General features: G+C 65.2%; 49 protein-coding genes and 1 pseudogene (2 of these 50 cut by a window edge). 28 read left to right on the top strand and 22 right to left on the bottom strand.

The genetic code is table 11. The annotated features are described in order from the left end of the window. The 6 genes from rhcD to CRO01_RS11645 all read right to left on the bottom strand — a co-directional run. A protein-coding gene (rhcD, locus tag CRO01_RS11670) for an L-rhamnonate dehydratase (protein WP_097009335.1) crosses the window boundary here: on the bottom strand, positions 1 to 587 show its 5' end (the start). Its footprint begins 619 nt before the window's first position; 587 of the gene's 1,206 nt are visible here — the first part of the coding sequence; it begins with the start codon at positions 585 to 587; its stop codon lies off the left edge, out of view. A gap of 113 nt (positions 588 to 700) precedes the next feature. Continuing rightward, positions 701 to 1,732, bottom strand: a complete 1,032-nt coding sequence (gene rhcE / locus CRO01_RS11665; protein WP_097009334.1) for a 2-keto-3-deoxy-L-rhamnonate dehydrogenase — start codon at positions 1,730 to 1,732, stop codon at positions 701 to 703. Between the two features lie 124 nt (positions 1,733 to 1,856). Next, positions 1,857 to 3,023, bottom strand: coding sequence for an ABC transporter ATP-binding protein (locus CRO01_RS11660; RefSeq protein WP_097009333.1), 1,167 nt, complete (start codon positions 3,021 to 3,023; stop codon positions 1,857 to 1,859). A 51-nt stretch (positions 3,024 to 3,074) separates the two neighbouring features. Then, positions 3,075 to 4,040 carry a carbohydrate ABC transporter permease gene (locus tag CRO01_RS11655; protein ID WP_097009332.1) on the bottom strand — a complete coding sequence of 322 codons (966 nt, stop codon included), beginning with the start codon at positions 4,038 to 4,040 and terminating at the stop codon, positions 3,075 to 3,077. Next, entirely contained in the window at positions 4,040 to 4,966 is a 927-nt protein-coding gene (locus CRO01_RS11650; RefSeq protein WP_097009331.1) for a carbohydrate ABC transporter permease, read from the bottom strand. The genes CRO01_RS11655 and CRO01_RS11650 overlap by 1 nt, the downstream gene beginning before the upstream one ends. Positions 4,967 to 5,026: 60 nt before the next feature. After that, positions 5,027 to 6,403, bottom strand: a complete 1,377-nt coding sequence (locus tag CRO01_RS11645; RefSeq protein WP_097009330.1) for an ABC transporter substrate-binding protein — start codon at positions 6,401 to 6,403, stop codon at positions 5,027 to 5,029. 248 nt (positions 6,404 to 6,651) lie between these two features. Here CRO01_RS11645 and CRO01_RS11640 point away from each other — a divergent pair, with 248 nt between their 5' ends. The 6 genes from CRO01_RS11640 (at position 6,652) to ppsA (ending at position 15,065) form a co-directional block, all read left to right on the top strand. Then, the gene (locus CRO01_RS11640; RefSeq protein ID WP_097009329.1) at positions 6,652 to 7,173 is read left to right on the top strand and encodes an LUD domain-containing protein; all 522 of its coding nucleotides are present in this window, start codon (positions 6,652 to 6,654) and stop codon (positions 7,171 to 7,173) included. 2 nt (positions 7,174 to 7,175) lie between these two features. After that, positions 7,176 to 9,356: an LUD domain-containing protein gene (locus CRO01_RS11635; RefSeq protein ID WP_097009328.1), complete on the top strand. Its 2,181-nt coding sequence runs from the start codon at positions 7,176 to 7,178 to the stop codon at positions 9,354 to 9,356. 595 nt (positions 9,357 to 9,951) lie between these two features. Further along, positions 9,952 to 10,710 (top strand): IclR family transcriptional regulator, encoded by a 759-nt coding sequence (locus CRO01_RS11630; RefSeq protein ID WP_097009327.1) that lies wholly within the window; start codon positions 9,952 to 9,954, stop codon positions 10,708 to 10,710. A gap of 158 nt (positions 10,711 to 10,868) precedes the next feature. Continuing rightward, the gene (locus tag CRO01_RS11625) at positions 10,869 to 11,666 is read left to right on the top strand and encodes an SDR family NAD(P)-dependent oxidoreductase (protein WP_097009326.1); all 798 of its coding nucleotides are present in this window, start codon (positions 10,869 to 10,871) and stop codon (positions 11,664 to 11,666) included. 89 nt (positions 11,667 to 11,755) lie between these two features. Continuing rightward, entirely contained in the window at positions 11,756 to 12,598 is an 843-nt protein-coding gene (locus CRO01_RS11620) for a fumarylacetoacetate hydrolase family protein (protein ID WP_097009325.1), read from the top strand. 133 nt (positions 12,599 to 12,731) lie between these two features. Then, positions 12,732 to 15,065 carry a phosphoenolpyruvate synthase gene (ppsA, locus tag CRO01_RS11615; protein WP_097009324.1) on the top strand — a complete coding sequence of 778 codons (2,334 nt, stop codon included), beginning with the start codon at positions 12,732 to 12,734 and terminating at the stop codon, positions 15,063 to 15,065. Positions 15,066 to 15,092: 27 nt separating this feature from the next. Here the strand turns inward: ppsA and rhcC are convergent, their stop codons facing one another. Beyond that, positions 15,093 to 15,959: an L-rhamnono-1,4-lactonase gene (gene rhcC / locus CRO01_RS11610; protein ID WP_097009323.1), complete on the bottom strand. Its 867-nt coding sequence runs from the start codon at positions 15,957 to 15,959 to the stop codon at positions 15,093 to 15,095. Positions 15,960 to 16,037: 78 nt separating this feature from the next. Between rhcC and CRO01_RS11605 the strand changes: the two genes are divergently transcribed. Together CRO01_RS11605 and CRO01_RS11600 are read left to right on the top strand one after the other, a co-directional pair. Beyond that, entirely contained in the window at positions 16,038 to 16,340 is a 303-nt protein-coding gene (locus CRO01_RS11605; protein ID WP_097009322.1) for an L-rhamnose mutarotase, read from the top strand. 421 nt (positions 16,341 to 16,761) lie between these two features. Further along, positions 16,762 to 17,496: a sporulation protein gene (locus CRO01_RS11600; RefSeq protein WP_097009321.1), complete on the top strand. Its 735-nt coding sequence runs from the start codon at positions 16,762 to 16,764 to the stop codon at positions 17,494 to 17,496. A gap of 27 nt (positions 17,497 to 17,523) precedes the next feature. Here the strand turns inward: CRO01_RS11600 and CRO01_RS11595 are convergent, their stop codons facing one another. Then, positions 17,524 to 17,946: a VanZ family protein gene (locus tag CRO01_RS11595; RefSeq protein WP_097009320.1), complete on the bottom strand. Its 423-nt coding sequence runs from the start codon at positions 17,944 to 17,946 to the stop codon at positions 17,524 to 17,526. 214 nt (positions 17,947 to 18,160) lie between these two features. Beyond that, the gene (locus CRO01_RS11590; protein ID WP_097009319.1) at positions 18,161 to 19,015 is read right to left on the bottom strand and encodes a sulfurtransferase; all 855 of its coding nucleotides are present in this window, start codon (positions 19,013 to 19,015) and stop codon (positions 18,161 to 18,163) included. 261 nt (positions 19,016 to 19,276) lie between these two features. Here CRO01_RS11590 and CRO01_RS11585 point away from each other — a divergent pair, with 261 nt between their 5' ends. From CRO01_RS11585 to CRO01_RS11565, 5 genes are all read left to right on the top strand, one after another. After that, the gene (locus CRO01_RS11585; protein WP_097009318.1) at positions 19,277 to 20,059 is read left to right on the top strand and encodes a sulfurtransferase; all 783 of its coding nucleotides are present in this window, start codon (positions 19,277 to 19,279) and stop codon (positions 20,057 to 20,059) included. 125 nt (positions 20,060 to 20,184) lie between these two features. Continuing rightward, positions 20,185 to 21,264 (top strand): thiamine ABC transporter substrate-binding protein, encoded by a 1,080-nt coding sequence (locus CRO01_RS11580; protein ID WP_097009317.1) that lies wholly within the window; start codon positions 20,185 to 20,187, stop codon positions 21,262 to 21,264. A gap of 1 nt (position 21,265) precedes the next feature. Next, on the top strand, positions 21,266 to 23,122 hold the full coding sequence (locus CRO01_RS11575; RefSeq protein WP_097009316.1) for an ABC transporter permease: 1,857 nt from the start codon (positions 21,266 to 21,268) through the stop codon (positions 23,120 to 23,122). Then, positions 23,119 to 24,192 (top strand): ABC transporter ATP-binding protein, encoded by a 1,074-nt coding sequence (locus CRO01_RS11570; RefSeq protein ID WP_097009315.1) that lies wholly within the window; start codon positions 23,119 to 23,121, stop codon positions 24,190 to 24,192. The genes CRO01_RS11575 and CRO01_RS11570 overlap by 4 nt, the downstream gene beginning before the upstream one ends. A gap of 373 nt (positions 24,193 to 24,565) precedes the next feature. After that, a complete protein-coding gene (locus tag CRO01_RS11565; protein ID WP_097009653.1) occupies positions 24,566 to 25,309 on the top strand; it encodes a bacteriorhodopsin in 744 nt (247 codons plus the stop codon). Positions 25,310 to 25,326: 17 nt separating this feature from the next. On the opposite strand, the gene CRO01_RS11560 is transcribed toward CRO01_RS11565, so the two are convergent. Further along, the gene (locus CRO01_RS11560) at positions 25,327 to 27,651 is read right to left on the bottom strand and encodes an ATP-dependent DNA helicase (protein WP_097009314.1); all 2,325 of its coding nucleotides are present in this window, start codon (positions 27,649 to 27,651) and stop codon (positions 25,327 to 25,329) included. A gap of 168 nt (positions 27,652 to 27,819) precedes the next feature. Between CRO01_RS11560 and CRO01_RS11555 the strand changes: the two genes are divergently transcribed. Then, positions 27,820 to 28,062 carry a hypothetical protein gene (locus CRO01_RS11555; RefSeq protein WP_097009313.1) on the top strand — a complete coding sequence of 81 codons (243 nt, stop codon included), beginning with the start codon at positions 27,820 to 27,822 and terminating at the stop codon, positions 28,060 to 28,062. A gap of 44 nt (positions 28,063 to 28,106) precedes the next feature. Here CRO01_RS11555 and CRO01_RS11550 read toward each other — a convergent pair whose 3' ends face one another. Beyond that, entirely contained in the window at positions 28,107 to 28,268 is a 162-nt protein-coding gene (locus CRO01_RS11550) for a DUF1059 domain-containing protein (RefSeq protein WP_097009312.1), read from the bottom strand. Between the two features lie 128 nt (positions 28,269 to 28,396). Between CRO01_RS11550 and CRO01_RS11545 the strand changes: the two genes are divergently transcribed. Beyond that, positions 28,397 to 28,951, top strand: a complete 555-nt coding sequence (locus tag CRO01_RS11545; protein WP_097009311.1) for a DUF1684 domain-containing protein — start codon at positions 28,397 to 28,399, stop codon at positions 28,949 to 28,951. Between the two features lie 88 nt (positions 28,952 to 29,039). Here CRO01_RS11545 and CRO01_RS11540 read toward each other — a convergent pair whose 3' ends face one another. The 8 genes and pseudogenes from CRO01_RS11540 to CRO01_RS11500 form a co-directional block, all read right to left on the bottom strand. After that, positions 29,040 to 29,720, bottom strand: a complete 681-nt coding sequence (locus CRO01_RS11540; protein ID WP_097009310.1) for a class I SAM-dependent methyltransferase — start codon at positions 29,718 to 29,720, stop codon at positions 29,040 to 29,042. Between the two features lie 105 nt (positions 29,721 to 29,825). Next, positions 29,826 to 30,557, bottom strand: coding sequence for a hypothetical protein (locus tag CRO01_RS11535; RefSeq protein WP_097009309.1), 732 nt, complete (start codon positions 30,555 to 30,557; stop codon positions 29,826 to 29,828). 658 nt (positions 30,558 to 31,215) lie between these two features. Continuing rightward, the gene (locus tag CRO01_RS11525) at positions 31,216 to 31,923 is read right to left on the bottom strand and encodes a hypothetical protein (RefSeq protein WP_097009307.1); all 708 of its coding nucleotides are present in this window, start codon (positions 31,921 to 31,923) and stop codon (positions 31,216 to 31,218) included. Next, entirely contained in the window at positions 31,920 to 37,589 is a 5,670-nt protein-coding gene (locus tag CRO01_RS11520) for a VWA domain-containing protein (protein ID WP_179747469.1), read from the bottom strand. Before CRO01_RS11520 ends, CRO01_RS11525 begins: the two co-directional genes overlap by 4 nt. A gap of 208 nt (positions 37,590 to 37,797) precedes the next feature. Beyond that, positions 37,798 to 39,030 (bottom strand): homoserine O-acetyltransferase MetX, encoded by a 1,233-nt coding sequence (metX, locus tag CRO01_RS11515; protein ID WP_097009305.1) that lies wholly within the window; start codon positions 39,028 to 39,030, stop codon positions 37,798 to 37,800. A 162-nt stretch (positions 39,031 to 39,192) separates the two neighbouring features. Further along, positions 39,193 to 40,041 carry an ABC transporter permease subunit gene (locus CRO01_RS11510; RefSeq protein ID WP_097009304.1) on the bottom strand — a complete coding sequence of 283 codons (849 nt, stop codon included), beginning with the start codon at positions 40,039 to 40,041 and terminating at the stop codon, positions 39,193 to 39,195. Continuing rightward, positions 40,038 to 40,954 (bottom strand): annotated as a pseudogene (locus CRO01_RS11505) (ATP-binding cassette domain-containing protein). The gene CRO01_RS11510 and the pseudogene CRO01_RS11505 overlap by 4 nt, the downstream one beginning before the upstream one ends. 103 nt (positions 40,955 to 41,057) lie before the next feature. Beyond that, positions 41,058 to 42,344 (bottom strand): O-acetylhomoserine aminocarboxypropyltransferase/cysteine synthase family protein, encoded by a 1,287-nt coding sequence (locus tag CRO01_RS11500; protein ID WP_097009302.1) that lies wholly within the window; start codon positions 42,342 to 42,344, stop codon positions 41,058 to 41,060. Between the two features lie 143 nt (positions 42,345 to 42,487). On the opposite strand from CRO01_RS11500, the gene CRO01_RS11495 reads away from it, so the two are divergent. Then, positions 42,488 to 43,693 carry an MFS transporter gene (locus tag CRO01_RS11495; protein WP_097009301.1) on the top strand — a complete coding sequence of 402 codons (1,206 nt, stop codon included), beginning with the start codon at positions 42,488 to 42,490 and terminating at the stop codon, positions 43,691 to 43,693. A 19-nt stretch (positions 43,694 to 43,712) separates the two neighbouring features. Here the strand turns inward: CRO01_RS11495 and CRO01_RS11490 are convergent, their stop codons facing one another. Further along, positions 43,713 to 45,020: an acetamidase/formamidase family protein gene (locus CRO01_RS11490; RefSeq protein WP_097009300.1), complete on the bottom strand. Its 1,308-nt coding sequence runs from the start codon at positions 45,018 to 45,020 to the stop codon at positions 43,713 to 43,715. 127 nt (positions 45,021 to 45,147) lie between these two features. On the opposite strand from CRO01_RS11490, the gene CRO01_RS11485 reads away from it, so the two are divergent. The 9 genes from CRO01_RS11485 to CRO01_RS11445 all read left to right on the top strand — a co-directional run bounded on the left by CRO01_RS11485 (position 45,148) and on the right by CRO01_RS11445 (position 55,808). Then, positions 45,148 to 45,687 carry a hypothetical protein gene (locus tag CRO01_RS11485; RefSeq protein ID WP_097009299.1) on the top strand — a complete coding sequence of 180 codons (540 nt, stop codon included), beginning with the start codon at positions 45,148 to 45,150 and terminating at the stop codon, positions 45,685 to 45,687. 91 nt (positions 45,688 to 45,778) lie between these two features. Beyond that, on the top strand, positions 45,779 to 45,994 hold the full coding sequence (locus CRO01_RS11480; protein ID WP_097009298.1) for a hypothetical protein: 216 nt from the start codon (positions 45,779 to 45,781) through the stop codon (positions 45,992 to 45,994). Positions 45,995 to 46,118: 124 nt separating this feature from the next. Beyond that, entirely contained in the window at positions 46,119 to 47,231 is a 1,113-nt protein-coding gene (locus tag CRO01_RS11475; RefSeq protein ID WP_097009297.1) for a pyridoxal-phosphate-dependent aminotransferase family protein, read from the top strand. Between the two features lie 74 nt (positions 47,232 to 47,305). Next, a complete protein-coding gene (locus CRO01_RS11470; protein ID WP_097009296.1) occupies positions 47,306 to 48,208 on the top strand; it encodes an SDR family oxidoreductase in 903 nt (300 codons plus the stop codon). Then, on the top strand, positions 48,205 to 48,954 hold the full coding sequence (locus tag CRO01_RS11465) for an acetoacetate decarboxylase family protein (protein ID WP_097009295.1): 750 nt from the start codon (positions 48,205 to 48,207) through the stop codon (positions 48,952 to 48,954). The genes CRO01_RS11470 and CRO01_RS11465 overlap by 4 nt, the downstream gene beginning before the upstream one ends. A gap of 118 nt (positions 48,955 to 49,072) precedes the next feature. Further along, positions 49,073 to 49,921: a UbiA family prenyltransferase gene (locus CRO01_RS11460; protein WP_097009294.1), complete on the top strand. Its 849-nt coding sequence runs from the start codon at positions 49,073 to 49,075 to the stop codon at positions 49,919 to 49,921. Between the two features lie 121 nt (positions 49,922 to 50,042). Continuing rightward, positions 50,043 to 51,017 carry an oxygenase MpaB family protein gene (locus tag CRO01_RS11455; RefSeq protein ID WP_097009293.1) on the top strand — a complete coding sequence of 325 codons (975 nt, stop codon included), beginning with the start codon at positions 50,043 to 50,045 and terminating at the stop codon, positions 51,015 to 51,017. A gap of 81 nt (positions 51,018 to 51,098) precedes the next feature. Then, a complete protein-coding gene (locus CRO01_RS11450) occupies positions 51,099 to 51,518 on the top strand; it encodes a PPC domain-containing DNA-binding protein (RefSeq protein ID WP_097009292.1) in 420 nt (139 codons plus the stop codon). Next, a complete protein-coding gene (locus CRO01_RS11445; protein ID WP_097009291.1) occupies positions 51,519 to 55,808 on the top strand; it encodes a DNA-directed DNA polymerase II large subunit in 4,290 nt (1,429 codons plus the stop codon). Between the two features lie 38 nt (positions 55,809 to 55,846). Here the strand turns inward: CRO01_RS11445 and CRO01_RS11440 are convergent, their stop codons facing one another. Together CRO01_RS11440 and CRO01_RS11435 are read right to left on the bottom strand one after the other, a co-directional pair. Next, the gene (locus tag CRO01_RS11440) at positions 55,847 to 56,191 is read right to left on the bottom strand and encodes a hypothetical protein (RefSeq protein ID WP_097009290.1); all 345 of its coding nucleotides are present in this window, start codon (positions 56,189 to 56,191) and stop codon (positions 55,847 to 55,849) included. Between the two features lie 79 nt (positions 56,192 to 56,270). Further along, positions 56,271 to 56,693 carry a hypothetical protein gene (locus tag CRO01_RS11435; RefSeq protein ID WP_375097340.1) on the bottom strand — a complete coding sequence of 141 codons (423 nt, stop codon included), beginning with the start codon at positions 56,691 to 56,693 and terminating at the stop codon, positions 56,271 to 56,273. A gap of 223 nt (positions 56,694 to 56,916) precedes the next feature. Between CRO01_RS11435 and CRO01_RS11430 the strand changes: the two genes are divergently transcribed. The 3 genes in view from CRO01_RS11430 to CRO01_RS11420 are tightly spaced (at most 37 nt apart) and all read left to right on the top strand, a layout consistent with a single transcriptional unit that may run on beyond the window. Beyond that, positions 56,917 to 57,210, top strand: a complete 294-nt coding sequence (locus tag CRO01_RS11430; protein WP_097009289.1) for a DUF7130 family rubredoxin-like protein — start codon at positions 56,917 to 56,919, stop codon at positions 57,208 to 57,210. Positions 57,211 to 57,247: 37 nt separating this feature from the next. After that, complete coding sequence (locus CRO01_RS11425) at positions 57,248 to 57,568, top strand: DUF7130 family rubredoxin-like protein (RefSeq protein ID WP_097009288.1); 321 nt, start codon at positions 57,248 to 57,250, stop codon at positions 57,566 to 57,568. A 36-nt stretch (positions 57,569 to 57,604) separates the two neighbouring features. Continuing rightward, positions 57,605 to 57,671, top strand: the 5' end (the start) of a protein-coding gene (locus CRO01_RS11420) for a ketopantoate reductase family protein (protein WP_097009287.1). The gene runs 848 nt beyond the window's last position; the window shows 67 of its 915 coding nt (coding positions 1-67); the start codon lies at positions 57,605 to 57,607; its stop codon lies off the right edge, out of view.

Here is a 57,671-nt window from a genome sequence, read left to right as displayed (position 1 = left end):
GCGCGGCCGTCGCCGGGGCCGTGGAGGAAGCGGAGCTTCACCGCGTCGAAGCCCGCCTCGGCGTACTGGATGGCCTCACGCTCTAATTTCTCCATGTCGACGGGATGGAGGTTCGACGCGTACGCGGGAATTTCGTCTTTCGTTGGGCCGCCGAGCAGTTCGTACACCGGCTTGCCAGCGTCCTTGCCCGCGATGTCCCACAGCGCTTGATCGACGGCACTGATCGCCATGATGGCGACACCTTTGCGGCCGAAGGGTAGCGTCGCGCGGTACATCTGCTCCCAGAGGTGCTCGCGGCGCATCGGGTTCTCGCCGATCACGAGCTTCGAGAGCGTCTCCTCGACGACAGTGGCGATGGCCCCGGAACCCCAGTTGCCGACGCCGACGCCGGTGATGCCGGCGTCCGTTTCGATTTCGACGACGACGTCGCCAACCGGACCCATCCACTTCCGGCGGGCTTGGGGATTCTCGCCGTCGACGTTGCGGTACTCGTCGTACTTCGACATGATCGTGACGAGGGGGAACTCGATGAACTCGCCCCACGACTCGTTGCTGATTTTCGTTGCTGAAACGTCAGTGATTTCCATGGTACAGTGTGTGTATCATTCCGCGTATGCGGTTAAAATCTTTCCGTCGCATCCGTCCGAGACCGCGCGACGGCGATGTCTCTATGCCGGCCGCGATCGGTCGTGGATCGGCGTCACTCGGTGAACTGGAAGACGGGTTTGCAGGTCTCGGAGTCGAGGAACGCCTCGAACGCTCCGGTCGGATCGTCGGCGCTGTAGGAGGTGTCGAGGATCTTGTCGACGGCGATCTCGCCGCGTTCCATCAGTCGAAGCGCCTGCTCGAAGTTCGTCCACGTCGACCCGTAGGAGGTGTTGACCTCGACCTCGCCGCGGACGACCGGCGTGAGCGTCACCTCGCTGGCGTCGTTGGGGATGCCGACGACGACGACCTGTCCGCCCTTGCGGACGAGATCGGCGGCCGTGCCGATTCCAGTGTGATGGCCCGTCGTATCGAAGACGACATCGAATCCGATGCCGTCGGTAAGGTCCTCGCTGCGAGTCTCCAGATCCTCGGATTGGACGTTGATCGTGTCGATCCCGAGGTCGTCGACCAGCGGCAGCCGATACGCGGCGTCCTGCTCCAACCCGGAGACGACGACGTTCGCACCCAGCGAGTCGGCGACGGCGGCGACGAGCACGCCGATGGGGCCCGGACCTTCGACGAGGACGTTGTCGCCGGGCGTCGTCTCGGACTGTTCGAGGACGGCGCGCGTGGCGATGCTCGTCGGCTCGGTGATCGCCGCGTGGCGCAGCGGGACGCTCTCGGGGACGGCGTGCAGGTGTTGTGGCTCGACCGTGACGTACTCGGCGTACGCGCCGTCGCGGTGCATCCCGGTGATCGAGAAGTTCTGGCAGACGTTGGGTTGGCCGTTCTTGCACTGGAAACAGTGCCCGCAGTCGTGGATCGGCTCCTCGATGACCTTGTCACCGACCGCAAAGTCCTCGACGGCGTCGCCGACCGCGGCGACCTCGCCGGAGTACTCGTGGCCCATAACCCGGGGGATCGGAATCCACTCGTACCCGCCGTCGTACTTGTACGCGTGGGCGTCGCTTCCACACAATCCCGCCGTGTGGACCTGTACTAAGACCTCGTCGTCGTCTGGCTCGGGCCGCTCTCGCTCCTGTGTCTCGATGGAACGAGGGCCCGTCTGGACAATCGCTTTCATAGTTTGCTAGTGGTTGTCTGTCTACCTGAGTCACTGTGCTAGTGTCGGTACGTCGGCTAATAGCTTTGGGTGCTCCAAAGCGAGGCCCCGCGGCGACGGCGTCGCCGGAGCCGAACGACAGGTGTCAGGCTTCCACCTCGTCCGGGGATGCCTGTCCGTCGGCGTGCTCGGCGACGAGACGACCTTTGAGCAGTTCCTCCGTTTCGGCGTCGAACAGGTAGACGTGTTCGGGCGCGATCGTGAGCGACAGCCGTTCACCCGACGAGATATCGTGAAAGCCGCCGACTTTCGCAGTGACATCCCCGGGCGCCGAGTCGCCGTGGACGACGGCTTCGGTGCCGACCGGTTCGACGACACGAACGTCAGCGTCGAACTCGGGCCCGTCGAGCGCGCGGCGGCGGGTCTGATAGAAGTCCTGCGGCCGGAAGCCGACGAGCACCTCGTCGGTCGTGATTTCGGCGTCGACGAGTCGTTTCGGGAGGTCGAACGACGCGCCGTCCATCTCGATGCCGTAGGCGTCTGCGGTCTCGGTCAACGTCGCGTCGAAGAGGTTCATGTCGGGGCTGCCGACGAACTGCGCGACGAAGAGGTTCGCCGGTTCGTTGAACACCTGATCTGGCGTCCCGAGCTGCTGGAGTTCGCCAGCGTCGAGGACGGCGATCTTGTCGGCGATCGTCATCGCCTCCTCCTGATTGTGCGTGACGTAGGCCGACGTGATGCCGACTTCGGACTGGAGTTCGTCGATCTCGGTCCGCATCGTCTTGCGCAGTTGGGCGTCGAGGTTGGCCAGCGGCTCGTCGAACAGGAACAGCCGCGGTTCGCGGATGATCGCCCGGCCGAGCGCGACGCGCTGTTTCTGCCCGCCCGAGAGCTGTGCGGGCTTGTTGTTGAGGAGGCTCTCGATTTCGAGCATCTCGGCGGTCTCGGTGACGCGAGCCTCGATGTCGTCGTCGTCCATGCCGTTGTCCTCGCGCCGGAGTCCGAAGCCGAGGTTCTCGCTGACCGTCATGTGGGGATACAGCGCGAAGTCTTGGAACACCATGGCGATGTCGCGGTTGCGCGCCTTGACGTCGTTGACGACGGTGTCGTCGAACCTGACCTCGCCCTCGCTGGGCTCTTCGAGGCCGCCGATCATGCGAAGCGTCGTCGTCTTGCCACAGCCACTGGGGCCGAGCAGGACGAGAAAGTCCCCGTCGGGAACGTCTATATCGAGGTCGTTTACCGCGACGACGCCGTCTTTGTTCGGATCACCGAATATCTTCGTGACACCGTCTAACTCCAAGTGTGTCATTGTAAATCGGTACCGTCTAACGGATATTAAAGCTACTGACCCGGAGGGCAGTTAGCCCTTGATGGCGCCGCCGGTCAGCCCCTGCACGAAGTAGCGCTGGATGTAGGCCAGACCGATCAGCACCGGGACCGAGACGATGATCGACGCCGCCGCGACGACGTTCCACTGCGTGTTAAAGCCCTGCACGAAGGTCAGCAGGCCCGGAGGAACCGTGCTGTTCTGGTTGTCGAGCAGCGTCAGTGCGAACACCAGCTCGTTCCACGCCAGCAGGAACGCGAAGATGAACGACGCGATCAGCGAGTTGCGCGCCATCGGGACGATGACGTACCAGAACGTCTCGAAGGACGTACACTGGTCGATCCGCGACGCCTCGACGATCGAATCCGGGAAGTCGTCGAAGAAGCCCTTCATCAGCCAGACGACGAAGGGCGCCGTCATCGCGCCGTAGATGAGGATCAGCGCCAGATGCGTGTTGAACAGACCGAGCGTCGAGATCAGCTCCCACTCGGGCACCATAATCGCGGTGCCGGGGAACATCAGCGACGCCAGCAGCAGGCTCATCAGCACGGTCTTTCCGCGGAACTCCCGTCGCGAGAGGACGTAGGAGGCGCCGGTGCCGAGGACGACCGCGAGCACGCCGGCGCCGATGGCGACCTTCAGGCTGTTGACGATCATCCCGAGGATATCGATGTTGATCGCCGAGGAGATCTCGACACCGAAGGTGCTCTCGACGAACCCGTCGTAGCCGCTGGATTCGAGCGACGATTCGACGACGAGCCGGAACCCTTCGAGCGAGAACTGCTCGGGGAACAGCGTCGGCGGGATCTGCTGGATCTCCGCGGTCGATTTTAGCGCGGTCACGATCATCCAGTACAGCGGGAACAGGACGAATGCAGCAATTATCAGGATCAACAGACCGACGGCGGTCTTCCTGACGTACCCGCCCGCCTTCGAGTCGTACAACCACGATTGATTCCTGCGGAACTCCGCCGTCGGATCTGTGTTGTCTGTCGCCATTAGAGTCCACCTCGCATCTTGTCGTAGAACTTGATGTAGTAGTACGAGAACACCAGCAGCACGACGAACAGCAACACCGACAGAGCCGAGGCGAAGCCGACCTCGAAGTCGATGAACGCCGACCGGTAGATCATCACCGGAAGCGTGCTACTGGAGACGCCGGGGCCGCCCTTGGTCATCACCCAGACCATCGAGAAGTTCCTGATGTTGTAGATGAGCATCAAGAGGAACCCGATCGCTAGGTTGTACCGCATCATCGGGATGGTGATGTACCGGAACCGCTCCCACGGCGTCGCGCCGTCCATCCGGGCGGCCTCGAAGAGGTGTTCGTCGATGCCCTGCAGGGATGTCAACGTCAGGAGCGCGAACAGTGGCGCCAACCGCCAGATCATCCCGACGATCGGCGGCCACAGCGACAGTTCGGTCGATCCGAGCATGACGATGTAGTCGTCGATCAACCCCGCTGATACCAACAGCTCGTTGACGACTCCCTGCGAGCCGTTAAACATGAATCGCCAGATCGACGCGCCCACGACGCGCGGGAGAACCCACGGAATCAGGACGATCGCGCTCGCAACGCTCGTGTACGGTAGCTTCTCGTGGAGCAGCCAACCCATCAGGAATCCAAGGATGATCGCGGCGACGCTGCCGACCGTCACCCAGATTGCCGTGTTCCAGAGCACCTGATGGATGTCGGGGTTGCTCCAGATCTCGGCGTAGTTCGCCGCGCCGACGAACTCCGCTTCTCCGGGAGAGAGGAGGCTCTTGCGGAAGAAACTGGAGTAGATCGCCTGTGCGATTGGGTAGAGGATGAACACCCCTACGAGAGCCATCACCGGGAGGATCGGTAGGTACACCCGGAGGCTCTCCGGAATTCTACTGGTCGCACTCTCGTACGACGACTGTGCTTGGTCTACGTAACTCATTGTTTATGATCGTATGGCAAACGCTTCATGACCTGCCGACAAAAGTATTTCTACGCGCGATCAGGCAATTTCCTCGTCGACGACGGACTGGACCTCCGAGTTCGCGTTGGCGCAGGCCTCCTCCGCTGTCGCCTCACCGAGCACGACTGGCTGGATGACCTGCGTGTTGATGATGCTCTGGATCGAGGCGAGCCCCGAGAACGACGGGAATCGGGACGTTCTGTTGAACAGGTCGTCGTTCTCGTACAGCGTGATGAGGTCGCCGAACTGACTCCGGAACAGGTCCGACGGTTCCTCGAAGGCGCTTTGGAGCGTGGGAACGCGCCCGCGGATGCCGACATCGGCGTCCGCAGAGTACGTCCACGGCGCGAGCTGTTCGGGCTCGTTCCACCAACTGGCGAAGTCGAACGCGTCCTGCGTGTCGTTGCCCATCATGAACCCTTGGGCGTTCTGCATCAGCAGGTCCTGGGGCTCGAAGTTGCCGGACGGGTTTTGCGGGAGCGGCGCGCGGGTCACCGTGTGGCCTTCGCCGTCGAGCCACGGCTGGGGTGCGCCGGTCGTCTGGTAGATCGCGTTGGCGTGGGAGTACGTGATGAGGATTCCGGACTCGCCCTCACGGAGGAGCCGACCCGCCGCGATGTGGTTGTTCTCGGCCATCGAATCGGGGAACAGTCCCGCCTCCGCAATGTCCTGATAGAGCCTGACGGCGTCGACGAAACCGGGCTGGTCGACCGTCGCCTCCATCGTTTCGGGATCGAAGTACCGGCCGCCGTTCGCGTAGACGAAGCCGATGAAATAGCCCGTCGTCAGCCCGAAGTCGGTGCCGGGAGCCGTGATGGCCGCCGATACACCGTCGATCTCTTGCATCTCTTGGCCGAGTTGGATGAGTTCGGGCCACGTGCGCGGCGGTTCGTCGAAGCTCGTCTGTTCGAGGTAGTCGGTTCGGATGTCGACGAAGGGGCCGAGGTCGGCGTAGCCGCCCGGCAGAGCCCACTGGCGTTCACCGCTGGTGTCGCCTAGGCCCTCGTACATCAGCGTGTCAATATTGGCCTGAATGAAGTTGCTGTTGAGCTCGTCGAGCTGATCTTGGTAGTCGTCTTGGTCGAGCGGTTGGATCGCCTGAGCGCCCACGTAGTCGGGGATCTGCTGACACTGGCCGGCCATCACGTCCGGAAGGTTCTGGTTGGCCGCCGCAGAGGCGATGATCTGGTACTTCTGCCCCCACTCTTGGTGCTGGTAGCTGACATCACCGTCGTACTCCTGGTAGTGGCTGCTGATGTACTCGCGCTCGGCGGGGATGCCACCGAACAGCCAGAAGTCGAGTCCGCTTGAACCATTGCCACCAGTACAGCCGGCGAGGCCGGCGGCCGCTGCCGACCCGAGACCAGTTAGGTACTGTCGCCTATTGAGTCCAATCGACGTGCCGTTATCTGTCATGGTACTCTATGAGAGATGTGGAGAGTGAGGTAGCATAAATGTACCGGCTACATGGGGAGCGCAAGCGGCCGTAAATAACAGCCATTCAATAACTTTGGCGGCCGGAGCGTGATCGTCGTGGGGTCGTGTATGGGCGCGACGAAGACGCTCGCACCGGTAAACAGGCACAGCAAGGCTATCGAGGAGGTGCGCACAGAGACAGCCCAACCAAAGCTAAATGATGGTGTAGCACCAGTCTGTGCGTACTGATGGCAAGCGCACTCTCGACGTTCGAGTCGTCACTCGACGAACTGGGAGTATCGGTAACGAACACCACTGCCGAGGCGTTCGGCGACCGGCTCGATGACGTGATCGTCGAGGCCGCCGTCGGCGTCTCGCTGGATCGAGCGTTCGACGAGCCGGATCTGTCGCTCGATGCCGCCGCAGTCGAGGTCGATCCGACGCCGGCGTCGCTTCGAGCGGCGACGACCGGCGTGACGGGGGCGAGCCTCGGCGTCGCCGATTACGGATCGCTCGCGCTGACGCTGACCGACCGGGCGAGCGAACTGGTGAGCCTGTTCGTCGAGCGCCACGTCGCCGTCGTTCGGGCAGCCGACATCGTCGCGGACATGGACGCCGCAGTCGAGGATCTCCACGAGACGTTCAACGACGAGGGCGGGAGCGCGATTCTGGCGACCGGGCCGAGCGCGACCGCGGACATGGGCGCGCTCGTCAAGGGCGCGCACGGACCGAAAGACGTGCACGTTATCGTCGTCGAGGAGGGGCCCTGACGATGGCCACCGCAGACGAAATCCGGGAACTGATGCGAACCGAGGGCGCGGCGGTCGCGGAGAATACGCAGGCGTTCAACGACGGCCGGTACGAGTCGGTCGCCGACCTCGAAGACTACGAAGACCTCAAGCGCGAGGCCCGCGCAATCAAGGAAGACGCCATCGAACGGCTTCCAGAACTCGTCGAGCAGTTGACCGAGACCGTCGAAGCGAACGGCGGCACGGTGTACGTCGCCGACGACGCCGCCGACGCGAACGAGTACGTCCGGTCGATCGTCGACGACCGGGACGCCGAGCGCGTCGTCAAGAGCAAGTCAATGACTAGCGAGGAGTTGGAAGTCAACGACGCGCTCGAAGGCGACGGGGTCGACGTGGTCGAGACTGACCTTGGCGAGTGGGTGCTGCAGGTCGCCGACGAGGCGCCCTCCCACATCGTCGCGCCGGCGATCCACAAGTCCCGCGAGGGCATCGCCGAGCTGTTCAACGAGCGGTTCGACCCAGACGTACCGCTGGAGACCGCCGAGGAGCTGACCCACTTCGCGCGCGAGAAGCTGGGCGAGCAGATCGTCGACGCCGAGGTGGGGATGACCGGCGCGAACTTCCTCACCGCCGACACGGGTACGATGGCGCTGGTCACCAGCGAGGGCAACGCCCGCAAGACCGTCGCTGCGACGGACACCCAGATCACCGTCGCCGGCGTCGAGAAGATCGTGCCCGCCGTCGAGGACCTCCATCCGTTCATCGAGCTGATCGGCCGTTCGGGGACCGGCCAAGACATCACGTCGTACGTCTCCTTGCTGACGCCGCCGGTCGACACGCCGGTCGTCGACTTCGACGACGACGAGACGCCGCTGTCGGCGTTCGAGGCCGATCGGGACTTCCACCTCGTGCTCGTCGACAACGGCCGACTGGAGATGCGCGAGGACGAACACCTGCGCGAGACGCTGTACTGTATCCGATGCTCGGCGTGCTCGAACTCCTGTGCGAACTTCCAGTCGGTCGGGGGCCACGCCTTCGGCGGCGAGACGTACTCGGGCGGCATCGCCACCGGCTGGGAGGCCGGCATCGAAGGGCTGGATGTCGCCGGGGAGTTCAACGACCTCTGTACGGGCTGTAGCCGGTGCGTAAACGCCTGCCCGGTCGGGATCGACATTCCGTGGATCAACACCGTCGTCCGAGATCGCGTTAACCGCGAGCACGACGAGCCCGCCGAGTGGCTCGTCGACGGGCTGACGCCGGACGCCGAAGACGACGGCGCGCCACTCCAGAAGCGTTTTTTCGGTAACTTCGAGGCGGTCGCCAAGCTTGCCAGCGCGACGGCGCCAGTGTCGAACTGGCTGGCCGAAACGAGCGTTTCCCGTCGACTCATGGGTCGCGTGCTCGATATCGACCCGCGCCGCGAACTGCCGTCGTTCGAGCGCGAGACGCTCGTCGAGTGGTTTGCCGACCGCGACTCGACGGTGAGCGATCCGACGCGACGAGCCGTTCTCTACCCCGATCTCTACACGAACCACGTCCAAGTCGATCGAGGTAAAGCGGCCGTCAAAGCGCTCGAAGCGCTCGGCGTCGACGTGGTGATTCCGCCGACGGCTTCCAGCGGGCGCGCGCCACTCTCACAAGGGATGGTCGCCACCGCGACGGACCACGCCGAACGCGTCGCCGAGACGCTCGCGCCACACGTCGCAGACGGCCGCGACGTGGTCGTGATCGAGCCGAGCGACTACGCGATGTTCCAGCGCGAGTACGAGAAGTTACTCGACGAAGAGCGGTTCACCGATCTCGCCGAGGGGAGCTACGAACTGTTGGAGTACGTCTACGGCCTCCTCGACAACGGCGCCGACGCCGCGGCGCTGTCGACGGTCGACGACGAGGCGATCGCGTATCACAGTCACTGTCAGCAGCGTACCCTCGGACTGGAGGCCCACACGGTCGCGGTGCTGGAGGAGTGTGGCTACGACGTGACGACCTCGGAGGTCGAGTGCTGCGGGATGGCCGGGAGCTTCGGCTACAAGTCCGAGTACTACGAGCTGAGCATGGATGTCGGCGACCGACTGCGCGACCAACTGGAGGCCGACGGCGTCCGCGAGCGTCCGGTCGTCGCCAGCGGCACCTCCTGTCTCGAACAGATCGACGCCCTGCTGGAGCGCCAGCCTCGGCACCCGATCGAACTGGTAGCGGAGTAAGCCCCGCACCGACCCGCTTTCTGCTTGAGATCGAGTCGAAGCCGGCAGCGCGAGCGCCGAGCATACTGAGAGCGTGCCGGCGTACAACAGTCTGCACATCGTCGCCAGTATCCGGCAATGCCGGACGGCCAGTTCGGAGGGGGTTCAACGGTCGAAACGCCGTTCGGCGGCGGCGCTGATCGGACGATCCACGAGAGCAAACTGGAAGGGAATACCCACCGCAGGCTGTATTTTACACCCATATCTTTGTAATACTCCGCGACGCCGGCCATCGGCGTACTCGCAGATGATTTTACAGACATAGTGGTGTAATTCCCCATGGCCGAAAAGAGCGAGTTCGGCGCGGATATCTGTCCGGTGATACCGGAAAATTGGCAGTCGAGTTGGCACACTCGCCGGGCGTTCCGAGGCGGTACAACGAGTCAGAGAGGTGCACAGGCGAGACAAAAGCGGTCAGAACCTACCACAACTGACCCCAGAGCGAGAGCGCAGCGGTGATCCGTCGCGGAGCACACCTCGAGTGGAGCGGTCGTCGTCCGTCCAGCCGTCCGGTGATGGCGGAAGATTTTTGGGTTTATGTGACATGGTACGAAGTATGACAGAGGAAGTCCCGGTGAAGGCGGCGAAAACCTCCTTCGAGATCATCAACACGCTCCGGGAGCTACAGGGCGCCGGCGTCTCCGAGTTAGCCGACAAGATCGACAAACCGACGAGTACGATCCACGATCACCTCCGGACGCTCGAAAACGAGGAGTATCTCGTCAAGAAAGACGGAGAATACTACGTCGGCACCCGATTTCTCGGCGTCGGCGAGCAGGCGCGCTCGCGGTACAAAGTGTATCCCATCGCCAGCGAGGAACTCGATACACTGGCCGAGCAGACCGGCGAGCACACGAACCTGATGATCGAGGAACACGGAAAAGGCATTTTCCTCTACAAAGCCCGAGGGCCCGATGCGGTCCAGTTGGACACGCACGCCGGCATGCGCGTCCACCTGCAGACCACCTCGCTGGGGAAGTCGATCCTCGCGTTCCGTCCCCGAGAGGAAGTCGAGTCGATCATCGATCGCCACGGCCTGCCGGCCGTCACCGAGAAGACGATCAGCGACAGGGGAGAACTGTTCGACGAGCTCGATCAGATACGGGAACGAAGATTCGCCTACGACGACGAGGAGCGCGTCAAGGGGATGCGGTGTGTCGCCGCCCCGATCACGAACGAGGAGGGTCGGGCTATCGCCGCGATCAGCGTTTCGGGGCCGAAGAGCCGCATGCGCGGCGAGACGTTCCGCGAGGAGATTCCGGAGTTGCTCCTGCGGAGCGCAAACGTGATCGAGGTGAATCTCTCGCACGCCTGAACGGGGAAACAGTTAGGTTGCAGCGACCGTCAGTATCCACCGATGCAACGTGTTCAGCACGGCCAGAGCCGCGCAGCGGTCGGATCATTCGTTGGCGACGCCGACGCAGAAGCAACTGGGCCGACGGGGGTTCGAGGAACGACGGGAGGCCGAGACAAATGAGCGAGTTAGTGGACAGCCGACTGGCCGGACGCCACGTCGTCGTGACAGGCGGGGCAAGAGGCATCGGCCGCGGCATCGCGCGGCGGTGTGCCCGCTCCGGTGCGGACATCTCGATATTTGACCTGCGGCCGGACGTTGCCGAGGAAACGGCCGACGAAGTCCGCGATATCGGCGGCGCAGCGACAGTATGGAAGGTGGATGTCACCGACGCGGACGCCGTCGCCGACGCCGTCGAAGGGGCCGAATCCGAACTGGGGCCGATCGACGGACTGGTGAACAACGCCGGCGTCCAACAAGCAATCTCGATTCTGGAGACGACCGAGGAGGATTGGGATCGACACTTCGGCGTCAACGCCAAGGGGACGTTCCTCGTCTCGAAGCACGTCGCAGAGCGGATGATCGAGACCGAAACGGCCGGGAGCATCGTCAACGTCGCCTCGGTCGGCGCCGAGCGGCCATTCAAAGGACAGGGCGCCTACGGCGCCTCCAAGGCTGCCGTCGTGACGTTCACGACCGTCCTCGCAAAGGAGTTGGCCGAGCACGGCATCACTGCCAACTCGATCAAGCCGGGGACGATCGACACGCCGATGGTCCAGCAGTGGCTCGAAGAGCGCGCCGCACAGTCAGACGCCACCGAAGAAGAGCTACTGGCCGAGACGATCGACGAGCACGTGCTCGACCGGATCGGCACGCCCGAGGAGATCGGCCACGCCGCGGTGTTGTTGCTCTCCGAAGAGGGCGAGTGGATCACCGGCGAGTCGATCGCCGTCGACGGCGGCTATCTCAGGGGCTGAGACGGCGGCGGGCACCCGCAAGAGGGCCAGACGACGCCGACGAACCGGTGAGCGAAAATCTAAAGGTACGGGGCAGAGAGTAGACGAACATGCGTATTGGACGATTCCAAGCGGATGGGGAGGCACGTATCGGAGTGTTCGAGGACGGCACGGTCCGGGATGTCACCGAGGAGTTCGACGGCTTTCAGGACGCCCTCTCGCGGCCCGAAGACGCCGCCGACGCCGACGGCGAGACGTTCGACCGCGATTCGATCACGCACCTACCGCCGACGACCCGGGAGAACACGGTGTTCTGTGCGGCACTGAACTACGAGGCCCACGCCGAGGAGTCCGACATCGAGGTGCCCGAGTGGCCGCTGGTGTTCATGAAGCTCCCACGCACGCTCGTCGGCCACGGCGAGCCGATCTCGTATCACACCCGCGTGACCGAGGAGATCGACTACGAAGCCGAACTGGCGGCGGTGATCGGCGAGCCGGCACGCCACGTCGACGCCGAGGACGCGCTCGATCACGTCGCCGGGTACACGATCCTCAACGACACGTCCGCGCGGGACCTCCAGCTCGGTCTGCAGGTCGGCGACGATGACTTACTCGACTGGTTCTCGGGCAAGGCGATGGAGCGGACGACGCCAGTCGGCCCCTACGTCGCCGTCGACGAGATCGACGACCCGCAGGACCTAGACATCGCCTCCCGCGTCGACGGCGAGACGATGCAGGACGACAACACCGGCATGATGATCCGGACGGTCGCCGACCTCGTTGCCTTCGTCTCCTCGCGGGTTCGCCTCGAACCGGGCGACGTGATCGCCACGGGGACGCCCGAAGGCGTCGGAACCTTCCAAGACATCCAGCTCCATCCCGGAGAAACCGTCGAGGTCGAAGTCGAGGGCGTCGGCACGCTCGTCAACACCGTCGAGGAAGTCGACGAGTAGCTCGGCCGCCCGGAATCGAACCAGTCGAATTCCCGAAAACGGCACCGTGAGCGCTCGCTTCGCCGCAAAACGTCCGGTGCTGTCGGAGTCCGCCGGAAGATATTAATAGAACATGCCCAGTGTCTAACACACAATGGCCATCCTGTGGCTGGGAGACATCTCGGCGGACAGCCTTGAGGAAGTCGGCGGGAAAGCGGCGTCGCTCGGGGAACTCACCGTAAACGACCTCCCGGTCCCGCCGGGCTTTGTCGTCACCGCGGGAACGTATCGGCGATTCGTCCGGGAAGCCGGCCTCGAAGACGATATCGAGGCCGCGCTCGACATCGACGTGGAGGACTCTACACAGCTCGCCGCGGCGAAAGACCGGGTGCGAACGCTCATCGAGGAGACTGCGGTGCCCGAAGCGGTCCGCGAGGAGATTCTCGACGCCTACGAGACGATCGGTGCGGGGACGCCGGTGGCCGTCCGATCGTCGGCGACCGCCGAGGACCTCCCCGACGCGTCCTTCGCGGGCCAGCAAGAGACGTTCCTGAACGTAACCGGCGAGGCGCTCGTCGATCGCGTCCGGCAGTGCTGGGCGTCGCTGTTCACCGAGCGTGCGATCTACTACCGGCAAGAGCAGGGCTTCTCGCACACGGACGTGGACATGGCCGTCGTCGTCCAAGAGATGGTCGCCGCCGACAAGAGCGGCGTCATGTTCACGAGCCACCCCTCGACCGGCGCGGCCCAGTCGGTGATCGAAGCCGCGTGGGGGCTCGGCGAAGCCGTCGTCTCGGGCGTCGTGACGCCGGACAACTACGTCGTCGATCGGGACGGACGCGCTGTCCTCGACGCGACCGTCGCCGAGAAGACGGTGATGCACGTCCGCGACCCGGAGACGGGCGAGACCGTCGAAACCGCAGTGCCGGACGACCGGCGAACCGAGCGCGTCCTTTCGGCCGACGAACTCGACCGGCTGGTCGCAATCGGCGAGCGCGTCGAGGCGCTCTACGACGGGCCGCAGGACGTCGAGTGGGCGATCGAGGGCGACGAAATCTACCTGCTCCAATCGCGGCCGATCACGACGATCGAGAGCGACGACGCCGACGCGGCGGGAGCGACCGCCGACGGCGGGGCGAGCGCGCAGGCGTCGTCCGGCGCCAGCACAGGCACCGACAGCCAAGAGTTGCTCGTGCAGGGCCTCGGCGCTAGTCCGGGAACGGCGACGGGGCGGGCCCGCATCGTCGACCGGCTCGATCACCTCGACAAAGTCGAGGAGGGCGACGTGCTGGTCACCGAGATGACGACGCCGGACATGGTGACTGCGATGAAACGAGCCGCCGGACTGGTCACCGACGAGGGCGGGATGACTTCCCACGCCGCGATCGTCTCACGCGAATTGGAAGTACCGGCCGTCGTCGGGACCGAATCGGGAACTGCCGAGATCGCCGATGGAGATCGGATTCACGTCGACGGAGAGAAAGGACAGGTCAGAAGCGGGCCCGTCGAGGAGCCGATCGACGAGAGCACTCCGGACTCGGCGGCGGCGGCCGGCCGAGACGAGCAGCCCGCAGAGCCGGTGCAGGCCCAGCCGAAGCCGATGACGGCGACCGAAGTCAAGGTGAACATCTCGATCCCCGACGCCGCCGAACGCGCCGCGAACACGGGTGCCGATGGCGTCGGCCTGCTCCGGACCGAGCACTTGATCCTCTCGACGGACAAGACGCCCGAGCGGTACGTCGCGGACCACGGCGCCGACGCGTACGTGCGCGAGCTCGCCGACGGGATCCAGACGGTCGCCGACGCGTTCTACCCGCGGCCGGTGCGCGTCCGGACGCTCGACGCGCCGACCGACGAGTTCCGCAGACTGCAGGGCGGCGACGGCGAGCCGACCGAGCACAATCCGATGCTCGGCTACCGCGGGATCAGACGCTCGCTCGACAAGCCCGAACTCTTCGAGCACGAACTGGCGGCGTTCGCCCGGCTCTACGAGATGGGCTACGACAACGTCGAGATCATGTTTCCGATGGTCAACGACGCCGAGGACGCGCTGCGAGCGAAGGATCGCCTGCGAGCGGCAGGGATCGATCCCGACAAGCGCTCGTGGGGCGCGATGGTCGAGACGCCCGCGAGCGCGCTCTCCATCGAAGGGCTCTGCGAGACGGGCCTCGATTTCGTCTCCTTTGGCACGAACGACCTGACCCAGCACACGCTCGCGGTCGATCGGAACAACGAGCAGGTAGCCGACCGCTTCGACGAACTTCACCCGGCGGTGCTCGAACTCATCGGGCGGGTGATCGAGACGTGCCGCGAGCACGACGTTGCGACGAGCATCTGCGGACAGGCCGGCTCCGATCCGGAGATGATCCGCTATCTCGTCACCGAAGGCGCAACCTCGATCTCGGCGAACATCGACGCAGTCGAGGACGCCCAGCGGACGGTAATGCGCGTCGAGCAACGGTGTCTGCTCGAATCAGTCCGAGACTGACAGGGCTGACCGGCCGAAAGCGGCGTCTCAGTCGAGGCCGACGTGGCGTCGGAAGGATCGGCCTGTGAGCCACTCGCGGTCGGCGTCGGACAGCGAATCGACCTGTCCGAGCCAGTTGATCGCCTCGGCGTAGCTTGCGGCGTCGCTGACGTTGGGGTAGTCTGACCCCCAGATCACCCGTTCGCGGCCGAACGTCTCCAGAAGCCACCTGACGTGCTCGTACATATCCGCGTAGGGGAACGCCGAATCGGACATGTGGACGATTTCGGAGACTTTCACGGCGACTGAGTCATACTCTGCGAGGTCGGCGAACTGCCCGAATGTCTCGTCCGTCGGCGTCTCGGGGCCGGCGTGTGCGAAGTGGTCGAACAGGTACGTGAGTTCAGGGTAGGCTTCGACGAGTTCGAGCGCCTGATCGAGCTGGCCGTGGTCACAGAGGATCTGCACCGCGGCGTCGGTCTCGACGGCGGCGTCCCAGAACTCGGTCTCCTCGATGGCGTCCCGGAGCCACGTGACGCTGGGGTCGAACGTCTCCCACATCCGGTCGTACGGACACGCTGCACCGAGGCGAACGCCCAGCACGCCGTCGGTCGCCATGCAGCGCCGAAGTTGCTCGGCCGCGTCGTCGGCGAAGGGGTCGATCATGACGATGCCGTAGAGTCGGTCGTGCCCCGCGGCGGCGTCGAGCGTGTACCAGTTGTCCGTCCAGTCGCAGATCGGATACCCGACGACGACGGCCTCGTCGACGCCGTTGCGATCCATGTCGGCCAGCAGCCGATCGGCCGTGTAGACGGTGTGAACGTCGAAGTCGTCAACGAGATCGAGCAGCGGACCGTTCGTCCACGGGTGTGCCGCACTGGCCGGCCCCCACGCGTGGGTGTGGCTATCGAGCATACTCTAACCGTCGTGCGATACCCCTTAAAACTGCGCCCGCAGAAGAACTAAGCCCGGTGCCGTGCAAGCGAGTGTCGTATGGAACGGATCGCATTCCACCTCCGGATAGCAGACGGCCAGCGCGAGGCCTACCGCACCGAGCACGAAGACGTTCCGGCCGCGCTGGAGGAAGCGTACCTCGACTCCGGCGCAGAGCTGGAAACCTACAGCGTCTTCGAGAAAGACGGCCACGTGTTCGGCTACATGGAGGCCGAAGATCCCGACGCCATCAGAGCAGTCATGGCCGAAAGCGAGGCCCAAGCCGACTGGGACGAGGTGATGGAGCCGATCCTCGTCGACGAAGACGACCCGTGGATGGACGAGGTCTATCGGATGATCTGAGCGAACGCCGGAAGCGAAACGTCACGACGTGTACGTCCGCGCCGATAGACCGAATAGTCAAAATACAATTATAGAAAGACAAATTATGAGTTTGTAGATATTCGAGAAATCCATCGCCCGAAGCGAAGCTGCGGCGAGGCAGAAGAAAATTAAGATACCGAGATTATAGATAAGACACAGATAATAAAAGGCGTTATTATTTAAACTCCGTTTATTTTATAATAGAATTTTTTAGATCTCATATCGCACAGAACCAACCAGCGCGAGTGAAACACGCCCGCAAATCTTAGTCAGAAAATCAATGTCTTCTAAGAAATATAGAATATTTGTATTATAATGTACCGTCGTGGCAGCCGCTGTATGTTCGGGGATATCATACAACCACAGTTATATCAATCATCGAAGAGCAGTACTTGGTGCGATGAAAAACGTCCTCGCAAGCATCGGTATCGGCAACGCAAGCGTAGACACGGTCCTCCCCTCCGAAACGGTCCGGCCCGGCGAAACGGTCGACGCAGACGTCCACATCACGGGCGGCAACGCAGAACAGGAGGTCGGAACGATCCGGTTCGAAGTCGAGACGCGCTATCGCACCGACGACGGCTACCGAGAGGTCGACATCGACCGGTTCACGCTCGCAGACGGGCTCACGATCGAACCCGATCAGGAAGAGACGCGGGAAGTCTCGATCGACATCCCCTACGGGACGCCGGTGACGGTCGGCGGCATCGACGTGTGGATCGAGACGGAACTTGACATCGACCTCGCGGTCGACCCCGAAGACAAGGATTACCTCGACGTGCAGCCGACCCCACGGCTTCAGGCGGTGTTCGACGCCATGGACGACCTCGGCTTTTCGTTCCGGACGGCCGAGTGCGAGGCCGACCCCTACGGGCGCTACACTGGTAGTTCGTTCATCCAAGAGTTCGAGTTCCGCGCTCAGACCGGCCCGTTCCGGGACGCCCTCGACGAGGTCGAAATCGTCGCCCAGCCCGGCCCCGACCAGCTCGATCTATTCGTCGAAATCGACCGCCGCGGCGGCCTCCTCAGCGAGATGGCCGACACCGACGAAAGCAAGACTCGGCTCTCGGTCACGTCGACCGACGTGGCGCAGGTACGCGACGATCTGAAGCGGGAGATCGAGCGCCACAGCTGAGGCCCGCGAGACATCGCTGCCGGTCGCCTACCGATCGCCGGTGATCGCCACCGGCCGAAGCACCGACAGGCGGTCGACGGCGGCGTACAGCGCACACGCCGCGGCGCCGCCGACCGCGTTCGCCAGCGCGTCGATCGGATCGAGCGCGCGCTCGGGGACGAACCCCTGTGCCACCTCGATGCCGACGCCGTAGGCCACCGGCACCGCGAACACGACGGCGAGCCGCACCGCGAGCGGCCGCTCGGCGTCGAGAACGGCGTACGCGACTGCCAGTCCGAGCCCGAAGTAGCCGCCGGCGTGGTAGAACTTATCGAACCCGATCGGCCCCGTCTCGGGACCCGCGGGCGGCGCCGCCAGCACCGACGCGTAGAAGATCACCGTAGCGGCGGCGACGACGAGCGCCCAGCGCGCCCACCTCGGCACGAGCGGAACCGGAACCTCTCGTTGCATCTGCTCGATGACGAGTCGTCGTAGTCTCAAAAAGCCCTGCGTTTGGGACGCGACCGGTCGTCGTAGGACGTGATTCTACACTCCGACCATTGGGATGGGTGGGACTGAACGGGGATGGCTTCCGGCTATCAGCGTTGACACTACTCGCGTGAACAGAGGAGATACCTACAGGCCGATCAGTACGCGACCGCAAAAAATCGGGAGTCTGAACGACTTACTCGCCCTTCTCGATCGGCACGCCAACGAGGTTGCCCCACTCGGTCCACGAGCCGTCGTAGTTGACGGCGTCGTCGTAGCCGAGCAGTTCGTGGAGCGCGAACCAAGCGACCGAGGAGCGCTCGCCGATGCGGCAGTACGCGACGGTCGTCGAGTCGCCGTCGATGTCGTACTCGCCGTAGAGCTCTTCGAGTTCCTCGGCGTCCTTGAACGTCCCGTCGGCGTTGGTCACGGCGGCCCACGAGATGTTCTCGGCGCCGGGGATGTGGCCGCCGCGCTGGGCGGTCTCTTGGAGTCCCGGGGGCGCGAGAACCTCGCCGGAGTACTCCTCGGGCGAGCGAACGTCGACGAGCGGCAGGCCTTTGTCGATGGCGTTCTCGACGTCGTCGCGGTAGGCGCGGATGGACTCGCGCGGACCGGACGCCTCGTAGTCGACTTCCGAAAAGTCGGGAACCTCGTCGGTCGTCTCGTAGTCGTTCTCGAGCCAGTACTCGCGGCCGCCGTCGAGCAGCTTCACGTCGTCGTGGCCGTAGTACTTGAACTGCCAGTAGGTGTAGGCGGCGAACCAGTTGGAGTTGTCGCCGTACAGAACGACCGTGGAGTCCTCGGAGATACCGTGGCTGCCGAGCAGGTCCTCGAACTCGTCTTTGTCGAGGATGTCGCGCGTGGTCTGGTCCTGAAGCTGGGTCTCCCAGTTGAAGCCGATGGCGCCGGGGGCGTGAGCCTCGTCGTAGGCTTCCGTGTCAACGTCGACTTCTACCAGTCGATACTCGGGGTCGTCGCTCTGGAACTCGTCGAGGTGCTCTTCGGCCCAGTCGGCCGAGACGAGCACGTCCTTCGCGTAGTCAGTCATACACTGCTCTCGTATGCACCCCACCGTTAAAGAGGCTTCAGCCCCGGCAGTAACGGCCTTTCGTGGCGACCACCGACAATTTTTGCCAGCAGTGTCGAACCAACAGTCAGGACGTACAGCGACGGCCGACAGCACGACGCCACAGCGCCCGCAGCGCACGGACGCCGACAGAAGTAGTTGCAAATGTGGCCGCTATCGACGAGCCGCGTCGGACGGGGCCGGCATCAGCGTCTTAATGCGGGTCCGTCCACAAGCGCCGCCATGATCGAACTCGTGTCGCCGGCGTGGCTCGACGACCACGCCGACGAGGTGCGGATCGTCGACGTACGAGACGGCTGGGAGTACGACGGCATCGGCCACGTGCCGGGCGCTGCGAGCATCCCATTCGAGTCGTTCCGGAGCGACGACGACGCCGACGAGGGGATGCTTCCCGGCGCCGAGGCGTTCGCGGAACTGCTCGGCGAGGCCGGCATCGCCGCTGACGACCCGATCGTCGCCTACGACGACACACACGGCGTGTTCGCCGCGCGCTTTCTGGTCACCGCGCTGTGTTACGGCCACGACGAGCTGTACCTGCTCGACGGCGACTACAGCGCGTGGAACCGCGAGCACGAGACGACCGGCGAGACGCCCGACATCGAGCCGACGACCTACGAGGTGCGCGAGCCCGACGCGACGCCGCTGGTCGACATGGCGACCGTCGAGGCCGCGCTCGACGACCCCGACGCGGTGATCGTCGACACCCGACGCGCCGAGGAGTACGCCGAGGGCCACCTCCCCGGCGCGGTCCGGCTGGACTGGAAGGAACTCGTCGACGACGAGAGCCGCGGGCTCAAGCCCGAGTCAGAGATCCGTGAGATTCTGGACGACCGGGGCATCACGGCCGACCGACGGATCGTGCTGTACTGCAACACCGCTCGGCGGATCAGCCACACCTACGCCGTGCTCTCGCATCTCGGCTACGAAACGGTCGAGTTCTACGAGGGAAGCTTCACCGAGTGGACGGATGAGGGTGGGAAGATAGAGACGAGCGAGACCGCCTGATCGGAGTACGGGAAACCGGCGTCGAGAGACGGGGGAGCAGCGGCGTCGAGACGCCGGAGAGCGGCCGATGCTCGACGCCGCTGTGGACCGGTCGCCTTATCACCACCCAGTGAAAACACCGGGTGATGAACCGACGGAAGTTTCTCGCAGCGGTCGGCGGTGCGGCGGGTGCGGGGCTGGCGGGCTGTGTCAGCCAGCCCGGGAGTCCCAGCTCCGGCAACGACGATGACGGAACGCTCACGATCGCTACCTACGACTCGTTCGTCGAAGACCAGAGTTCGCTCGACGCGCCCGCGACGTGGCTCAAAGAGCAGTTCGAGAGCGAGCACGAGGACGTGACGATCGAGTGGGTGAACCCCGACAACGGGCTGAACCACTACGTCCAGCGTCACGGTCAGGGGATCGATCTGGACGCCGACGCCTACCTCGGCGTCAACGTTGACGACCTCATCCGTGCCGACGAGCGCCTCGACGACTCGCTGTTTCAGGAACTCGACTGGGGGAGCGTCGGAAACACCGACGCGATCAAGTCGGAGTTGGAGTTCGATCCCGACGGGCGCGTGATGCCCTACGACACCGGCTACATCAGTCTGGTGTACGACGAGGGAGCGGTCGACGAACCGGCGACGTTCGACCGGCTGACCGAACCGGCCTACGAGGGAGCCCTGCTCGCCCAGAACGCCCAGCAGAGCGACCCCGGACGGGCGTTCCTGCTGTGGACGATCGACCAGTTCGGCGAGGACGGCTATCTGGACTACTGGCGCGCCCTGCAGGACAACGACGTGCAGATCCTCGGCTCGTGGTGGGACTCCTACAGCGCCTACTCCGAGGGCGAGCGACCGATGGTCGTCTCGTACTCGACCGATCAGGTGTACGCGAACCGCGCCGACCAAGACATGTCGCGCCACCAGCTCGGCTTCCTCGAGGATCAGGGGTACGCCAACCCCGAGGGTATGGGCGTGTTCGCCGGTTCCGAGAAGACCGAACTGGCACAGGACTTCTTCGAGTTCGTGCTTTCGCCGGACGCACAGGGCCAGATCGCCACGCTGAACGTCCAGTTCCCCGCGACCACGGACGCCGACCTCAACGAGGAGTTCGACCAGTACGCCCACGAGCCGCCGGAAACCGTCTTCTACGACTACGAAGACCTGCAGGGGAACCTCGACGGCTGGGTCGAAGACTGGGCACGGGAGATCGCCGGATAGCATGGCGAGCGGCGGGAGTAACGCACGGTCGGACGCCACAGCCCGGGACGGCCTGCCTAGAGCACTCCGTCGGGCGCGTCAGTGGCTAGTACGGCATACGCTGGGGCTGGCCACCGGCGTCGCGGTCGTGGTGCTCGCGGTCGTGTTCGTGCTCCCCGCGGCGGTCGTGTTCGTCGAGGCGCTGGTGGTCGACGGCGCCCCGTCGGCGGCGCCGATCCGCGGCGTCCTCACGGACCCGTTCTACGTCGGGGCCCTCGCGGACGTGTTCGCCGAGCCGCTCGCTTTCGGCGAGCATCTGCGCGGGATAGCTAGCTGGGCCGAGCGCGGCTTCCCCGTCCCGACCTTCGGGCTGATCGGCTTCACAGCGTATCAGGCGCTGCTGTCGACGGTCGCCAGCGTCGCGCTCGGCCTGCCCGGCGCGTACGTCCTCGCGCGCTTCGAGTTCCCCGGTCGAGACGTGCTGCGCTCGCTGACGATTCTGCCGTTCGTGCTGCCCGGCATCATGGTCGCCGTCGGCTTCTTTGCGATGTTCAGCACCGCCGGGCCGTTCAACCAGTTGCTCGGCCTCGTCGGACTCGGCCCGGTCGATATCCTGTTCTCGCTGGAGGTGATCGTGCTCGCCCACGCGTTCTACAACGCGCCGCTGGTCGCCCGGCTGACGACCGCGGCGTGGGAGAGCGTCGACACTCGAACCGTGGAAACGGCCCGGAGCCTCGGCGCGAGCCGACGCCGCGCGTTCCTCGACGTGATCGTGCCCCAGCTCGCGCCAGCGGTGCTGGCCGGCGCCGTCCTCACATTCGTGTTCACGTTCCGAACCTTCCCGATCGTGCTCGCGCTCGGCGGGTTGGATCTGGCGACCGTCGAGGTGTGGATCTACAGCCGGATTCGCCAGCTCGATCTCGCGGGCGCGGCGGCGCTGGCGATCGTCGAGACGGGACTCTCGGTCGCTGTGCTGGCGATCTACCTCCGGTTCGAGGGACGGCGCTACGGCACCGGCCGGACGCCGGACCCGAGCGAGCGCACGCCGCTTGTTCCCTCGCTGCGGGCGCTCGTCCGTCCGAGCAGGCTTGCGATCCTCGCGTACGGGCTCGTCGTCGCGGTCGTGTTCGTCGGGCCGATCGCAAGCATGGTCCTCGAAAGCGTCACCGGCCCGAACGGGCTGACGCTTCGCCACTACGCGTTCTTGCTCGACCGGCAGGCCGAGGGCGCGGCGTTCCAAGTGAAGCCGTGGCCCGCGGTGCGCAACTCGCTGCTCTTTGCGGGCGCGACGCTCGCCGTCGCCGTGCCGACCGGCGTCGTCGTCGCGGTGCGGCGCGTCCGCGGCGGGCGCGGCGGCCTCGTGCTCGACGCCTTGGCGACGGCGCCGCTGGCGGTCAGCGGGATCGTGCTGGGCGTCGGGCTACTCCGAGGGCTCGTCTTCGGCGTCCCGCTGCCGGGCGACTACCGCCTCCGAGTCACCGGCGCCGCCGCAATCGTCGCCGCCCACGCCGCCGCGGCGTACCCCTTCGTCGTGCGCAACGCCGCGCCGGCGATCGGCGGCGTCGACCGATCGCTCGTCGAGTCGGCGCGAGCGCTGGGCGCCTCGCGGGCGCGAGCGCTGCTCGATGTCGAACTCCCACTCGCGGTGACCGGCGTCGTCGCCGGCGCCGCCTTCGCCGCCGCGATCAGCATCGGCGAGTTCAACTCGACGGTGATCCTCGCGGCCGGCGGCGACGCCTACACGATGCCGGTCGCCGTCGAACGCTACCTCGGTGATCGGACGCTCGGCCCCGCAACCGCGATGGGCACCGTCCTGCTCGCGGTGACGAGCGCCAGTTTCGTGGTGATCGAGCGCGTCGGCGGCGGTGAGTACCGATGAGCGACCTCGAACTGCGCGGCGTGACGAAGGCCTACGGCGGGACGACGGTGCTCGACACGGTCGATCTCACGGTCGAGGACGGCGAGTTCTTCACGCTCGTCGGCCCGTCTGGCTGTGGCAAAACGACGACGCTGCGGACGATCGCCGGCTTCGAGGAGCCCGACGCGGGCGAGGTCTTGATCGGTGATAAGTCGGCGGCGGGCGTCCGGCCGGAAGATCGGGATATCGGCGTCGTCTTCCAGAACTACGCGCTGTTTCCCCACATGAGCGTCGCCGAGAACGTCGCCTACGGACTGCGCTTTAGCGATCCGCCGGGCGGCGCGTCCCGCGACGAACGGGTCGCCGAGTTGCTCTCGCTGGTCGATCTGGAAGGGTTCGAGGACCGGGACCCCGACGAACTCTCGGGCGGCCAGCGCCAGCGTGTCGCACTGGCTCGCGCGCTGGCGCCGGGTCCCGATCTGCTCTTGCTCGACGAGCCGATGAGCGCGCTCGACGCGCGCCTCCGCAAGCGTCTCCGGCGACAGGTACAGGCGATCCAGTCCGATCTCGGCGTCACGACGATCTACGTCACCCACGACCAGTCCGAGGCGCTGGCGATCAGCGACCGATTGGCGGTGATGAACCGCGGACGCGTCGAGCAGGTCGGGACGCCGCGGGACGTGTACCGACGCCCCGAAACGCGCTTTGTCGCGGACTTTCTGGGCGACAACAACGTGTTCGAGGGAGCCATAACCGCGGCCGACAATGGACGGTCGACGCTCGACATCGACGGCCGCGAGTTCCGGATTCCCCGCGTCGACGCCGACCGCGCGACGGTCTGTGTCCGGCCCGAGGCGGTCCGACTGCTCGGCGACGGCGAGAGCGGTGTCGACGCCAATCGCTTGCGGACCGATGTCGTCACGACGGAGTTTCTCGGCGGCGCCGTCCGCGCCGGCCTCCGGTGGCGCGACCGAACGATCGTTGCGCACTTCGAGGACGCGCCCGACGCCGAGACCGTGACCGTCGCGTTCGATCCGGACGACGTGCACGTCGTCGGGTCGGGCGCCGAGGTCGGGGCTGTGACGAAGTAGTGAGAGAGCATCCCGGCGCCGTCGCCGTGATCTCCAGTTGAAACAAAGGGGTTCGGTATCGATCGCCGTCCGAGAAGATCACTCGGACGATCCGCAGTGGAATCCAACTCGGAAGTGAGCGTATAAAACAACACCGGTTCGGAGTATCGAGCAGATTCGATCGCGTTCGTTCACACTAGCCGGGGCAAACAATCGATACGACCGTTGTACGACCCGAGACAAACGGCTACGGCTGTCAGGTGCCCGGCAAGTAGTTGGCGAATATGGACTATTTCGGTCGGATTGAACTGACAGTGTGATCGCCCAACCAGTGTCTGCAGTCAGTCCGGCTCAGATCGACCCGCTGGTCGAAGAGACGCTGTCGAACCCGGTGATGGCCAGTTCGCTGTGGGTCATGATCGCGCTGATGGGTGTCGCAACGATACTGTTTGTCTACATGGGTCGCGCCGTCGACGACCCGCGCGTGAAAATGATCTACGTCGCCACGATCGGCATTCCAGCGGTGTCGCTGTCCAGTTACTTCGGGCTCGCAACCGGCCTCACGATCGGCGTCGTCGACATCGCGGGCCGGGGCGAGGTCGTCACCATGTGGGGCCGCTATCTCACGTGGACGTTCTCGACGCCGTTGATCCTGCTGGCGCTCGGCCTGCTCGTGGGCTCGGATCGCCCGACGCTATTCGCAGCGATTGCCTTCGATATCGGGATGTGTGTGACCGGACTAGCGGCCGCGCTGACCCGGCAGGCAATCTGGATGCGCTGGGTCTGGTTCGGCATCAGTTCGGCGTTCTTCCTCGTCGTGGTCTACGTCCTGCTCGTCGAGTGGCCGCGAGACGCCGCCGCGCAGGGTGAGGATGTCGTGGATCTGTTCGGACTGCTACGAACGCTGACCGTCGTGTTGTGGTTCGGCTACCCGATCGTGTGGGCGCTCGGCACCGAGGGGCTGGCGGTGATGGGAACCGGCGTCGGCGCGACGGCGATCACGTCGTGGGCCTACAGCCTGCTGGACGTCGGCGCGAAGTTCGTCTTCGCCGTCCTGTTGCTCAGATTCCTCGCCGACGAGCCCGCGTCGGTGACCGGACAACAGACCGCAAGGACAGGGTCACCGGCCGAGGACTGACCAGCGCAAATGAACGATCACTTGTCCGACCAGAACCGGTCTAATCCGAACGAGAGCATGTCCGGGCTCACAGGTTGAAACTCCTCGGCGGGGATGTACTCACGGACGCTGTCCCACGACTCGCGGGCGTACCGGGCGTCGACGAACACGCGGACGCCGACTTCATCGGGGCTACGGATTACCCGACCGATCGCCTGCCGGGCCTTGCGGACGGCGGGGACGGTCAGCGAGTACTCGAACCCATCGCCGAAGGCCTCGTCGTAGGCCGTCCGGATCGCCCGCGTTCGCGGGGACGTGGTGTCGACGATCGGGACGCCACAGATCACCGCCGCGGAAAGCCGGTCGCCGCGGTAGTCGACGCCCTCGGTGAGCGTTCCGCGTAGGCTCGTGACCAACACCTTCCCGTCGCCGGCGAAGAAGTCGCTCTTGAGATCCTCCGTCGCGTCGTCGCCGCTGGACTCGTCGATCAACACGGGCTTGTCGACGGCGTCGCGCAGTTGGTCGGCGGCCCACTCGGCCTCGCGGTAGCTCGGCATCCCGACGAGCACGTTGCCCGGGCTTTCGGCGACCTCCCGGATCGCGTCGGCGTAGGCCCGGCGTGTCGGATTCTCTTCGTGGGGCCCGCCCCGGTTGTCGTAGGTGAACTTCGGGGCGTCGACCGCGAAGCTCTCGCGGTTTGCCTCGGGGAACGTCAGGCCGTAGGTCCGGGTGACTACGGGTCGGTCCTCCTCGTGTTCGAGGTGGTCCAGTCCTGTGACTTCGGCGAACACGTCGAGCGGCTCCAGCGTTGCGCTCATCAGGACGCCGCCGCCAAAGTCAGCGAGGCGCTCGCCGATCACGTCGCCGGGCACGCAGTTGTGGATCGCCAGCCGGGCGTTGTACGCCCGGCGCCAGCTGTCGGGCGGCTCGGTGTCGTCCCACGTTCGGTCGAGTTCGATCTCTCGGAAGTGGCGTTCGTGATCGGCGCGGTACCAGCGGCCGAGCACGCGCCCGACGCCGGGGACGGCGCGCTGTTTCGCGTCGTCGTCGGCCTCGTCGAGGATGCGCTTGACGACGGCGCCGACCGTCTCGGCGCGACTCCACGCCCGGTCGTCGTAGCCCAAGCGCTCGGCCCACTCCGTGATCGCGTCGACCTCCGGCGTCTCGGGATCCCGCAGGGGAATTTCCTCGTCTGGAAGGCTGTTGAGGTCGCTCTTCCAGCCGCGGTGTTCGCGTTCGAGATGAGCGGTGACCCGGCGGTCGAGTTCCTCGCGGAGGTCCCGGATGAACGAGCGCAGCGTTTCGAGTTCGCGCTCGGCGACCTCGGCCTCTTCGAGTTCGGCCCGCACGAGGTCGGCGTCCGCACTGCTGGTCCCCTCCTTGCCGTCGAACTGCAGCGCCTGCAGAACTCGCGTCAGCTCGGATTCGGCGTCCCGCAGCGACCGATCGGCGGCGGTGTCGCTGACCAGATCGCGCACGCGAGGTTCGAGCATGTGGGCCTCGTCGCAGATCACGAACGTCGACTCGTCGAGCAAGGCGCCGGTAAACGAGCCGGTCGTCATCGGATCGAACGCGTGGTAGTAGTTGCCAAGTACGAGTTCGGCGTGGGGCAAGATTGCGCCCATCATCGAGTGCGGGCAAGTGCCAGCGCCGGCCGATCGACGAACCAGTTCGTCGGGGTCGATCAATCCGGCGTCGGTGAAATCGAAGGGGACGGCCTCGGCGGGATCGCCGTCGCCGTCCTCGGGCTTATCGTCGAGGTAGCGCGCGTAAAACGGGCAGTACTCGGCGTCTTCACGCGTCGGCATCCCCGTCGGATACGGCGTGGGCTCGCCGGCGGTTTCGAGGTAGTCGGCCCCGCCGTCGGCACCCGAATCGGCCAGTCCGATCTGCTGGCTCCGGGCGTCGTCGACGAGAGCGCCGGCGCTGGCGGGACCGTCACCGGTCAGCGCTCGCGTCGTGTCGCGCAGTTCCTCGCAGCGGTCGTAGACGTTCGTATCGTCGATGCCGGCCGCCTCCTCGCGGCTGTAGGGACACACGTCGGCTTTCCCGACCAGCGTCAGCGCCGAAAAGGGCCGCCAGTCCTCGGGCAACTCGTCGTTGATCCGCTCTACGTCGGCCTCGAACTGGCGGAGCTGTTGCTTGACGCTGGTCAGCGCCAGCACGCGCTCGAATCGGCTGTCGGGGTCGCGCACGAGATGCAGGCCGGCCGAGAGCGCCAGCATGGTCTTGCCGGTGCCACAGGCGCCCTCCAACGCGAGGAAGCCGCCGTCGCGCGCGGCGTCGATCGCCGTCTCGACGCCGTCGACCTGCTCCTCGTAGGGGGATTCGTGTCCGAACACGTCGCGCCAAGAGCCAGCCATCTACCCGTCTTTGGCCCGTCTCCCCGTTTAGGGTTGTCGGATGGCGAGGTCGACGGCGGCGTCTCGACGCCGTCACCGGAATGTCGCACAGACATCCCCACAGACGGATATATACGATTCTAGATCTATGAAAGTATTAAGTAGAAAAGCGGTTAAATTACAACCAATATGGGCGCGTATATCGGGGCTGTCGGGTTCGTGGTGCTGTTCGGACTCGTCTGGATACTGCTCCGGTACGAGTTCGAGATGCCCCGTCTCGTCGCGCTGACGTTCGGCGCGCTGGTCGTCGGCGTGGGGGTCATCGGCGCTGCGGTGGGCCAGCTCGCCGGGATTGGCTCCCTGTCGGGACTCTCCGGCGTCGCCGTCGGCGTGACGGTCACGCTACCGATGCTGCTGGCGTTGGTGAGCTGAAGCCGGATCTGCAGAACGAATCGACAGCAACGAAAAAGTGCGAGTCAGGTGGTGGACATCCGCTGGCGGATCTCGTCCTCGCTGACGTCCAGATCGGAGTGGTGTCGATCTCTGTGCTCCTCGACCATGTCGACGACCTCGTCTTCGTCCGGCGATCGGACCATGAAGTCACAGCCGTCGACGATACACTGGAACTCGTGTGCCATGGGTCTCTTGCCCGTCGCCGGGCGTTCGAAGCCACCACGACGCCGGTCTTAGTCGCCGGGTGCGACGAGAGCTGAGAACGGCTCGCCAGTTGCAAACGACCTATACCGGTCGAGCGGGTAGGACGCCCGTGACCGACGACGCCTTCGACGCCGACACGTGGCGCCGCGAACTGACCGCACAGCGCGAGGAGAAAGACGAGTTCTTCGCCGAGCATCGCCAGTCGCCGATCCCGCCCGAAGAACGCGATAGCTTCGACGGCCTCGAGTACTTCGATCCAGACCCCGAGTACCGCGTCGACGCCGACGTGACCGTCCACGACGACCCCGAGGGCGTCACGATGGACTCGACCGGCGGCGGCCCCGAAGTGCGCTACTTGCGCGAAGCGACGCTGACCTTCGAGATCCGCGGGACCGAGCAGACCCTCGGCGCGTACCGACAGGAGGGCGACGAGGCGTACTTTGTGCCGTTCCGCGACAAGACGACCGGCCAGCAGAGCTACCGGGAGGGACGATACATGGAGCTCCATGCCGACCGCGAGCTCTCGGACGGCGACGAGATCGTCGTGGATTTCAACTTGGCGTACTCGCCGTTTTGCGCGTTCAGCGAGACGTTCGCCTGCCCGCTCCCGCCCGAGGAGAACTGGCTCGACGTGGAGATCAAAGCGGGCGAGAAGGCACCCTGAGGGACGGCAGCTCGAAAGCGGCGTCCACACAGCGGCGTCGTGACGCCGACGAAGAGCTGAACTATGTGGTGTCGACGAGAACCCGGAGTTAGGGCTCGACGCCGACGGTCAGCAGCGTCCCGAACTCGCGGTAGCGCTCGACCATGTCCTCGCGCGTCTCCCAGTCTTCGGTGGGGAACTCGCTTGCCGGCGGAATCTCGATCTCGCGGTCCGGAATGTTGTCCTGCTCGGCGACGTGCAGCCCCACGTCGCGGAGCGCCTCGCGGTACTGCTCGGTGCTCCAGCGAGTCATCTCGATCTCGATAAACTCCTGCCACTCGTGGGAGTGGACGTTCTCCTCGTAGTAGTTCACGGCGCAGTAGAACGTCCCGCCGGGCCGGAGCACGCGCCGGATCTCGCGCAGCGTCTCGCGGGGATCGGCAGCGTAGTAGAACGCCTCCATCGAAAAGACGTGATCGACGCTGTTCTCGGCGAACGGCAGCGAGCCGAAGTCGCCGACGACGTAGCCCACCGATTCGTCGTCGGTGTAGGTGCGGGCGTTACGCGTCATCTCGGGCGAGCCATCGAGGCCGTAGGCCCGCCCGGCACCGGCGGCCTCGCGCAGCGCGCGGCCGGCGTAGCCGCTGCCACAGCCCAGATCGAGGACTACGTCGCCCGCCTCGACGGGCATCCGCGACAGGACGTGCTTGGCGGTGTGCCAGTGTCGATCCTCCATTCCACGGTCCCGCCCTTCGGCGGCCCACGCGTCGAACTCCTCGCGTACGCTCATGTGGGCGACGTGGAGGCCGCGGGTGAAAACCGATTCGGTGCATCGAGCAGCCAAAAAAGCGACGAGTGGAGGGGCACTCGCTGCGGGGATCAGCGCTGGACGCCGTTAGTTCAACCGGGCCGTGATCTCGTCGACGACGAGGTCTTTCTTCGCGGCGATGCCGCCGAGGCCGCCGAAGACGACGGGGTAGACGATCCCGGCGAACAGTGCGGCGTTGGTGATGCTAACGCCGACGTTGAGGCTGCTCGGCGGCTGGCCGTTACTGTACTGCTGGGCCAGCGGCTCGACGTTGCTGATGATCGTGCCGATGGCGCCACTGTTCGTGTACGTATGGGTCATCAGGAACGCCGCCACGACCGACAGGACGAGGTACGGGATGGCGACAGCGGCGACCGACAGGGCCAGATCAACGAGTTCGTCCGGATCCTCCCAAGACACGACGAGGTAGCCGGCACCGATTAGACCGAATGCCGGTGCGAACAGGAGCAGCATCTGAACCGGCCAGCCACCGATGAAGAAGTTCGTCCCGGACGTTCCCAGTCGTGGGAGCACCGACACCGCCGCAGTCTCGCCACCAGCCTGCACCGGAACGTTGTGGCTGGCGAAGAAGTACCAGCCCGAAACGACCCACCCGGACGGCCCGGCCGACGACGCACTGCCGAACGTCGTCAGGAACGTCACGACCTGATGGTAAAACAGGTACGCGAGCAGGAACGCGCCGGAGCCAGCGACCACACCCTCGCCGAGCGGGAGCTGGTCGACCAGACTCTCAGTTTGCTGTTGCGATACGACTTCTCGTGTTCCGTCTGCTGTGTTGGGTGCCTCCTCCTGAGACATATCAGATTCATATATACAAAGGATACATAAAACTTCTTTATTTCCGTTATCTCTTTCGTATAAACACCATCTAAATATAGTAAATATATCATGCTCGAGATGGAGATAGTGTCTGCTACTGTGTGCAGTGTAGTCTTGGACCGCTGCGACCGGACCTCAAATCGGGGAGCGATGGGACGCCGTTGATGGGGTACGATTCCCACCTCAATATATGTCAATCTGAAAACAAACTCGTAGAAACGGGCGATTCAGGGTAGCTTTGTTTTGGCAGAACAAGCCAGTACGGAAGTTACTCGCCGCACCGTAGAAATTCTCGGACTGCAAGCGCCGGAGCCGGTACGCCTGCCCCGCCGTGTCGGCGCGGCTCAACACCGGTTCCGCGGCGCCGTCGACCGTCAGCAGAATCCGCGCCGTCGCGCGGGCCTTGCCTGCTTGTTTGACGCTCTCGATCCGCGAGAGCGCTCGCACCGCACGCGTCTCTGAGAGCGTCGATCCGATGCGCTGGAGCTTTGAACACCCTATCGGTGTACGTGATGTAGTCGTAATCCTTACTCGCCATCGTTTACGTCCTCGTAGACCTATCGGATAGAGAATTCGACGCTGTCGACGACATCGCCGTCGTGGCCATCGAAAACAAAGTCAGCGATCAACTGATCAACTAATATATATTTTGAAGCTGCTCAACTGGCAGCCAGTCCGAGGCCCGGTTAATCTTCTGGACAGAGAGGGTTTGATCGATACGTTCTAGAAACGCGGCGAGGTTGCGAGCGTTTGCCTGCCCAAGCTCCGAGTCGTCGAACCAGATGTCGCTCACTGTTCGTACCATGACGCTCGTGACAAACTCGGACTTGATTTCAGACTTCCAGCTGTTTGGTCCGTGAAGTAGTTCCAGTTCGAGGGGATCACGGGCTGGCATCTGATCCGTGGACCGTTTCCTCCGGTATTCGACCGTGTGATTGTTCCGGTCGGCAACGACCGGTCCCTCCTCAAGTTCGACCAGTACCTTGGCACCGTTGAAGCTAATCAGGGGGAGCCACCGGGACGGACAATCGTTGATACGGGTCGCCGACAGAACGTCGTCGACACTGATTCCGCTCGAACTACGAAGTTCTCGGTGAGCCGTTTTGATTTTCGCGTCGTCGGACCTGCTCGCCGGGAGTTCGTGTCCGGGTGGGAAACACGGCACGTGAAACTCGATCTCCGTCGGCGTGAGGAACTCGCCGAACGTGTCGAAGAGTTGCTCGCAGAGCGCGGTCATCTCACGAGTCTGCTCTTCGCAGGTTTTGGCGTCAGATGGGACTACTAACGCCCAGTACATCGTTCCACGATCCGTGTGTACTGCGACGTGGTCGTAATCGTCGTTCATGAGTCTGGTTTTGCCGAAATCGTCAGTACTTCCACGCTGCTGTCGCCTCTGACTTGGAGCCGCACCTCCCTGAAATCATCGGCTGGTGGCGTCTCGATCAGCGACTGCAGTTCGCTTTGAGTTGAGTCGATATCCGTAGTGTGACGTTTTACCGGCACCTCTAGGATTGCTTGGTCAGCTGAGACATCTGGGGAATTGGAGTACTTTTTGTTCATCTCGCTTGATTGAGTCCTCCACCAGTTAAAATCGAGTTCCTGATCATCAGCAGGCGTCTTTACTTCTATGAATTCATTCCCGTTGTCTCTCTGGACACGAAGGTCGTAATCTCCGTTACCGGGTTCGACCTCCAAACCAGTCACATCGTCTATATTTTCATCATAACGGATGACGGTTTCGGCCTCGCCACGTTGCCCCCTGAAGTCCGAGAGTTTCGGGTCAGGATCGGCCAGTTCCTCGACGAGCCCTCGCTCGCCCGAGATAGTATCACTCTCACCGGCCTTGCGGACGTTCTCGACGTATCGATTGATATCACTCGGATCCGCATCGGATGTTGATCGGGCCAAATTCGATCGCCACTCGTCCCAGCTATCGAAGTCGCTGTAACCGTCGGTGTTCTCCATCTCGAAGAACTGACGAGTCGTCTGCGGGTTGTCGAATTGGCGGATGAGCTTAGGTCCATCGACGCCAGTATCGTCGACGAGCCGATACAGCGGGGATAGATCGTTCAGATCTGCGACGGCTCGCGCACCGTTTGCCCCGCCGTCCGCGACGGTCCTCATGAGCGCATCCGAATTGGGACCCTCTGCGCCATCGGTCCTCCGGATAATCCTGTCTAGATCGTCGCCGTCGATCTTGTCCTGTCTGTGAAGCCGCGTCAACTCGGAGTCCCACTGCTGCGTCAGGTCGGGGCCGTCACCGCCGTCCGGAACCGCGGTACGGCGAATACCGAGGAAATCGTCTAGCGTCTCTTGATCCATCGCATCGGCGAGATCAGCACCGTCGCTGTCGGTCCGCGCGAGGTAGCCACCCAACCGCGCTTGCTTGGTCTCCGACAACGCGTCAACGTCGGCGTCGATGCCGCGCTGCAACCGCCACAGCCGATACGCCTGCCCCGCCGTGTCCGCCCGGCTCAGTAGGGCTTCCGCGGCGTTGCCATCGACCGCCAACAAAATCCGCGCCGTCGCGCGGGCCGTGCCCGCTCCTTTGGCGCTGTCGATCCGCGAGAGCGCTCGCGCAGCGCCCGTGTCCGAGAGCCGCTTGGCGATGTCGCCGGCCGTGTCGGTCTGTTTGATCGCCGTCTTGGCGGCTTTTCCGACGCCGACGCTGATGACGAACTTCGCGAGGAAGCCGGCCGCGTACCCCTCGTACCAGCTCGCCTCGAACGCGGTGTGGAGGTGTTCCTCGTCGGGATCCGTCGGATCGTACGGATTGTTTTGTTCTTGTTTCTGCTGGAACTGCTGGACGTACCCGTCGATGATCGCCTGGACGTCGACATTACCCTCGGTCAGCAGCTTCAACAGCGCCTTGATCCCGTCGACGAACGCCGTGGGGTCCTCGATGAACGCCGAGAGGTCCTTCAGGAAGATTCCCATGCTCGCCGAGAAGCCCGAGACCTTCCCGAACTCATTGGCGACGCCGTAATCCAGCAGCGTTCCCGTGTAGAGGTCGCCCGCGATGTAGCTGTAGAAGTTCGCCCGCTCGACCCCCACGGCGCGCTTGCTGTTGTCGTTCTCGTCGGTCGCCCGCACGTAGATGGTCGTCCCCAGCGCGGCGTCGCCCGCCGCGCCCGTGACATCGCCCGCGGCGTCGCGGACCGAGCTTCCGAACGAGACGAACGTCGACTTAACCGAACTGGTGTCGACGCCCTCCGCGGAGACGAACTCGTCAGTGAACTCCAGTCTGTGTTCGACTTCGGTGGTGTCGCGGTAGCGACCGTATCCGGACCGGGAGTCGCTTTCACCGAACGAGACCTCGGCTTCGACGGTGCCGTCCTTGAGCAGCACCGCGCGGTCGACGCCGGCCTCGTCGCGGAACTCGGCCTCGACCCAGTAGGTCGTGTCGAGGCTCATCTCGGGGATCTCGTACCCGTAGGCCGTGACATCTATCTCCGGCGGGTTGGTGTCGTACAGCGTCGGATCGTTCCGCGTTTCGAGTTCGGTCCCGTCCTCGATACCGTCGCCGTCGGTGTCCCGTTCGGTCGGGTCCGTCGCCAATTCGCGTTCGCGCGCATCGTCAAGCCCATCGAGGTCGGAGTCGGGCCGCCACGGATCGGAGGTCACTTCGCGCGTCTCGTAGTTGGCTTCGAGTACCTCCGTGGACGGTTCGCCCTTCTCGAGCACGTTCGCGGTTGCCTGCTTGTCGGGCGTGTACGCGACCGTCGTCGGCGACCGCACCTCGGTGTAGTCGTCGACGCCGTCGGAGTCGGTGTGGACCTGCGTCGGATCGCTCACCGGCTCCAGATAGACCGCGCCGGAGAGGTTCTCGCGGTCGTACCCGGCCCGTTCGAGCGTCTCGACGAGCTGGTCGGCCCGGTAATCGGATTCGATCTCTTCGTCGGTTGCGGCGTCGCCGAGCTCCTCGCCGTCCGTGAGCCCGTCGCCGTCGGTGTCCGCGCTGTAGGGGTCCGTCGTGATCAGGCCGGTTTCGGGCGTCACGACGCCGCGGCGCTCGACGGCGTCGGGGATGCCGTCGCCGTCAGTGTCCTGCGCGCCGACGTCCTCGGAGACCCGCGAGAACACCTCGGGGAGGTCCGCCGCGTCGTCGACGTAGGTGTAGTTCCCGCCCGTGATGTCGGCGATGTCCGAGAGCTTGTTCCCGTTCGCGCCGCCGAAGCCGATCGTGTAGATGGTCGTCCCGCGCTCGGCGGCCGTCCGCGCCTCGGCGCGCCCGCCGCCGCCCTGGCCGTCGGTCAGCAGGATTGCGACCTGCGAGCGCGAGTCGTTGCTCGCCGCCGCGAAGTGCTGGTTGGCTTTCCGGACGCCGTCGCCGATGTCGGTGCCGCCGCTGGCGTCGAGCTGCTCGATCGAGAGGTTGACTTTCCCGAAGTCGGTCGTCAGCTCCTGGGCGACGTGCGCGTCGCCGTCGAAGTCAATGACGCCGGCCCGATCGTCCTCCACGAGCGCGCCGACGAACTCCTTGGCGGCCTGCTTGCGGAACTCCTGTGGGTCGTTCCAACTCATCGAGCCCGACGAGTCGATGATCATCGTGACGTCGATGGGCTGGAGTTCCGACTCCGCCGGAGCGTCGTCGGGGCGCTCGGCGACGAAGTTCGATGCCCAGTTTTTCACGTCGAAGACGACAAATCGGGAGAACTGGTCGGTCTCGCCGGTGACTGTGTTCGTCTCCGGATCGACGGTCGTGTTCAGCGGTTCGAACACCCCGACCGACTCGTTGTACCGGAACACGACCAGATCGGACTCGTTCGTGTCGTCGAGCCGCGACTCGTCGTAGGTGAACGAGACGTTCGCCGAGTCGAACGAGCGCTCCGATTCGAGGTTGACGAACTCGGTCACCTGCGCGTCCGCGATTTGTTCGCGGTCGAACCGTTCCTGCGAGCCGTTCTCGATCGTGACGCCGTCGGCGACGTCGCCGGCGCCCGTCAGCGAGACGTTCACGCCGATCGATTCGTTGGCCGTGTGCGTCGTGTACGAGGCGTTGCCGTCGACGACGCCGTCACCGTCCGAGTCGGGCGACAGCGGGTCGGTGCCGAGGCGCAGTTCCTCGCCGTCAGGGATGCCGTCGTCGTCCGTGTCGGGATCCTGCGGGTCGGTCCCGACCTCGAGTTCGCGCCCGTCGTCGAGATCGTCGCGGTCCGCGTCGGCCACGACGGGGTTCGTCCCGGCCGCGAACTCCTCGCGGTTCGTCAGGCCGTCCTCGTCGGCGTCCCACTCGCCGTCGGGGACGCCGTCGTCGTTCGTGTCTGCGCTCGTCTGGTCGAGCTGCGAGTACTGAATCTCGAACCGATCGGGGAGTCCGTCGTCGTCGCTGTCGGCGGCGAACGGATCGGAGCCGAACCGGCCCTCGTGGTAGTTAGTGACGTTGTCGGCGTCGAAGTCCTCAAGACCGTCGATGACGCCGTTATCGCCGACGTCGGCCTCGACTTTCGGCGAGTCGCTGTCGGGGTCCTGCGGATCGGTGCCGAGCACTTCGGTCTCGAACGTGTCCGGCAGCCCGTCTCCGTCGAACAGGACCGTGTCGGTGTTGCTCGGAGCGTTCCGATCGTCGTCACGTTCATCATCGTCGTCCCATTCGTGCTCCTCGTCGCCCTCATCGTCGTCACGCTCGCGGTCATCCCGATCGTCGTCCGACCCCCACGGATTTCCGTCCTCGCCGCGCCTGTCCGGCGGGCCCGCGTGATCCGGCGGACCGGCGTGGTCGGGCGGACCGGCACTCGCGGCCGCGATTGCGGTCGCGGACGGGCCAACGAGTGACGGCGGACCCGCGTGGCCGGACGGACCGGCGTGCGACGGCGGCCCGCGGCGCTCGTCGTCGCCATCCTCGTCGTCTGCGTCTTCATCTGCTTCGTCGTCGTTTTCTTCCCAATCTTCACGGTCTTCGTCGTCGCGGTCTTCGTCACCACGCTCTTCGTTCCAACGTTCGTCGTCACCGTCTTCGCCAGCTTCCTCCTCATCATCTTCTCCCCAATCCTCTCTATCCTCGGCGTCGTCATCGTCGTCACGCGCCGACTCGTCCTCCTCGACCGTGACGGTCACCGACGTGATCCGCTCTTCGAGCGTGACGTTCACCGCGAAGCTGGCGTTCGCGCGACTGCCAGTCGCGTCGAGCGGCGTCGTCACCGTCCGGTTGTCACCGACGGTGACCGTGGCGTTCGTCAGTTCGTGCGGCCGGACGTCGAAGACGGTCCCGCGGATCTGTCCCTCGATCGGTTCGCTACCGTTCCGCTGTGGATCGCCCCGAGTCGTGATCGTCACCTCGGGCTTGGTAGCGGCGTCGACCGCGTCGAGCGCTTTCGTCGCCTGCTGCCAGGCGATCCGGAACTGCTGGACCGCTTTCGCGCGGGCTTCCAGATCGTCCGAGTCAGCGGCGTTCAGTCGCTCCCGACCGCGCTCGTAGGCGCGTTCCGCGTTCCGGAGGTGTGCTTCCGAGCTTCGCTGGGTGCCGGTGTGAAGCTCCTCGCGGGTGTGGTCGAGCGCCCAGCGTGCGTCGGCAATGCGCTGTTTTGCGGTGCCGTTGTCGGCCGACGCGATCAGCTCGGCCGACAGTACTGTCAGCTCGTCGGTCCGTGCGTCGTCGCCGAGCGAGAGCGCTTCGATCGCAGCGCGATCCCGCTCGAACGCCCGAATATCGGAGACGCGGTCGGGGCCCGCGGCGTACTTGAGCGACTCGTTGAGATGTTCGAGCGACCGCCGATAGTCACCGTCGCCTGTCGAGTGCGAAAGGTTCGCAACGAGTAGTCTGGCCCACGTTCGCTGGAGTGTCGGGCTGTCGTTGAGTAACGTCTCGGCCCGTTCGCTCCCGAGAACGGACTCGGCGTACTCGCGGTCGTCAATGCCGGACGATGCAAACAGCCCGGCGTCCGAACGAGACATACCGGCCGCCATCACCGGTGACACAGTTCCGGCTACCAGAAGAATCGCAAGAACGATCGCTACCACTTCGTTGCACGCGACGGTGACCTTCCACCGGTCACCTATTCGTCTTTTCATTGAATTAGTAACCAAACATATCCTATATTAATCCTATGATATAGAGTATAATTTAGAGACAGGATAAGAAATTCGACTGTCAAAGATTCCATCAAAATATTAGAAAATACCGATCACCATTGCAGATACCGAGGGGTCGTGGTCCGAAGCGGTGGCGTGACAGCAACTTGTCCGCCTGAGAAAAATCGATCCGAACCCGGAGGAAGCCTCAGTCCGAAAACAGACTCGTGTGGACGGGCGCGAACTCGGTGTCGTCGCGGGGGTCCTCGTCGGTGTCGGTGACGGCCTTGCCGTCGATGCCGGTCGAGAGGAAGTCCGCGAGCGGCGGGCCGACGTTGTCCGGTTCGACGAGGAAGGCGTCGTGGCCGTGGTCGGACTCGATCACGTGGTGAGCAGTCTGTACGTCGGCGTCCCGGAACCCGTCGGCAAGCGCCTCGGCCTGCTCGGTCGTGAAGTGCCAGTCGCCGGTGAAACTCGTCACCAGCGCCTCGCCGGTGAAGGCTGCCAGCGCGTCGGCGTCGTCCTCGTAGCCCGCCGCGAGGTCGTAGTTGTCCATCGCGCGAGTGAGGTAGAGGTAGCTGTTGGCGTCGAACCGGTCGACGAACTTCTCGGCCTGATAGTCGAGATACGACTCCACGTCCCGATAGGGGAAAAACGCCGCCGCGGCGTCGGCCGGGAACTGCTCGCCGCCGGTGTCTCTGCCCGCGGACCGGCGGCCGAACTTCTGGGACATCGACGCCTTCGAGAGGTACATCACGTGGCCGATCTGGCGGGCCAACGCCAGCCCTTCGGTGGGGGGTTCCTGCTCCTCTCCGTAGTAGTGACCCCCGTTCCAGTTCGGATCGGCGCGGATCGCCCGCCGGGCGATGGCGTCGAGCGCGAGACTCTGAGGATCGAGCCGGCCGGCGGTGGCGATCGCGGCGAGCCGGCGCACGTCGTCGGGGTAGCGCTTCGCCCAGTCGAGGGCGTTCATCCCGCCGACGCTGCCGCCGACGACGGCGTGAAGTCGACCGACACCGAGCGCGTCGAGCGCCCGGCGCTGGACGCGGGTCCAGTCGGCGACCGTCACGGGCGGGAACTCCGTGCCGTAGGGCTCGCCCGTCTCGGGGTTCTCGCTGGCCGGGCCCGTCGTTCCGTAGCACGAGCCGGGGATGTTGACACAGACCACGTAGTACTCCTTGGTGTCGATGGCCTTGCCCGGCCCGACGATGTCGGACCACCACGCGTAGGCCTGCCCGCCGGTGGGCTGGGCGTCGGCGGGCTCCTCGTCGAGTCGACGGTGGGCGACGTGGGCGCTGCCGGTCAGGGCGTGACAGACCAGCACCGCGTTGTCGCCGTCAAACTCGCCGTAGGCCTCGTAGGCGACATCGAGTCGGGGGATCGACTCGCCGCAGTCGAACTCGAACTCCCCCAGATCGAGGACGCCGGCGTCCGCGTTCATACAGGATCCCTCTCTTGCAGATACGTGAACGCGTCGCTCCGGCGTCGACGCGGCACTGAAGCTGGCCGTCCGCACATACGCTACGATTATTATTCTCGCACGCTATATAACCAACAGTTACGGTAATTTGTGCAGGGAGTCGGCGGGTAACACCGACTCCGGTCAGAGATCAGTCGCTCGAAATCCGAGATAGCCGGCAATCACCGGTACGACAACCCAGAAAAGGATGATTGCGAGTGCGAGCCACGCGCTCCAGTACCAAGGCTTGTCAGCGTGAAGCGCGAACAGGCCGGTATCAGGCCGCCAGACCAGTTCGAGCACGAGTCGCTCGTACGCTCCGGCCGGCCCGAGCATATCCAGCAGGACGAACCAGTCAGGATTTGGTTGTCCCACCGGTTCGCTCCCAACGAGCAGATCTCTCGCAACTTTCACCAACCCCGTGACGAGATCCCAGCCGGCAGCGAGTGCGAAGTAGAGTCCGAACGCACCAACTGTAGCCTCCCGATCCGAAGCAGCGAGCGACGACACTGCGAGTGACAAGCTAACGAACGACAGGGCAAACAGGACCGTGAGCGAGCTGAACAAAACGTACGACGTAGCAGAGAACTGATCGTGCCTGACGATAGCAACGATAGCCGCAGTACAAAGACCCAGAAACAGAGGGGCAAGCACGATAAGAGATCGACTGACGAACTTTCCGAAAACGACATCTCGCCGCGTGTGTGGCGATGTCAAGAGGAGTTTCAGACGACCCGAATCGCGCTCTCCGGCGATTGCCTTGTGAGCGACGACAACAGCGATCAAGGACGCCAACATCACCGTCGGCGTGATCATGTCATTGCCGAAAGCAGCCGTATCCGCGGCGAGGAGTGTAGGATTGCCCGAAAGACGGTTCGGGAGGGTCCAAGCAGCGGCCCCGCAAACAAGCACGAATAACACAGAGAGAATCCAAATCAACCACGACCTGACAGCGCCTTGAAAATCGAACCGAGCGACTGATCTGAGAGTCATCGGGAATCCTCCGCGGTGTACGACGCAAAGATATCTTCGAGCGACGTTTGGTCGGTCGAGAACGTCTCGACAGTGACACCGTTGTCTTGAAGCACGTTCAGGATCGTCGGCTTCGCCTCGTCTGCCGCCCGAACCGAGAGTTCTCCGTCAGCGGAGTCAGCGACGACTTCGCGCACACCCTCGATCTGTTCTACCCGAGCGGTCACACGCTCTGTCACTCGATCGACGCGTATCTGAAGTGTCGACTCACGACCAGCGGCATCTCTGAGCCCGTCGACGGTGTCGACCGCGGCGAGTTCGCCGTCCTGTAGAATTCCGACACGGTCACAGACGGCTTCAACCTGTGAGAGACTGTGACTCGAAAAGAAGACCGTTCGGCCGCGCTCGCTTTCTTCTCGGACGATCCGACGCAGTTCCCGCGTGCCGTTCGGGTCAAGCCCAGTCGACGGTTCGTCTAAAATCAGCAGTTCGGGGTCGCCGACTAGCGCCATTCCCAGAACGAGACGCTGGGCCATTCCCTTGGAGTACTCGCCCGCTTTCCGGTCGGCGGCATCAGCCAGCCCGACGCGTTCGAGGATCGCATCTGGGTCCTCGTCGACTTGTTCGGCATCGATTCGGTAGTCGACGTGCTGTCGGCCGGTGAGCCGCGAGTACACGTCGTAGCCGTCGGGAAGCACACCCGTCATTTCCCGGACCCGCTTGCTCTCGGTCTGGCAGTCGTGTCCGAATACGGTGGCCTCGCCGCCGGACGGTCTGACGAAGTCGAGGAGGATGTCGATCGTCGTCGACTTTCCAGCCCCGTTGGGGCCAAGAAAGCCGAAAATCTCGCCTTCCTCGACGGTGAGGTTCACCCTCTGAAGTGCAGAAAATCTCCAAACTGCTTAGAGATGTTATCGAGACGGATCGCAGTCATACATCATTCTGATCAGTTATCAATGGAATAGTTTTCTATATCATTCCAGAATATAAACGCCGTCTGACGTGCTCGATAATACTCTATTCGGAGCGCGCAAACCTCACTGCGCGGCCTCGATCGCCCGGTCGATATCCGCCAGAATGTCGGCGGGGTCCTCGATCCCCACGGAGAGCCGAACGAGATCTGGCGTCACGCCGGCTTCTTCCTGCTCCTCGGGCGTGAGCTGGCCGTGAGTCGTGCTGGCGGGGTGGATCACCAGCGTCTTGGCGTCGCCGATGTTGGCGAGGAAGCTGGCGAGGTCGGCCTCCTCGCAGAAGCGCTTGCCGGCCTCGTACCCGCCTTCCAGCCCGAACGCGATCATGCCGCCGTAGCCGCCGTCGAGATACCGGCTGGCGTGCTCGTGGGTTTCGTGGCTCTCCAGTCCCGGGTACGACACCCACGCCACCTCGTCGTGGTCGGCCATGTACTCCGCGACGATGGCGGCGTTCTCGCAGTGTTTCTCCATCCGGATCGGCAGCGTCTCGATGCCCTGCAGGGTCTGCCACGCGTCGAAGGGATGCTGTTGATTGCCGAGACTCCGGAGCGAGCGAAATCGTGCCGCCGCCGCGAACGGTGCGTCGGCGAAGTCCTCGCTGAAGTCGGTGTCGTGGTACGCCGGGTTCGGGCCGGCGACCTCCTCGTAGCCGCCCGCCGCCCAGTCGAAGTCGCCGCCGTCGACGAGGATGCCGCCGATCGTCGTTCCCGACCCGTGGATCCACTTGGTCGTCGAGTTCCACACCACGTCGGCGCCGTGCTCTAAGGGGTTACAGAGCGCGGGCGTCGCGAAGGTGTTGTCGACGACGACAGGAACCGATCGCTCGTGGGCGATCTCGGCGACCGCCTCGAAGTCCGGCGTCACCAGCGAGGGGTTGCCGATCGTTTCGAGGTGGACGTAGGCGGTGTCCTCGTCGATCGCCTCGGCGTAGGCGTCGAGATCCAGCGTCGGGACGAAGCGCGCCTCGATCCCGCGGCGCTTGGCGGTGTGAGAGAGATAGGCCGTCGTGCCGCCGTAGGTGTCCGTCGAGCAGACGACGTTGTCGCCGACGCTTGCGAGGACGAGCGTCGCGGCGTCGAGCGCGGCCATCCCGCTGCCGGTGGCGACGGCGCCGGCCCCGCCTTCGAGGTCGGTGAGGCGTTCCTCTAGCATCTGCACCGTGGGGTTGGTCATCCGCGAGTAGATGTGTCCCTCGGCCTCCAGCGCGTACAGGTCAGCGGCGTGGTCGGCGTCGTCGAAAACGTAGGACGTTGTCTGGTAGAGCGGCGGTGCCCGGGCACCCGTCGCCGGATCGGGCTCCTGGCCCGCGTGGAGACTCCGGGTCCGGAACTCCGGCTCGTCCGAGTCAGTCATGTGTACGACGCATATCTCTCGACTCGGAAATAACCGACAGTTACGGCAAGATTCGCAAATATTGCTATCTGCTAGCACGAAACGCGACCTGACCAGCCGATTCAGCAGTGGTTAACACGCTCGATGCCGAAGGACCAGTAACTGTGAGTACCCACCGCGACCGGCTCGCACTCGCCGCCGTCGTCGCCGCGGTCCTGCTCGCACAGGTCCTCCTCTACCCGGGAATCGGCGGGCTCGTGCAGGCGCTCGGTGCGACAACCGAGCTCGACGCCGGCATGTGGTTTCTCGCCGCCGAGTTCGGGGCGTTCGTCACCTTCGTCGGCGTCTGGGGCGCGCTGAGCGACGCCGCCGGCAAGCGCGTGCCCTTCATCGCCGTCGGCGCGCTCGGGGGCGCAGCGGGCTACGGCGTCCTCGGCGTCCTACCCGCGATCACCGACGTGTCGTTCGGCGTCGTGCTCGCACTGCGGGTCGTGCAGGGCGCCGCGACGATCGGCGCGTTCTCGCTGGCGATGACGATGCTGATGGATCTGGACGGCGGGCACGGCAAGAACATGGGCGCCGCCGGCATCGCCATCGGTTCGGGGACCGCCGTCGGGGCGCCGCTTGGCGGCCAGCTCTCGGAGGTCGACGCGCTCGCGCCGCTGTATCTCGCCTGCGCCCTGCTGGTCGTCGCGGGCGTGCTGGTCTGGTTCGTCGAGGACCGCGCTCCCTCGGGCGGGCGCAGCGCCCGGGCCGCGCTGGCGTCGATCCGCGCGACGCCGACGCTCTCGATCCCCTACGCCTTCGGCCTGATCGACCGGATGACTGCGGGCTTTTTCGCGCTCGTCGGGACGCTGTACTTTCAGGACGCGTTCGGCATCGGTCCCGGCGAGACGGGGCTGGTGCTGATGCTGTTTTTCGCCCCGTTCGCGCTGTTGCAGTACCCGATGGGAGCGCTTTCGGATCGGATCGGTCGGACGCTCCCGATCGTCGCCGGGTCGGCGCTGTACGGGCTGGGCGTGATCAGCGTCGGACTGGCGCCGACGCTGCGGCTGGCGGGCGTCGGGATGGTGGCCGTCGGCGTGCTCGGCGCGCTCGTCTCGCCGGCGACGATGGCGCTCGTGACCGACATCGCACGCGACGGCGACCGCGGCGTCGCCATGGGCGGGTTCAACATGTTCGGGAGCGTCGGCTTCCTGCTCGGCTTTCTCGTCGGCGGCACCGTCGCCGACGCGTACGGCTATCTGACCGCCTTCTTCGTCGCGGGCGGCATGGAAATACTGATCGCGCTCGTGACGATTCCGGCGTTCTTGCGACTGGACATCGGCGGCGTCCCGACCCTCGGCGAGCGGGCGAGCGAGGCCGACTGAGGCGGACGGACTGGGCGCCTCAGAGCCCGTACTGATCGCGCACGAGGTGGTCCATTCCGCGCTCCTCCAACTTCTCCATCGGCGCCAACATATCGAGCTGGACGACGCCGGGGAGCCGGCCGATCTGGACGCCGCCGGTGAACGTGCATCGGCCCCGGACCTCGCCCTCGGTCATGTCCAGCAGTTTGCCGGCCCGGTCGAACGCGTTCTCGGTGGCGTCGTTGATTGTCGCCCCCGAGCCGATCACCTGGATCGGTCCCATCTCCTCGGTCAGGTCGGTGTCGTACTGCTCGGCCAGTTCGCGGCCGTCGTCGAGTTCCTCGTCGCTGTAGGGCGCGCTGATGAAGGGCAGATCCTCCTCGTTGGGGAGCAGGATCGGGCCGTCGATATCGAGGCCTTTGATCACCTCCACGTCGACCTCGGTGCGCCCGCTCACGTCGGTCGTGTGCAAGGAGAGTTCGCCGTCGCCCTGATTCGCGTGGAGGTCGCCGACGTAGACGCCGGCGCCGTCGACCGCGACGGGACAGAGCAGCGTCGCGCCGGCCCGGACTTCGGAGATGTCCATGTGACCGTCGGTGCGTGCCGCCAGTTCATCCTCGTCTTCGAGTCCCCACTCGTGGTCGGCGCCGATCAGGAACTGGCCGAAGTCGCCGGCGTTGTGCGAGTCCGGCAGTTCGACCGGCGGCGTCGTGCCGATGTTGCCGGCGAAGGGGCGCAGGCGCCCGAGCGTCCCCGGCATCTCGTCGGGTTCGTACAGCAAGATCGGGTGCTGGCGGGAGTGCTCGGGGATCGCCATCGCCTCCTCGGCGCGCTCGGCCAGATCGTGCGCGCCGTCCTCGCCGACGGTGATGCCCACGGAGCGGTCGTCGTCGAACGCGACAGTGTAGCCGAACTCGAAGCCAAACGAGGAGGCGTTTTCGCCGCACTCGGCGCACTTGATGGCGTCCTCGCCCGTCCCCTCGACGACGCTCTCGGGCCACTCGGTGCCGCAGTTCGGACACCGATGGTCGACGAAGGGGTCGCTGTCGAACGCCCCCTCGCGCTCGCGCATCGACCCCGTGCTGGTTGCGACGCTTGTCACCTCGATGTCCCGGATTTTCAGCGCGACGGCATCGCCGACCTCGGCGTTTTCGACCCGGATCGGGCGAGTGACCTCGTGACCCCCGCGGAACTCGGGCGTGATCATCGGTCCCCAACACGCCGGCGGCGTGTGAGTCTTGATCGTCCCCCCGTCGGCGACCGTGCCGGCCCACTCCTGGTCGGGGCCGACCAGTCCGAGCGTGTACCGGTCGACCTCCAGTACGTCGCGTACTTCTTGCTGTGCCATAACATCACAACCTACGCAATCGATAATGATAAAGACGACGTGGTCGGCGACCGAGGTGTCGGAACCGGCGCCAGCAGGCACGAGCCTTTCAGTCGTCGGGACTGTATCACGCGTGAGGAACACATCGATGCCGCCAGACCCACCGGATCTCACGAACCACGTACAGCGCGGCCTCGAAACGGGGCTCGAAGCCTACTTCGCCACCGACACGATCAAGGACGTGCTGGAAGCTGTCGACGTGGAGGCGTTGCTGTCGGGCGAGGGGCTAGAAGAGCCGCCCGAATACGAGAAATTGGGCGAGATCGTCGGGCGCTCTGCGGGTCGTCTCGCCGTCCAGAACTCCGTCGGGAAGTACACGCCGGGCCAGACCGTCGAGCAGTTCGTCGGCTACGCGGTCGGCGGCGTCGTCGGCAAGCGCGTGGGCCAACAGCTCGACCGAAGCCAGATCGAGCGGGCGCTCCGGGACGCCGCCCGAAACGCCGAACTGCGCTCGACCAACTCCGGCTCGCAGGTGCTGTCGGACGTTCGCGGGCTGCTCCCCGGAGGGCGCCGCGGCGACGACGGCGTCGACACGGTCGAGATCGAGATCGACGCCGACGGCGAGTCGGCCGACAGCCGTCAGGACGACTCCGACATCGAGCCGAGCGACGAGCCAAACGACGAGTAGCGCCGGAACGACGCGGCGCACACATCAGTTTGGGACACAAACCACACGACGTAACAATTATCACCTGCGGGAAAATTCAATCGAGCACGCGATGCTCGGAATCTTCCCCGGCTGGCTAGAAGAGAAGCCCTTCGAACAGCAGGTCCTCATCTCGGCGCTCGTGCTCGACCCGATCGGGTTTCTCACAGGCTATCTGGTCGGGCCGCTGGTCGGCGTCGATCCGCTGTACGGCGGCGTTGGCGGACTGGTCGCCGCCAGTCTACCGCTTTCCCTGCTGGTGATGCAGGAAGCCCAAGAGCAGCAGTAACCGATCGACGCCGACGCGGAGACGCCGTCCCGTCGGTACTCGGCGCCGAGTTATTCTACCACCAGAGCGCCATCAAAAGTACCATACCGCCGCGCGACGCAGGAGGCAGTATCAGGTGACACCCGTGACCGAGAAACGCGAATACCGCGACGACTACGACGACAAGACGCTGTACATCCCCGGCCCGACCGAAGTCCGCGAGGACGTCATCGAGTCGATGTGCGAGCCGATGTTCGGCCACCGCATGGACCGGATGACCGACCTCTACACGACCATCGTCGAGGACACCAAGGAGTTCCTCGGCACGGACAACGAAGTCATCATCCTGACGGGCTCTGGCACCGAGTTCTGGGAGGCCTCGACGCTCAACCTCGTCGACGAGAACATCCTCGTGCCGACCTGCGGGAGCTTCAGCGAACGCCACGCCAACGTCGCCGAGCGACTGGGCAAGAACGTCGACCGGCTGGAGTACGAGTGGGGCGAGGCGATCAAGCCCGAGGACATCCGCGCCGAACTCGAAGCAAGCGACAAACACTACGACGTGGTCGCAACGGTGATGAACGAGTCCTCGACGGGCGTGCGCAATCCGATCGAGGAGATCGGCGACGTGGTCGCGGAGTACCCCGACACGTACTTTGTCGTCGACGCGGTCTCCGCGCTGGGTGGGGACTACGTCGACATCGACGAGCACAACATCGACGTGATCTTCGCGTCGAGCCAGAAGGCCTTCGCCATGCCGCCGGGGCTGGCGATCTGTGTCGTCAGCGACGAGGCCTACGAGCGCGAACTGGAGAAAGACTCCGCCTCGTGGTACGGCGGCTTCCAGCGCACGCTCGATTACTACGACCGGAAGGGCCAGACCCACTCGACGCCGGCGATCCCGATCATGCTGGCCTACCGCAAGCAGATGAAACACATGCTCGAAGAGGGCCACGAGGCCCGCGACCAGCGCCACCGCGAAATGGCCGAGTACACCCGCGAGTGGGCCGAAGAGCACTTCGCCATGTTCCCCGAGGAGGGCTACGAATCCCAGACGGTCGCCTGCATCGAGAACACCCAAGACATCGACGTGGCCGGGACGATCGAGACGATCAACGAAGAGTACGACATGGCGTTCTCGAACGGCTACGGCTCGACGCTGGGCGAGACGACGTTCCGAATCGGCCACATGGGCGAGCACGACGTCGAGAGCATCAAGGAGCTGACCGACGCCATCGAAGAGGTCGCCGGGCTGTAACGCGGCGTCCCGACGCGTTCGTTTCGCGCCGATAGCCAACGATATAACCCTTTGTTTCCAACGGTCGACCAACAGTGAGCGACGGCAACCGCGCGGGCGCTGGCGGCGACGCACACGGCGACGAGACGCCGGTCGCGCTGATCACCGGCGCGGCCTCGGGCATCGGCGCCGCGACGGCGACGGCGCTCGCCGATCGGGGCTGGCGGGTGTACGCGACTGACATCGAGATGCCGTTGCCCGAGGAGTTACGCGAGCGCTGTACCTGCCGGGAACTCGACGTGACCGACGCCGAGCAGTGCGAGCGCGTCGTCGAGGAGATCGTCGACGAAACGGGCCGCATCGACGCGCTCGTGAACAACGCCGGCTACGCCGTTCCGGGACCGATCGAAGATGTCGACCCCGAGGACGCCCGGCGCCAGTTCGACGTGCTCGTCCACGGCGTCGGGACGCTCTGTCGGGCGGTGCTACCCGAGATGCGGGCCGCTGGGCACGGCCGCATCGTCAACGTCTCCAGCGTGCTCGGGATGTCGACGGTCCCCGGCGTCGGCACCTACTGCGCCGGAAAAGCGGCGCTGGAATCGCTGACCGATGCGCTGCGGATCGAACTCCGCGACACCGGCGTCGACGTGAGCCTCGTCGAACCGGCGTGGGTCGACACCGGCTTCGCCGACGGCGCCCGCGAGCGCCTCGACGGCGACCGAACCGACGCCTACGGGGACACCTACGCGGCGCTCGACCGCGGGTGGGTGCTGGAAGGCGGTCCGTTAGCGGCCGATCCCGAGGCCGTCGCGGAGCGGATCGTCGCCGCGGCGACCACGGCGTCCCCGCGAGCCCGGTATCCCGTCGGCACGTTCGCCCACTTCGTCCGGTGGACCCACATACTTCCAGCCCGGTTGCAGGACCCGATCCAGCGGTGGTTCGGGCGGGTCAGCATCACGGCGAATCGGCTCTACCAGCGTCTCGGAGGGTTGCCGTGACCGAGGACGAGCGGACCGCCGTGCTGTCGACCGGCCACGAGGTCGCGCTCCCGCTGTCGACCGACGCGAGCATCGTCGCCGCGACATTCGGGGCGTCGCTCGACGGCGTCCGGACGTTGCTTCCCGAGGAGCTCGCGCCGATCCGCGTGACGCCGTCCCGGGCCGCGGCGACGCTCATGTGCGTCGAGTACGACCGGATCGGCCGCGGCGAGATCGAGCCCTACGCCGAGTTCGGCGTCCTGTTCGCCGCCGCGCCCGACGACGGGACCGCCCCGCCAGACGCTCGGACCGCGTCGCCGCTCTCGCTGCTCACCGGCGAGGGCGGAGGCTACGTCTGGACGCTCCCCGTGACGACCGAGCCGGCCCGCGCGCTCGGTGAGATCTGGTCGTATCCGAAGATCGTCGCCGGCATCGAGTTCGAGGACGAAGGTGCCACCCGGCGCACGACGGTCGATATCGACGGCGAACGACTCCTCTCGGTCGAGATTCGGCGTCCGCGAACGCTCAGCAGCGGCGTCACCACGCGCAGTTACACGGCGGGCGACGACGGCGTAGTCCGGGAGCCGCTGACACTTCGAGGTGATTTCGGGGCCGCACCGCTGAGCAGTCGCGTCGCGCTCTCGCTCGGCGACCATCCGCAGGCCGACCGGCTACGCGCGCTCGATCTGGGCTCACGGGCGCTGGCTCGGATCGCGTTCGAGGGCGAGTTCCGGATCGCGCCGCCCGAACCGCTCGGAGGGGACTGACGCGTGGAACGACACGCTGAGATCGACACCGTGGGTCGATTAGAAACCGACGCCTGCACCATCAAATCGTCTATTCTATCGTTCATTTTATACTGCAGTAGTGAAATTTGTAGTTTGAATGAACCCGACCATCCCGAATCGACAGCTCCGGGGACTGGTCGAGCTTGCGCGGCCGCTCCCTGTCGCCGGCGCCGGGACGCTCACGCTCGTGGGCGCGTTCGTCGCGGCGGGGACACGGGCCGTCGGGCCGGGCGTCGCCGCGGCGGCGCTCGTGGCGATGCTGGCGACCGCGGGCGGCAACGCGATCAACGACTACGTCGACCGGGACCTCGACGTGGTCGACAGCCCCGACCGGCCGATTCCCAGCGGCGCGGTCGACGCCGGGACAGCACTTGCACTGGGGACAGCGCTCCTCGCCGGCGCGCTGGCGGTGGCAGCCGTCCTGCCGGCGCCGGCGATCGCCATCGCGGCGGTCAACGTGCTGGCCGTCGCCGCCTACACGTCCGGACTGAAAGGGCGAGCGGGCGCTGGAAACGTTCTCGTGGCGCTGCTCAGCGGGAGCACGCTCCTGTTCGGCGGCGCCGCCGCCGGCGATGCGAGCGCGACCGCCGGACTCGCGACGCTCGCCACGCTGCCCGCGCTGGCCCGGGAGATTCTCCTCGACGTGAGGGACGTGCGCGGCGACCGGGCGGCAGGACTGACGACGCTCCCCGTCTGCCTCGGCGAGCGAAGCGCGCTGCTGGTCGCGGCCGCGACGCTCCTGCTGGCGGTGCTGGTGAGTCCCGTACCGTACTTGACCGGCACGCTCGGCGCGGTCTACCTGCTGGCGATGGTCGCCGCCGACGCGGCGTGGCTCTGGGCGGCCGTCAGAGTCGTCGATGCCGCCGAACGCGGCCACCCGCTGTTGCTCGTCGGGACGGCGCTGACGACACTCGCAATCGTCGCGGACGTGGCGGTGGTCGTGTGAGCCGTCGTCGCCGTCGCCGATTAGTTGTGATAGCGAGCAGACGCCGAAGCCGATCGGCTGCGACGGCGAACAGACGCCGATCCCGATCGCAGCCGCTGTCGACACCGCGGGGGCGAGGACGATGAGCGATATCGACCGCCGCGACGACGTACTCTCGACCGCTGATACCACCGACATCGACGTACTCCCCGACGAGGGCGCACTGGCTGGAGCGGCCGACGCCGACGGCCCGCTCTCGCATCTCGGCGACGCCGTGCGCGCCGAGGAGATTCCCGAGGACATCGCCGCGCTCGCGGCGTCGGAGGTCGACGATCCCGGCGAGGGATTCTTCGGGCCGGACTCGCTGGCCTGGCGAATCAACCGCGAGAACGTGCTGTACGTCGCCGGCGTGACGCCGATCTTGCTCCAGATCGCCCACCCCAGCGTCGCCGCCGGCCTCCGGGACCACAGCACGCTCCAGAGCGACTACCGGACCCGCCTCACGCACACGTTCGACATCGTCGATACGCTGTTTTTCGGCGACGTGGAATCGGCGATAACCGGCGCGGTGATCGTCCGTCGACTCCACGAGGGCGTCGCCGGGCGGGTCGACGACAGCGGCGTCGACGACGGGACGTACTACGCCAACGATCCGGAGTTGCTCTGGTGGGTCGCGGCGACGCTGTTCGACCTCTCGACGCGGGCCTACGAGACGCTGGTCGAGCCGCTGTCGCGCGCCGAAAAGCGTCGGTACTACCGCGAGCACACGATCTTCCAGCGCCTGATGGGGCTTCCGGAAGCAGCACTTCCCGACACGCTCGGGGCGTTCGAGGAGCGATACGCGTCGACCATCGACGACGACCTCGTGCTGGGCGAGACCGGACGGGCCGTGACGGCGGGCTTTCTCGACCAGTTCGGCCGCGCGCGCCCGGTCGCGGAGTTTCTCGGCGCCGCGTGGCTGCCCGCGTCGGCGCGGGAGCTGTTCGGCTTCGAGTGGGGCCCGTCCAGACAGCGGCGGTTCGACGCCGTCGGCCGCCTGTTCCGGTCGATGCCGCTGTGGGCCCTGCCCGACCGCGTTCGCTACCGCAAGCAGTACCGGGCGTTCGATCGGGTGTAGCTCGCGGCCATGGAGGATCTGTCGCGGCGTCCGGGACGGAAGGCTCACGTTTTATTGTCCGCCGGCCTCACCAGAGAGCATATGAACTATCGGGAGGTCACGACCACGGGCGAGTATCTCGCTCGCCTCGACACCGGCGCAGATTGGCGCGCCGAGATCGAGGCACTCGCCGCCGAGGTCGACGCCGACGCGGCGTGGTTCGCCGCGATGGGGGCCGTGCAGGACGCCGAACTCTGGTTCTACGATCAGGACAGTTGCGAGTACCAGTCGATGACCTTCGACGAACCGCTGGAGGTCGCCAGCTGCGTCGGGAACGTCGCCTATCTCGACGGAGAACGGTTCGCCCACACCCACGCCGTGCTCTCGCGGCCGAGCGGGCAGGCGCTCGCGGGCCATCTCGACTCCGGGACCGTGTGGGCCGGCGAAGTGTACCTGCGCGCGTTCGAGGACGAACTGGACCGGGAGTACGACGAGACCACCGAACTGGACCTCTGGTTATAGATGCGCGAGGCAGACGAGCGGTACTTCGAGCGACTCGAAAATCCCCTCGAAGACGCCTTCGAGGTGGCCCGCGAGGCAAAGCGCCGCGGCGGCGACCCCGAGCCGGAAGTCGAGATTCCGACCGCGCGCGACATGGCCGATCGGGTCGAGAACATCCTCGGGATCGACGGCGTCGCCGAGCGCGTCCGCGACCTCGAAGGCGAGATGAGCCGCGAGGAGGCCGCGCTCGAACTCGTGACCGACTTCGTCGACGGCGAGGTCGGCGACTACGAGAGCCGCGAGGGGAAAGTCGAGGGCGCGGTTCGGACGGCGGTCGCGCTGCTGACCGAGGGCGTCGTCGCGGCGCCGATCGAGGGGATCGACCGCGTCGAGATCAACGAGAACGACGACGGCACCGAGTTCGTCGCCGTCTACTACGCCGGGCCGATCCGCTCTGCGGGCGGGACCGCGCAGGCGCTCTCCGTCCTCGTCGCCGACTACGCCCGGTCGCTGCTCGGCGTCGACGAGTTCAAAGCCCGCGACGACGAGATCGAGCGCTACGCCGAGGAGGTGGGCCTCTACGACAAGGAGACGGGCCTCCAGTACTCGCCGAAGGACAAGGAGACGAAGTTCATCACGAAGAACTGCCCCATCATGCTCGACGGGGAGGCCACCGGCGACGAGGAGGTCTCTGGCTTCCGTGACTTAGAGCGGATCGACACCAACAGCGCCCGCGGCGGAATGTGTCTCGTGCTCGCGGAGGGGATCGCGCTCAAGGCGCCGAAGATCAAGCGCTACACCTCCCAGCTAGACGAGGTCGAGTGGCCGTGGCTCACCGACCTGATGGAGGGCACCATCGGGAAAGACGACGGCGAGGATGCCGACGATGCAGACGCCGAGGAGGAGGCGAGTGCCGACGACGGCGAGGCCGCCCCGGAGGACGCCGACGACGCCGGTGCGGACGCTGACGAGGAGGACGCCGAACCCGCGGGCCCACCGCGAGTCGACCCGAGCAAGAAGTTCCTCCGCGACCTGATCGCCGGCCGCCCCGTCTTTTCCCATCCCAGCGAGAGCGGCGGGTTCCGGCTTCGCTACGGGCGCTCGCGCAACCACGGCTTTGCGACGGCGGGGGTCCACCCCGCGACGATGCATCTGGTCGACGACTTCCTCGCGACGGGAACGCAGATCAAGACCGAGATGCCCGGCAAGGCCGCTGGCGTCGTCCCGGTCGACACCATCGAGGGGCCGACGGTCCGACTCGCCAACGGCGAAGTCCGTCGGATCGACGATCCCGAAACCGCGCTGGAACTGCGCAACGGCGTCGAGAAGATCCTCGATCTGGGCGAGTACCTCGTCAACTACGGCGAGTTCGTCGAGAACAACCACCCGCTCGCGCCGGCCTCCTACACCGTCGAGTGGTGGGTCCAAGAGTTCGCCGAGACCGACGCCGACGTGCAGGCGATGGAGGACTCGGTGCGCGTCGATCTCTCGAACCCCGACCCCAGCGAAGCGATCGAGTGGGCCCGCGAGTACGACGCCCCGCTCCATCCCGACTACACCTACCTCTGGCACGACATCGACGCCGAGCAGTTCGCTGCGCTGGCCGACGCCGTCGCCGCCGGTGCGGTCGAAACCGAGTCGATCGACCACGCCACCGCCGACGCCGACACCGACGACCACCTCGTGCTCGACCGCGACGAGACCGTCCGCGAGGCGATCGAGGCGCTGCTGGTCGGACACACCCAGACCGACGACCACCTCCGAATCCCGGTGTGGCGCCCGCTCGCGCTGACGCTCGGCTTCGAGATCGAGGCGGCAGCCGACCCGGCGATCGACGGAGAAGTCGCAAAGGCCGACGGCGGAACGGTATCGGCCGATTCGCCGACGCTCGAACGAACGTGGGACGACCTCTCGGAGGACGCCCGCGCGTGGCCCAACGCGATGGAGGCGATCCGCGAGGTCGCCCCCTTCGAGGTCCGCGAGCGGGCGCCGACCCGCGTCGGCAACCGGATGGGTCGGCCCGAGAAATCCGAGGAGCGAGAGTTGAGCCCGGCCGTCCACACGCTGTTCCCGATCGGCGAGGCCGGCGGCAGCCAGCGCGACGTCGCCGCCGCGGGCAAGCACGCCGACACGATGGAAGACACCCCCGGCATGATCGAGGTGGAAGTCGCCCGCCGCGAGTGTACGAGCTGCGGCGCCGAGACGTTCAAGGCGGCCTGCCCGGAGTGTGACAGCCAGACCGAACCGCACTACCAGTGTCCCGACTGCGAGACGCGCCTCGAACCCGACGAGTCCGGTCGAGTCTACTGCGAGCGCTGCGAGGTCGAGGGCACCTGCGTCGAACAGCGCGTGATCGACATCAACGAGGAGTACCGCGACGCGCTCGGGAGCGTCGGCGAACGCGAGAACGCCTTCGAGATGCTCAAAGGCGTCAAGGGGCTCACCTCGGCGACCAAGACGCCCGAACCGATCGAGAAGGGCATTCTCCGGGCGAAACACGACGTGTCGGCGTTCAAGGACGGCACCGTCCGCTACGACATGACCGACCTCCCCGTCACGTCGGTCCGGCCGTCCGAACTCGACGTGACGGCCGACCAGTTCCGCCAACTGGGCTACGAGGAGGACATCCACGGCGACCCGCTCCAGCACGACGATCAGCTCGTCGAGCTGAAAGTCCAAGACATCGTCCTCTCGGACGGCGCCGCCGAGCACATGCTCCAGACCGCCGACTTCGTCGACGACCTCCTCGATCAGTACTACGGGCTCGACCGGTACTACGAGGTCGAGGAACGCGACGATCTGGTGGGGAAATTGGTGTTCGGGATGGCACCCCACACGAGCGCGGCGGTCGTGGGGCGAGTGGTCGGGTTTACGAGTGCAGCCGTCGGCTACGCGCATCCGTTCTTCCACGCTTCGAAACGGCGGAACTGCTTCCATCCGGAGACCGAGATCAGATACCGGGAAGGTGGGAGGCGATCGATTTACGAGAGAGATCAGCTCGCAGAAGACGAACTACCGGCCGAAGAACAACCCCGAACGGCGACGATACGAACGTTTGTCGAGAATCGGCTCGATGACCCGGAAACGGACGATTTCGGCACACAGTACCAAGAACTCGACGAAGACGTCTGGACGCTGTCGTACAGCGGCGTCTGTCAGCCAAAGCGCGTCGACACAGTCTCGAAACATCCTGCACCGGATCACCTTCTCGACATCCGGACCAGAGGCGGTCGACGACTTCGAGTCACGCCGGACCATACGATGCTCCGGTACGACCAGGACGCGTCAGAGGAACTCCACCAGAACTACTGGAAAGCAGAGAAAGTTTCGGCTCAAGAACTATCCGTCGGCGACGACGTGCCCGTCCCTTCGCCACCAGAGGACGGGTCAATCGACGACTTCCTGTTCAGTCCCGTCAAGGACAAGAACGATCACCCACCAGCGGTCACGGACTGGGATACGATCGAAAGCGTCGAGATCGTCGGTTCAGATGTGGACTACGTCTACTGCCTCACAGTCGAGGATACCAACACGGTCTGTTCTAATGGAATCCTGACAGGTCAGTGCGACGGCGACGAGGATTGCGTGATGCTCCTGCTTGACGGCCTGCTGAACTTCAGCAAATCCTACCTCCCCGACCAGCGCGGCGGCCGCATGGACGCCCCGCTGGTGATGTCCTCGCGGATCGACCCCTCCGAGATCGACGACGAGGCCCACAACATGGACGTCGTCGACCGATATCCCTTGGAGTTCTACGAGGCGACTCGGGAACTCGCGGATCCGGGCGAGGTCGACGTCGAGATCGCCGAGGACACCCTCGGGACGGATCTGGAGTACACCGGCTTCCGGCACACCCACGACACCAGCAATATCGCGCTGGGGCCGGACCTCTCGGCGTACAAGACGCTCGGGTCGATGATGGACAAGATGGACGCCCAGCTCGAAATCTCCCGGAAGCTCCGGGCGGTCGACGAGACCGACGTGGCCGAGCGCGTCATCGAGTACCACTTCCTGCCGGACCTGATCGGGAACCTTCGGGCCTTTTCGCGGCAGGAGACGCGCTGTCTCGACTGCGGCGAGAAGTACCGCCGGATGCCCCTGACCGGCGAGTGCCGGGAGTGTGGCGGTCGGGTGAACCTCACCGTCCACCAAGGATCGGTCAACAAGTACATGGAGACCGCGATCCGCGTCGCCGAGGAGTTCGGCGCCCGGGATTACACGAAACAGCGCCTCGAAGTGCTCGAAAAGTCCTTGGAGAGCATCTTCGAGAACGACAAGAACAAGCAGACCGGTATCGCGGACTTCATGTAGGAAACGGGACGCCGTAGCGTCCCCGCCGTCAGCCCGCCTCAGACTCGCGCGCACTCTCTGATCGCGCGCTCGACCATCTGATCGAGCGGTGGGAGCCGATTCACGCGCGACCCGCTGAACGTCCGACTCACCGCGCGTTGGAGCCACTCGTGGCGTTTTTCGTCGTAACCGAGTGCCTCGCGGATCGCGCGCTTTTCGGCGGGATCGAGGTCGACGAGCAGGCGCACCGGCCCGGGCGAGGTCTCGGCGCGCTCGCGTAGGCGCTCGACCTCCTCCTGAGTGCGGTGTGCGAACAGGTCGTCCCGGTCGCTTAGACCGCCTTCGACCTCTCGGTCCAGTTCCCGCGCTGCCGCCGCTGGAATGGCGATCACGTCGCGGACCATAGGCGAGTGTCCAACGAACGGCATTGCCAATCTTTCGGTCCTGATCCGGAGTATCAGGCCGTCTGAGTGGTCTGTACGCTTACTCGTCGGGGGCGTCGACGATCGACGATTCGTCGTCGTTGGCCCGGCCGATGTCGACCGCGTGGCGCGTATGGCGGGCGTGGGTCTGGGCCCAGCGCCGGGCCGCCTCCTCGGAGAGTCGTTCGACCCCCTCGGGGCAGTGCCGGCAGTCCGCGAGCCACGGCGCGACGCCGTCGGGGTAATGGCCGGTGTGGCGCTTGTGATCCAGCGCGAACTGCTCGATCGCCTGATTGCCGATGCCGAGATCGTCGAGTTCGTAGCCCAGATCCCACTCCCGCCCGCACCGCGTACAGGCGATTGTGGGCGTGTCGTCGATTTCGGCGTCCGGATCCCGATGAGGCGAAGCCGAGTCGGGGCTCGACGAGCTCTGTTCGTCGGTGTCGAGCGGGTCGAACTCGTCCTCGTCGAAGCTGTCTGGCACGCACGGCGCTACGGCGCCATCGGATTTGAAGGTGGTCCTCCTGCCACGAGGAACGACCGACGGGAATTGATATAGCATATAGTAGTGTATCCCAAGTAGTTGCAAGCTGCGTCCGGTTGTGAATCGAGCGCCCAGATCGTCCGAAAAACGCGCCTGCGGCGTCGATCTGCGGCGAAACAAACCCGCAATCGAATTTATATCGCCGCCTGCTAGAGAGCAACACATGGCACGGAGCGAGCACGCCGACGTGAGTCTGGGGGTGCCGATCTACAACGACGACGGGACGAAACTCGGCACCGTCCGAGGGTTCGACGAGGACGGATTCTACGTCACCTTGGCCGACGACGCCGTCGCCGAGGAGAGCGAGCAGTTGCGGTCCGGGGGGCTCGCCGGCGAGCGAGACTTGATGTGGCGCTGCTGGCAGTGCGGCGAAGTCGGCCGGATCGCCGAAATTCCGGATGGCTGTCCGTCCTGTGGTGCCCCGAAAGAGGACATCTACTACTGGACCGAAGACTGAACCGACGTTTATACCGGAGTTCGTGGTAGCCACGCGTATGGTCGACTCCAACGAGCGGCCGGGCGACGCCGACCGGAACAAGCGACCGACCCTTGGGAGAGCAGTGTACGACGAGGAGGGCGAACGCCTCGGCACCATCCGTGGATTCGACGAGGACGGCTTCTACGTCACGATGCGGGAGGGGTACGAGGCGCTGTCGGTCGAACACGCCAGATCGGGCCAGAGCTTCGGCGAGGCGGAGTTGATGTGGCGCTGTACGGTCTGTGGCGAGATGGGCAAACTCGACGACACGTTCCCGGAGCAGTGTCCGAACTGCGACGCCCCGAAAGAGGACATCTACTACTGGACCGAGGATTAGCGCAGCCATTTTGCCGCCGGACGCCAGTTGACGGGCATGGAGATCGTCGTCTTCGGGGCGGGAAGTCTGGGTAGCCTGCTCGGCGGGCTTCTCGCGCGCGAAC

Source organism: Natronoarchaeum philippinense (assembly GCF_900215575.1).
GTDB lineage: Archaea > Halobacteriota > Halobacteria > Halobacteriales > Natronoarchaeaceae > Natronoarchaeum > Natronoarchaeum philippinense.
Note: the sequence above shows the minus strand (reverse complement) of the source record. Positions and strands in the feature narration are given on the sequence as shown.

Bases quoted from the DNA above. Each gene is read 5' to 3' on its own strand.
- rhcE (WP_097009334.1), bottom strand. From the start codon at position 1,732: ATGAAAGCGATTGTCCAGACGGGCCCTCGTTCCATCGAGACACAGGAG.
- CRO01_RS11660 (WP_097009333.1), bottom strand. From the start codon at position 3,023: ATGACACACTTGGAGTTAGACGGTGTCACGAAGATATTCGGTGATCCG.
- CRO01_RS11655 (WP_097009332.1), bottom strand. From the start codon at position 4,040: ATGGCGACAGACAACACAGATCCGACGGCGGAGTTCCGCAGGAATCAA.
- CRO01_RS11650 (WP_097009331.1), bottom strand. From the start codon at position 4,966: ATGAGTTACGTAGACCAAGCACAGTCGTCGTACGAGAGTGCGACCAGT.
- CRO01_RS11645 (WP_097009330.1), bottom strand. From the start codon at position 6,403: ATGACAGATAACGGCACGTCGATTGGACTCAATAGGCGACAGTACCTA.
- CRO01_RS11640 (WP_097009329.1), top strand. From the start codon at position 6,652: ATGGCAAGCGCACTCTCGACGTTCGAGTCGTCACTCGACGAACTGGGA.
- CRO01_RS11635 (WP_097009328.1), top strand. From the start codon at position 7,176: ATGGCCACCGCAGACGAAATCCGGGAACTGATGCGAACCGAGGGCGCG.
- CRO01_RS11630 (WP_097009327.1), top strand. From the start codon at position 9,952: ATGACAGAGGAAGTCCCGGTGAAGGCGGCGAAAACCTCCTTCGAGATC.
- CRO01_RS11625 (WP_097009326.1), top strand. From the start codon at position 10,869: ATGAGCGAGTTAGTGGACAGCCGACTGGCCGGACGCCACGTCGTCGTG.
- CRO01_RS11620 (WP_097009325.1), top strand. From the start codon at position 11,756: ATGCGTATTGGACGATTCCAAGCGGATGGGGAGGCACGTATCGGAGTG.
- ppsA (WP_097009324.1), top strand. From the start codon at position 12,732: ATGGCCATCCTGTGGCTGGGAGACATCTCGGCGGACAGCCTTGAGGAA.
- rhcC (WP_097009323.1), bottom strand. From the start codon at position 15,959: ATGCTCGATAGCCACACCCACGCGTGGGGGCCGGCCAGTGCGGCACAC.
- CRO01_RS11605 (WP_097009322.1), top strand. From the start codon at position 16,038: ATGGAACGGATCGCATTCCACCTCCGGATAGCAGACGGCCAGCGCGAG.
- CRO01_RS11600 (WP_097009321.1), top strand. From the start codon at position 16,762: ATGAAAAACGTCCTCGCAAGCATCGGTATCGGCAACGCAAGCGTAGAC.
- CRO01_RS11595 (WP_097009320.1), bottom strand. From the start codon at position 17,946: ATGCAACGAGAGGTTCCGGTTCCGCTCGTGCCGAGGTGGGCGCGCTGG.
- CRO01_RS11590 (WP_097009319.1), bottom strand. From the start codon at position 19,015: ATGACTGACTACGCGAAGGACGTGCTCGTCTCGGCCGACTGGGCCGAA.
- CRO01_RS11585 (WP_097009318.1), top strand. From the start codon at position 19,277: ATGATCGAACTCGTGTCGCCGGCGTGGCTCGACGACCACGCCGACGAG.
- CRO01_RS11580 (WP_097009317.1), top strand. From the start codon at position 20,185: ATGAACCGACGGAAGTTTCTCGCAGCGGTCGGCGGTGCGGCGGGTGCG.
- CRO01_RS11575 (WP_097009316.1), top strand. From the start codon at position 21,266: ATGGCGAGCGGCGGGAGTAACGCACGGTCGGACGCCACAGCCCGGGAC.
- CRO01_RS11570 (WP_097009315.1), top strand. From the start codon at position 23,119: ATGAGCGACCTCGAACTGCGCGGCGTGACGAAGGCCTACGGCGGGACG.
- CRO01_RS11565 (WP_097009653.1), top strand. From the start codon at position 24,566: ATGGCCAGTTCGCTGTGGGTCATGATCGCGCTGATGGGTGTCGCAACG.
- CRO01_RS11560 (WP_097009314.1), bottom strand. From the start codon at position 27,651: ATGGCTGGCTCTTGGCGCGACGTGTTCGGACACGAATCCCCCTACGAG.
- CRO01_RS11555 (WP_097009313.1), top strand. From the start codon at position 27,820: ATGGGCGCGTATATCGGGGCTGTCGGGTTCGTGGTGCTGTTCGGACTC.
- CRO01_RS11550 (WP_097009312.1), bottom strand. From the start codon at position 28,268: ATGGCACACGAGTTCCAGTGTATCGTCGACGGCTGTGACTTCATGGTC.
- CRO01_RS11540 (WP_097009310.1), bottom strand. From the start codon at position 29,720: ATGAGCGTACGCGAGGAGTTCGACGCGTGGGCCGCCGAAGGGCGGGAC.
- CRO01_RS11535 (WP_097009309.1), bottom strand. From the start codon at position 30,557: ATGTCTCAGGAGGAGGCACCCAACACAGCAGACGGAACACGAGAAGTC.
- CRO01_RS11525 (WP_097009307.1), bottom strand. From the start codon at position 31,923: ATGAACGACGATTACGACCACGTCGCAGTACACACGGATCGTGGAACG.
- CRO01_RS11520 (WP_179747469.1), bottom strand. From the start codon at position 37,589: ATGAAAAGACGAATAGGTGACCGGTGGAAGGTCACCGTCGCGTGCAAC.
- metX (WP_097009305.1), bottom strand. From the start codon at position 39,030: ATGAACGCGGACGCCGGCGTCCTCGATCTGGGGGAGTTCGAGTTCGAC.
- CRO01_RS11510 (WP_097009304.1), bottom strand. From the start codon at position 40,041: ATGACTCTCAGATCAGTCGCTCGGTTCGATTTTCAAGGCGCTGTCAGG.
- CRO01_RS11500 (WP_097009302.1), bottom strand. From the start codon at position 42,344: ATGACTGACTCGGACGAGCCGGAGTTCCGGACCCGGAGTCTCCACGCG.
- CRO01_RS11490 (WP_097009300.1), bottom strand. From the start codon at position 45,020: ATGGCACAGCAAGAAGTACGCGACGTACTGGAGGTCGACCGGTACACG.
- CRO01_RS11485 (WP_097009299.1), top strand. From the start codon at position 45,148: ATGCCGCCAGACCCACCGGATCTCACGAACCACGTACAGCGCGGCCTC.
- CRO01_RS11480 (WP_097009298.1), top strand. From the start codon at position 45,779: ATGCTCGGAATCTTCCCCGGCTGGCTAGAAGAGAAGCCCTTCGAACAG.
- CRO01_RS11460 (WP_097009294.1), top strand. From the start codon at position 49,073: ATGAACCCGACCATCCCGAATCGACAGCTCCGGGGACTGGTCGAGCTT.
- CRO01_RS11455 (WP_097009293.1), top strand. From the start codon at position 50,043: ATGAGCGATATCGACCGCCGCGACGACGTACTCTCGACCGCTGATACC.
- CRO01_RS11450 (WP_097009292.1), top strand. From the start codon at position 51,099: ATGAACTATCGGGAGGTCACGACCACGGGCGAGTATCTCGCTCGCCTC.
- CRO01_RS11445 (WP_097009291.1), top strand. From the start codon at position 51,519: ATGCGCGAGGCAGACGAGCGGTACTTCGAGCGACTCGAAAATCCCCTC.
- CRO01_RS11440 (WP_097009290.1), bottom strand. From the start codon at position 56,191: ATGGTCCGCGACGTGATCGCCATTCCAGCGGCGGCAGCGCGGGAACTG.
- CRO01_RS11430 (WP_097009289.1), top strand. From the start codon at position 56,917: ATGGCACGGAGCGAGCACGCCGACGTGAGTCTGGGGGTGCCGATCTAC.
- CRO01_RS11425 (WP_097009288.1), top strand. From the start codon at position 57,248: ATGGTCGACTCCAACGAGCGGCCGGGCGACGCCGACCGGAACAAGCGA.